General features: G+C 44.1%; 61 protein-coding genes (1 of these 61 only partly in view). 15 read left to right on the forward strand and 46 right to left on the reverse strand.

The genetic code is table 11. The annotated features are described in order from the left end of the window. From DW036_RS25890 to DW036_RS02835, 16 genes are all read right to left on the reverse strand, one after another. A partial coding sequence (locus tag DW036_RS25890; RefSeq protein ID WP_233560260.1) for a hypothetical protein occupies positions 1–186 on the reverse strand: 186 nt, incomplete at its 3' end. An 18-nt stretch (positions 187–204) separates the two neighbouring features. Then, entirely contained in the window at positions 205–492 is a 288-nt protein-coding gene (locus DW036_RS02765) for an immunity 17 family protein (protein WP_118356363.1), read from the reverse strand. Then, positions 458–1834: a hypothetical protein gene (locus DW036_RS02770; protein WP_032555610.1), complete on the reverse strand. Its 1377-nt coding sequence runs from the start codon at positions 1832–1834 to the stop codon at positions 458–460. Before DW036_RS02770 ends, DW036_RS02765 begins: the two co-directional genes overlap by 35 nt. A 6-nt stretch (positions 1835–1840) precedes the next feature. Continuing rightward, positions 1841–3604: a type VI secretion system Vgr family protein gene (locus DW036_RS02775; RefSeq protein WP_032589195.1), complete on the reverse strand. Its 1764-nt coding sequence runs from the start codon at positions 3602–3604 to the stop codon at positions 1841–1843. A 110-nt stretch (positions 3605–3714) separates the two neighbouring features. After that, the gene (gene tssD / locus DW036_RS02780) at positions 3715–4110 is read right to left on the reverse strand and encodes a type VI secretion system tube protein TssD (RefSeq protein WP_004310139.1); all 396 of its coding nucleotides are present in this window, start codon (positions 4108–4110) and stop codon (positions 3715–3717) included. 511 nt (positions 4111–4621) lie between these two features. After that, positions 4622–5425, reverse strand: coding sequence for a DUF5457 domain-containing protein (locus DW036_RS02785; protein WP_117720364.1), 804 nt, complete (start codon positions 5423–5425; stop codon positions 4622–4624). Between the two features lie 5 nt (positions 5426–5430). Continuing rightward, entirely contained in the window at positions 5431–7779 is a 2349-nt protein-coding gene (gene tssR, locus DW036_RS02790) for a type VI secretion system protein TssR domain-containing protein (protein ID WP_118356362.1), read from the reverse strand. Next, positions 7776–8717 (reverse strand): PKD domain-containing protein, encoded by a 942-nt coding sequence (locus DW036_RS02795; RefSeq protein ID WP_004310142.1) that lies wholly within the window; start codon positions 8715–8717, stop codon positions 7776–7778. Before DW036_RS02795 ends, tssR begins: the two co-directional genes overlap by 4 nt. A 10-nt stretch (positions 8718–8727) precedes the next feature. Then, positions 8728–9174, reverse strand: a complete 447-nt coding sequence (gene tssO / locus DW036_RS02800; protein ID WP_005777315.1) for a type VI secretion system TssO — start codon at positions 9172–9174, stop codon at positions 8728–8730. Further along, on the reverse strand, positions 9171–9668 hold the full coding sequence (locus DW036_RS02805; protein WP_004310144.1) for a type VI secretion system TssO: 498 nt from the start codon (positions 9666–9668) through the stop codon (positions 9171–9173). Before DW036_RS02805 ends, tssO begins: the two co-directional genes overlap by 4 nt. Positions 9669–9688: 20 nt before the next feature. Further along, the gene (locus tag DW036_RS02810) at positions 9689–10837 is read right to left on the reverse strand and encodes a hypothetical protein (protein ID WP_004322091.1); all 1149 of its coding nucleotides are present in this window, start codon (positions 10835–10837) and stop codon (positions 9689–9691) included. 3 nt (positions 10838–10840) lie between these two features. Further along, a complete protein-coding gene (locus DW036_RS02815; RefSeq protein ID WP_004322089.1) occupies positions 10841–11719 on the reverse strand; it encodes a TssN family type VI secretion system protein in 879 nt (292 codons plus the stop codon). 13 nt (positions 11720–11732) lie between these two features. Continuing rightward, positions 11733–12668 (reverse strand): hypothetical protein, encoded by a 936-nt coding sequence (locus tag DW036_RS02820; protein ID WP_005777320.1) that lies wholly within the window; start codon positions 12666–12668, stop codon positions 11733–11735. Then, positions 12653–15091 (reverse strand): AAA family ATPase, encoded by a 2439-nt coding sequence (locus DW036_RS02825; protein ID WP_118356361.1) that lies wholly within the window; start codon positions 15089–15091, stop codon positions 12653–12655. Before DW036_RS02825 ends, DW036_RS02820 begins: the two co-directional genes overlap by 16 nt. Then, a complete protein-coding gene (locus DW036_RS02830; protein WP_118356360.1) occupies positions 15088–16863 on the reverse strand; it encodes a type VI secretion system baseplate subunit TssF in 1776 nt (591 codons plus the stop codon). Before DW036_RS02830 ends, DW036_RS02825 begins: the two co-directional genes overlap by 4 nt. A 7-nt stretch (positions 16864–16870) precedes the next feature. After that, positions 16871–17293: a GPW/gp25 family protein gene (locus DW036_RS02835; protein ID WP_004310150.1), complete on the reverse strand. Its 423-nt coding sequence runs from the start codon at positions 17291–17293 to the stop codon at positions 16871–16873. 167 nt (positions 17294–17460) lie between these two features. Here DW036_RS02835 and DW036_RS02840 point away from each other — a divergent pair, with 167 nt between their 5' ends. The 8 genes from DW036_RS02840 (at position 17461) to DW036_RS02875 (ending at position 24427) form a co-directional block, all read left to right on the forward strand. Next, positions 17461–17928 (forward strand): hypothetical protein, encoded by a 468-nt coding sequence (locus DW036_RS02840; RefSeq protein WP_004310151.1) that lies wholly within the window; start codon positions 17461–17463, stop codon positions 17926–17928. 12 nt (positions 17929–17940) lie between these two features. Further along, entirely contained in the window at positions 17941–19320 is a 1380-nt protein-coding gene (locus tag DW036_RS02845) for a DUF5458 family protein (protein WP_004310152.1), read from the forward strand. Between the two features lie 112 nt (positions 19321–19432). Beyond that, positions 19433–20047, forward strand: a complete 615-nt coding sequence (locus tag DW036_RS02850; RefSeq protein WP_004310153.1) for a hypothetical protein — start codon at positions 19433–19435, stop codon at positions 20045–20047. A gap of 5 nt (positions 20048–20052) precedes the next feature. Next, entirely contained in the window at positions 20053–20628 is a 576-nt protein-coding gene (locus DW036_RS26225; RefSeq protein ID WP_084819792.1) for a hypothetical protein, read from the forward strand. 569 nt (positions 20629–21197) lie between these two features. After that, entirely contained in the window at positions 21198–21974 is a 777-nt protein-coding gene (locus DW036_RS02860) for a TetR/AcrR family transcriptional regulator (RefSeq protein WP_004310156.1), read from the forward strand. Positions 21975–22758: 784 nt separating this feature from the next. Beyond that, a complete protein-coding gene (locus DW036_RS02865) occupies positions 22759–23172 on the forward strand; it encodes a single-stranded DNA-binding protein (RefSeq protein ID WP_009017601.1) in 414 nt (137 codons plus the stop codon). A gap of 238 nt (positions 23173–23410) precedes the next feature. Next, positions 23411–24166 (forward strand): ParA family protein, encoded by a 756-nt coding sequence (locus DW036_RS02870; RefSeq protein WP_009041028.1) that lies wholly within the window; start codon positions 23411–23413, stop codon positions 24164–24166. Between the two features lie 6 nt (positions 24167–24172). Then, on the forward strand, positions 24173–24427 hold the full coding sequence (locus DW036_RS02875) for a hypothetical protein (protein WP_004310159.1): 255 nt from the start codon (positions 24173–24175) through the stop codon (positions 24425–24427). Between the two features lie 70 nt (positions 24428–24497). Here DW036_RS02875 and DW036_RS02880 read toward each other — a convergent pair whose 3' ends face one another. Further along, a complete protein-coding gene (locus tag DW036_RS02880; protein ID WP_008768657.1) occupies positions 24498–25817 on the reverse strand; it encodes an ATP-binding protein in 1320 nt (439 codons plus the stop codon). Between the two features lie 284 nt (positions 25818–26101). Continuing rightward, positions 26102–26338: a hypothetical protein gene (locus DW036_RS25720; RefSeq protein ID WP_005777345.1), complete on the reverse strand. Its 237-nt coding sequence runs from the start codon at positions 26336–26338 to the stop codon at positions 26102–26104. Between the two features lie 48 nt (positions 26339–26386). Between DW036_RS25720 and DW036_RS02890 the strand changes: the two genes are divergently transcribed. The 4 genes from DW036_RS02890 (at position 26387) to DW036_RS02915 (ending at position 29580) form a co-directional block, all read left to right on the forward strand. Further along, positions 26387–28126, forward strand: a complete 1740-nt coding sequence (locus DW036_RS02890; RefSeq protein ID WP_165853112.1) for a ParB/RepB/Spo0J family partition protein — start codon at positions 26387–26389, stop codon at positions 28124–28126. A gap of 508 nt (positions 28127–28634) precedes the next feature. Further along, positions 28635–28910 carry a hypothetical protein gene (locus DW036_RS02905; protein ID WP_004322070.1) on the forward strand — a complete coding sequence of 92 codons (276 nt, stop codon included), beginning with the start codon at positions 28635–28637 and terminating at the stop codon, positions 28908–28910. A gap of 7 nt (positions 28911–28917) precedes the next feature. After that, positions 28918–29190 (forward strand): hypothetical protein, encoded by a 273-nt coding sequence (locus DW036_RS25725; protein WP_004310164.1) that lies wholly within the window; start codon positions 28918–28920, stop codon positions 29188–29190. Between the two features lie 33 nt (positions 29191–29223). Further along, positions 29224–29580: a hypothetical protein gene (locus DW036_RS02915; RefSeq protein ID WP_004310165.1), complete on the forward strand. Its 357-nt coding sequence runs from the start codon at positions 29224–29226 to the stop codon at positions 29578–29580. A 117-nt stretch (positions 29581–29697) separates the two neighbouring features. On the opposite strand, the gene DW036_RS02920 is transcribed toward DW036_RS02915, so the two are convergent. The 28 genes from DW036_RS02920 to DW036_RS03055 all read right to left on the reverse strand — a co-directional run bounded on the left by DW036_RS02920 (position 29698) and on the right by DW036_RS03055 (position 54885). Further along, positions 29698–31884: a type IV secretory system conjugative DNA transfer family protein gene (locus DW036_RS02920; RefSeq protein WP_004310166.1), complete on the reverse strand. Its 2187-nt coding sequence runs from the start codon at positions 31882–31884 to the stop codon at positions 29698–29700. A 3-nt stretch (positions 31885–31887) separates the two neighbouring features. Beyond that, the gene (locus tag DW036_RS02925) at positions 31888–32625 is read right to left on the reverse strand and encodes a DNA-directed RNA polymerase subunit alpha C-terminal domain-containing protein (protein WP_004310167.1); all 738 of its coding nucleotides are present in this window, start codon (positions 32623–32625) and stop codon (positions 31888–31890) included. Between the two features lie 13 nt (positions 32626–32638). Continuing rightward, positions 32639–33295 carry a DUF1566 domain-containing protein gene (locus DW036_RS02930; RefSeq protein WP_118356357.1) on the reverse strand — a complete coding sequence of 219 codons (657 nt, stop codon included), beginning with the start codon at positions 33293–33295 and terminating at the stop codon, positions 32639–32641. A 21-nt stretch (positions 33296–33316) separates the two neighbouring features. Continuing rightward, the gene (locus DW036_RS02935) at positions 33317–33829 is read right to left on the reverse strand and encodes a hypothetical protein (protein WP_007218151.1); all 513 of its coding nucleotides are present in this window, start codon (positions 33827–33829) and stop codon (positions 33317–33319) included. Continuing rightward, positions 33826–34671, reverse strand: coding sequence for a conjugative transposon protein TraN (traN, locus tag DW036_RS02940; RefSeq protein ID WP_007218152.1), 846 nt, complete (start codon positions 34669–34671; stop codon positions 33826–33828). The genes DW036_RS02935 and traN overlap by 4 nt, the downstream gene beginning before the upstream one ends. Before the next feature lie 12 nt (positions 34672–34683). Beyond that, positions 34684–35283, reverse strand: coding sequence for a hypothetical protein (locus DW036_RS02945; protein WP_007218153.1), 600 nt, complete (start codon positions 35281–35283; stop codon positions 34684–34686). 49 nt (positions 35284–35332) lie between these two features. Next, positions 35333–35668 carry a hypothetical protein gene (locus tag DW036_RS02950; protein ID WP_004322067.1) on the reverse strand — a complete coding sequence of 112 codons (336 nt, stop codon included), beginning with the start codon at positions 35666–35668 and terminating at the stop codon, positions 35333–35335. 12 nt (positions 35669–35680) lie between these two features. Next, on the reverse strand, positions 35681–36826 hold the full coding sequence (gene traM, locus DW036_RS02955) for a conjugative transposon protein TraM (RefSeq protein ID WP_004310172.1): 1146 nt from the start codon (positions 36824–36826) through the stop codon (positions 35681–35683). A 10-nt stretch (positions 36827–36836) separates the two neighbouring features. Continuing rightward, the gene (locus DW036_RS02960) at positions 36837–37319 is read right to left on the reverse strand and encodes a DNA N-6-adenine-methyltransferase (protein ID WP_004310173.1); all 483 of its coding nucleotides are present in this window, start codon (positions 37317–37319) and stop codon (positions 36837–36839) included. Between the two features lie 14 nt (positions 37320–37333). Next, positions 37334–37705 carry a hypothetical protein gene (locus DW036_RS02965; protein ID WP_004310174.1) on the reverse strand — a complete coding sequence of 124 codons (372 nt, stop codon included), beginning with the start codon at positions 37703–37705 and terminating at the stop codon, positions 37334–37336. 12 nt (positions 37706–37717) lie between these two features. Further along, entirely contained in the window at positions 37718–38332 is a 615-nt protein-coding gene (gene traK / locus DW036_RS02970; RefSeq protein ID WP_004310175.1) for a conjugative transposon protein TraK, read from the reverse strand. A gap of 6 nt (positions 38333–38338) precedes the next feature. Continuing rightward, a complete protein-coding gene (locus DW036_RS02975; RefSeq protein ID WP_004310176.1) occupies positions 38339–38728 on the reverse strand; it encodes a hypothetical protein in 390 nt (129 codons plus the stop codon). Positions 38729–38757: 29 nt separating this feature from the next. Beyond that, positions 38758–39891, reverse strand: coding sequence for a hypothetical protein (locus DW036_RS02980; protein ID WP_004310177.1), 1134 nt, complete (start codon positions 39889–39891; stop codon positions 38758–38760). A 14-nt stretch (positions 39892–39905) separates the two neighbouring features. Continuing rightward, positions 39906–40676 (reverse strand): DUF5045 domain-containing protein, encoded by a 771-nt coding sequence (locus DW036_RS02985; RefSeq protein WP_005777394.1) that lies wholly within the window; start codon positions 40674–40676, stop codon positions 39906–39908. A 68-nt stretch (positions 40677–40744) separates the two neighbouring features. Beyond that, positions 40745–41515 carry a site-specific DNA-methyltransferase gene (locus DW036_RS02990; RefSeq protein ID WP_004310179.1) on the reverse strand — a complete coding sequence of 257 codons (771 nt, stop codon included), beginning with the start codon at positions 41513–41515 and terminating at the stop codon, positions 40745–40747. 204 nt (positions 41516–41719) lie between these two features. Further along, positions 41720–42445, reverse strand: coding sequence for a hypothetical protein (locus tag DW036_RS02995; RefSeq protein ID WP_118356356.1), 726 nt, complete (start codon positions 42443–42445; stop codon positions 41720–41722). Continuing rightward, positions 42442–44973 (reverse strand): hypothetical protein, encoded by a 2532-nt coding sequence (locus tag DW036_RS03000; protein ID WP_118356355.1) that lies wholly within the window; start codon positions 44971–44973, stop codon positions 42442–42444. Before DW036_RS03000 ends, DW036_RS02995 begins: the two co-directional genes overlap by 4 nt. A 4-nt stretch (positions 44974–44977) precedes the next feature. Continuing rightward, entirely contained in the window at positions 44978–45616 is a 639-nt protein-coding gene (locus tag DW036_RS03005) for a hypothetical protein (protein ID WP_004322062.1), read from the reverse strand. Beyond that, complete coding sequence (locus DW036_RS03010; protein ID WP_005777401.1) at positions 45616–48327, reverse strand: helicase HerA domain-containing protein; 2712 nt, start codon at positions 48325–48327, stop codon at positions 45616–45618. The genes DW036_RS03005 and DW036_RS03010 overlap by 1 nt, the downstream gene beginning before the upstream one ends. Positions 48328–48437: 110 nt before the next feature. After that, positions 48438–48731 carry a hypothetical protein gene (locus DW036_RS03015; RefSeq protein WP_004310185.1) on the reverse strand — a complete coding sequence of 98 codons (294 nt, stop codon included), beginning with the start codon at positions 48729–48731 and terminating at the stop codon, positions 48438–48440. Positions 48732–48744: 13 nt separating this feature from the next. After that, positions 48745–49122 carry a DUF4134 domain-containing protein gene (locus DW036_RS03020; protein WP_004322059.1) on the reverse strand — a complete coding sequence of 126 codons (378 nt, stop codon included), beginning with the start codon at positions 49120–49122 and terminating at the stop codon, positions 48745–48747. Between the two features lie 61 nt (positions 49123–49183). Continuing rightward, positions 49184–49507, reverse strand: a complete 324-nt coding sequence (locus DW036_RS03025) for a DUF4134 domain-containing protein (protein ID WP_004310187.1) — start codon at positions 49505–49507, stop codon at positions 49184–49186. Position 49508: 1 nt separating this feature from the next. After that, positions 49509–49961 carry a hypothetical protein gene (locus DW036_RS03030; RefSeq protein WP_165853113.1) on the reverse strand — a complete coding sequence of 151 codons (453 nt, stop codon included), beginning with the start codon at positions 49959–49961 and terminating at the stop codon, positions 49509–49511. A gap of 233 nt (positions 49962–50194) precedes the next feature. Beyond that, complete coding sequence (locus DW036_RS03035; protein ID WP_007901068.1) at positions 50195–51082, reverse strand: toprim domain-containing protein; 888 nt, start codon at positions 51080–51082, stop codon at positions 50195–50197. A 106-nt stretch (positions 51083–51188) separates the two neighbouring features. Beyond that, a complete protein-coding gene (locus tag DW036_RS03040; protein ID WP_004310190.1) occupies positions 51189–52295 on the reverse strand; it encodes an AAA family ATPase in 1107 nt (368 codons plus the stop codon). Continuing rightward, entirely contained in the window at positions 52273–52671 is a 399-nt protein-coding gene (locus DW036_RS03045) for a helix-turn-helix domain-containing protein (protein WP_118356353.1), read from the reverse strand. The genes DW036_RS03040 and DW036_RS03045 overlap by 23 nt, the downstream gene beginning before the upstream one ends. A 176-nt stretch (positions 52672–52847) precedes the next feature. After that, complete coding sequence (locus DW036_RS03050; protein WP_118356352.1) at positions 52848–53621, reverse strand: hypothetical protein; 774 nt, start codon at positions 53619–53621, stop codon at positions 52848–52850. Between the two features lie 133 nt (positions 53622–53754). Then, on the reverse strand, positions 53755–54885 hold the full coding sequence (locus tag DW036_RS03055; protein ID WP_005777415.1) for a site-specific integrase: 1131 nt from the start codon (positions 54883–54885) through the stop codon (positions 53755–53757). 390 nt (positions 54886–55275) lie between these two features. Between DW036_RS03055 and DW036_RS03060 the strand changes: the two genes are divergently transcribed. From DW036_RS03060 to DW036_RS03070, 3 genes are all read left to right on the forward strand, one after another. Beyond that, on the forward strand, positions 55276–56220 hold the full coding sequence (locus DW036_RS03060; protein WP_118461997.1) for a DUF3575 domain-containing protein: 945 nt from the start codon (positions 55276–55278) through the stop codon (positions 56218–56220). Between the two features lie 14 nt (positions 56221–56234). Then, on the forward strand, positions 56235–57281 hold the full coding sequence (locus tag DW036_RS03065; RefSeq protein WP_233560263.1) for a DUF5119 domain-containing protein: 1047 nt from the start codon (positions 56235–56237) through the stop codon (positions 57279–57281). Between the two features lie 69 nt (positions 57282–57350). Next, a protein-coding gene (locus DW036_RS03070; protein WP_118461204.1) for a fimbrillin family protein crosses the window boundary here: on the forward strand, positions 57351–57671 show its start. The gene runs 963 nt beyond the window's last position; only the first 321 of its 1284 coding nucleotides appear in the window; the start codon lies at positions 57351–57353; its stop codon lies beyond the right edge, outside the window.

The raw sequence follows: 57671 nt of genomic DNA on the forward strand, positions 1-57671 counted from the left end.
ACTCAGGCCGTCGGCAAGGCCGCCGATGGCGGTTGCCGCCTTGATGCCCGTGTCGAGGGCATTGACGGACGGTGACACACCGGCCTCGGAGTTCGCCTTGACGCCTTCCGAGATACCCTTGACCTGCGCGCCTACGCCGGTCTTTAGGTTTGCACTTACGCTGTCGAAATAGCCTGTGTCCGCCATAACTGTCAGTTTTTATCGTTATTTAACTCGAAAATACAAATAGGCAGATGCAACAATGGCAATCACAATAATTACACCGAGCCAAAATCGGAATCCGGTTGGACCCAATAAGTCAAGAAAGAAATTTCCTCCCCAGCTTCCGGGTCTGGTGTATGTCCATTTCCAGTCGAATATCAGTCCGACAAGCCAAACCAATAGCAGAAAAATTACTACTAAGTACCCCACTTTAGGGTTCGCATAGGCATATTCGGTTGCATTAGTGAACAGCCCTTCAAGATTTCGCAATATGTTGTTCAGCCATTCCATTGTATTTTCCTAAATTTCTTTTATACTCATACAAATAATTCTCCCAGTTATCTCCTAACACTTTGGTCAGAACTTCATTTATTTCATCGTCACTGACCAGCTTGGAGCGTGCCGAACTGTTTAACAGGCTTAATAACAGGAGAGGATAAGAGGAGTTTTTTATCAGGTCTATGGAAAGTTTATCTGAAAGTCTGAAACCTTCCACATAGCATTCCGCAGCTAACGATTTCTCATAATTATTTTCCCGGCACCAACCACACAATCTCAATGCTTCACTTTGCATTAGGTAATCGTTGCATCTGGAGTATGCTTCAGCACCGCGATAGTACGTCTCTGCCGCTTCTTTCCAAAGCGACTCTCGTACATAGATGGAGGCTTTCCCCAATAAGGTGTTTCCAAGCAATCGGCAAGCTAAAGAGGGATCTAATTTTTCTTCCCCGATTTCAGCGGCTTCTACGGCTTTGTCGGCAAAGTACATGGCTGTCTTGTAGTCCTTACGGGAAATCTGGTCTGTATATAGAATTGTATATACGGTTACAAATTGACTGATCCAGTTAATGTCTTTCTTCACATTTTCGAGAGCGATATCGAGGCATTTCTTCGCAAATTCCTCTGTTTGCGCTGCGTTCCCTTTTTTCACACTGTTCATCAGTTTGATTAATGCCAGCCTGAAATTCGAGGCTGCCGGGTCGCTCTTGTCTTCATTCGCCGCTTGTTCCGCGAGTTGCTCCATTGCACCGTCTAAATCTATTGGTGGATAAATAGACACCGCGTCATTGGAGTGTTTGGCCATTAGTTTACCAAACTGTTCATAGTCTTTTATGTCGGATATCCCCCATACCATTTGCTTGTGGAATGGCAGAGCAAGAGCCTTTTCAAACCATTCACGACATCCGTCATAGTCGTATGTGTTCTTTAGGTTAAAGACAAAACTGCATTTCATATCAGTCCCTTTTACAAGGGATTCTGTCAGCTTGTTGAAGTTGGCAACTGCGACGGATGCATCGTTTTCCGCTTCTTCCGACTTATAATCAGCTATCCAATCAACACGTTCAAAGACAATATCTTCGGGTTTCTTTGAGTTATTCCAGTATTCTACTTGTTGTGCAATATACCCTACAACATCTTTTGAGAAATCGGTTCTGGAACTGAACGGAAGTTCTATGAGGAACACCATATCTTCCTCTTCGCTATCAAGGGCAAGCATATAGTCATAGAAAGCATCAAGCATACTTTCGTCTCCTGGATTGATGACGATACGGATTAACTTGACCGGTTTCCTGACTGCATCTTCCCATTGGTAGAGCATCTTGTCTGCTATTTGTTGTATGGCGTTGCTCATATGCTGTTAATTCAATTTGACAATAGTTCCGGCTACGGCTGTGGTTCCGGAAGAATCTATCGTAGCCTTTGTTGTACCGCTGACCGTGGCACTGCTGCTGCCGGTTGCTGTAAAATCAGTACTGGAGATATTATAATTGCTGCCTGCTGTACAATCAATATTTTCTGCCGATTGCGCAATATTGGCACCCGCGGACTCTGTTATGTCCTTTTCCGCATTAGATGATATATTGCCTTCGCTATCAATCATTATTTTGTTTTCTCCAACACATAAGGTGATGCTTTTAGAGGCAGATATTGTGATATTTCCTTCTCCGTCTGCCGTATAGCTGTTGCCTTCCTTATCTTTCATCATAACGCTTCCTTTTTCATCATCAAGCGTTATGGTACAACCGCTGCGGGTAGTCAGGCTTTTTGTTTTGTTTGAACTGCCGCCACCGGTGCCTGACTTTCCATGGAATAAGCTGCCAAGTACAAACGGACGGTTCGGGTCATCATATCTGAATGCCACCATGACTTGGTCTCCCTTTTCGGGTATGAATACAAATCCTCTGTTTGTGGCCACTTTGTCGCTTGTACCTGCGTCGGGAGTGAGCACCCGTATCCACGAGGTTTGCATCGGGCCGGTCTGCCAGTTCATCTTGACTTGGACGCGGCCTAACTTTTTCGGGTCCTCGTTGCTGACAACCACGGCCTGCTGTGTATGAGCGACAGGCAGAGGTACATCCGGGCATGGAAGGGTGGGAATAGAAGACGGAAGTGCGGTGAAATAGTTCTGGTAACTGTCACCCATACCGGCTACGTGGGTTATTTCCGTAATGATATAGGTGCCGATGCTATTTTTTACGTGGATACCTATTCCTGTATGGATAGCGGTATGAACATCTATGATACTGCCCACCGTAAGGATGCGGCAATCGCTTTCCCCGGTGATGAAACTGGATGCGGCGCTGTCGCTTTGCTGCCTGCGTTGGAAATAGGCGTCAAGTTCACCCTTATTGGTTATGCGCGGTTCCGCCCGTTGGACAGCGGGAGCGGTAAACAAAGCCAATGACGAGTCAAAGGCCGCTTGTCCCAATGTGTTTTGTCCGGCTGCGGTATCGGGGGATTGGCCGTTATAGGTCTGGTCGTTCACCGAATGGTAAGAACTTCCCTTTATTGGTCGGGCAAGTGTCTGCGAGCAGACATCGAGCACGGATAGTTCCTCGCCGTATGTCAGCTTGGTCGTCGAGCCGGCCTGTGGCTTCCCGAATACAAGGTTCTGTCCGTCGTAGTAGAGCCATTCCTGATATTGGCGGGCAAGCCGTTGTATGAATCTGAAGTTGGTTTCCTCGTACTGGCATTCGTATTCCAGCTTCGATTTTGTTTCCGGATTGACAAGAGCTTGCACTCCCGCCTTGTCTGTAAGTTCCTTAACGATGTCAGACAAGGATTTGTTGCACCATGAGGCACAAGTGTGGTCTGACTCCAGTAGGAATGTTGACGAATATCCCGTCACTTTTATATTTCCGTGTGTTCCACCGGAACGATGAAGTCCCACCATGGTGGCCACGCCGACAAAAACAGTGCCGCCGAAGTCCATGATTACTTTTTTTCCAACCCAGTCTTTTGATGCCTCCGGGATTTCCACACCATAGGCTTCTATGGCTTGGATATCCAGTGTTATCTCAAAGTAGTGATGCTCATTGATGCTCTGTTTGAGCATCAACTGCACAAACGACGGCATGGGTATGCCGGCTATTTCCAATGTGACTTTTTTTTGTTCCAGCATGGCGGCATTATATTTGACGGTTTATATCCAAATTGCCAAAGCCGCCCGGCGGAAGTCCGTCGGACGGCCTGACAAATGTTTTGATTTAGGATTTACCTATGTACGCCGATTTATTTCTTCGGCCAACGGTTGTCAAGAGCTGCGCTGCCGACGATGATTTCTTCAGCGGAGAACGTAATGGTGATTGTCATAGGCACATCGTTGTTCGCGTCCAGAGTTTCCGAGTAGTGAACGATGTATGCGTTCTTGAACTGGATCTCCTTCATCTTGGCATCTTCCTCCGTTTTTTTGTAGATAATCTTTCCTTCTACAGGTTTGAAAGGGCTGTTCAACATCGCTTCGATGACCGAAGTGTCTTCTGTTGATTCGATGGTTGCTTTTACTCTACCACCCAATACGCTTGAAGAGGGCATACCTTTAGGGTCCGTGTTACGACTAAACTCATAGTTTGAATAAAGGACGTCAAATTCCTTGTTGTTAAGTTCCAATGATGCTCTAAATGCCATAATACTTGGATTTAATGGGTTAAACTTAATTATTTTACTTCGGTTTCTCCGTCCTTGCGCCCTAACCGGTATAGATGCAAAAAAGAGAAAACCTCAAAAACGATTTTTTGAAATTTCCTCTCAGCCTCCGGATGACTCAGTTTTATTGTGGGAAAAAGAGAAGAAAATAAAACATCATCTTTGATGTGAGCAAATATAAGTGCTTATATTCATTTTTCCAAATTTTTTAGCGCGTTTTTTTGCTGTTGTTTTCATTTTAACACGTTTTAAACTAATGTTCGTGTATAAAGCCACTGTCCTATATGATTAGAAATACGCCCCGTTGATGATGTGTCGCTATTAAATTGATTCTCGGTATTGTAATAACACTTGTAGAAGAAGTTTTATCAGGAACGGACGAAACCGTCGGAAAGCAAACTGCTGCCGGAATGCAGAAAAACGGTATCCACCGCATGAAAGTGGCAGATACCGTTAGCAGATTGACTATACAGTCTGAATGTTTGCGGATGTCCTAATTCTTACGTCCATATCGGCAGATGAGCAATGAACTTAATACCAGGAGTGCAAGGGCAATCATCCATGTATAGATCTTCCGTTCCTTTTCCAAATGTTCGATGTCCGCCGCTTGTTGTTTGGAGCAAGTTGTCAGTATATTAATCTGGGATTGTTGTGCCTTGCAGATATCCATAAGTTCAGCATTAATCCGTTGCTGTGTCTCCAGCGAAGTTTGGATGTTCTTGAAGTTGCGGTTGGTCGTATATGCGTCACGGATATATCCGGGCGTGCTTACCTGTAACGAGGGAACTTGTATGCTGTCCGGAAGGTATGTCAGTTCTGCATTATTGCGCCGTTCCGTTGCGAAGCTGTTGAACAGGAGTATGCCAACAAGTGTGCCACTGATCAGAAAGGCTATTAATGCTATGATGGCAAACATTGTGTTTGATGATTTCGCGACAGGTTGTTGGTACTCTCGTTCAAGCCATGGATGATGGTTCATCGTGTGAGGCGGAATGGATGTTCCATACTCTACAGTCCGGACTTCGGCATTTTCTTCGGTCTCTTTTTTCTCAAGAGCCTTACGTCTTGATATATCCATAAATTCGCGCTTGGCAATCTGGTATTTATCCGCTTGATAAATTACAAGGTCGTTTTTTACCAGCCAGTCAAGAACGTCCTTGACACTCCGTTCTGATACCTTGAGGTTGCTGATGCTCCAAAATATTTCTGCACAAGATACCCATATTGGCTTCTGGAGGCACTTCTGATATAGGATTTCAAGAATCTCTGCCTGTAGTTGTTCTCTTGTTGGTTCCATTTTATTTACAGTATTAATTGTTTCGGAATAAAATAATATTTCTTGCCGGCGATGAATACAGGTCTGAAAAGGTTGCGTTGATACATGTCTTCCAGTCTCTTCATCTTTGAAATCAGGGCTGTATAGCCACTATTAAAGTCCGTCAGTTCAACCTTTCTTTTCTTTAGTTTCTTCACCTTTGTTGAATTTAAAAGGCTGTCATTGGCCATGACTCCCGTCTTACAATAGAAGATTTGAGCCAAATATGGATTTCTGGGCAATACTTTTCGATAGAAACTTCTGTTTATGCTTTTCTTTTGCCGGTTAAATTGCTTGCGAAGCACTCTTAGCTCCTTTTTCCCTATGTTATCTGAGAACTCCGGGAGCAGTCCCCTGTAGCTTTGCAGCAGTTCCATCACTTCCTTGTCATCGAGTAGATATCCATATTCGTACCCGTCCATTATACTGTCCGCTACGGAGGCCTTTATATAGTAGGTGTCATTCACGCTGTTTCTATCTATATCGTCAAGGCTCATACTGTCAGGATTTTCCGTATGATGGAATATATGCGTCAGTTCGGATGTGGGACGGCTTCTTAGGACACCTATATTTCGCTCATAATCTTTAAGTGAGTGCAACAGTAGGCTGTCCGTTTCGAAAGATTGCCATAATACGGAATCCAAGGCTGTTTCCAAAGCGTTGCTTTCCAGTCTGTTTCTACCTTTAGGGAATAAGATTCCTCCTACCGTAAGGCTGTTGTATGGAGCATCGTACAGGTATAAGTTGGCATCCGTAGCTTCTATGTTCTTGAACAGCTCCGTCTTTACCAGTCTGCTGTCTGCGATATAATTGGATATATGGTCTATGTATTTCGTAGAATGGCTGTCCAGAATGGATTTGGCCTGCAATAGGAAGTCCTGATAAGAAGTGCCTGATGCTCTGTCTATCTGGGCAAACAGAAGCCTTGCCGGTTGGGTTGCCAGCCACGAGAGTTGTTGCTCGTGCAAGGATAAAGTTTGTTTTGACCCTAAAATGACAAATACATTGTTGCTGAAACGGCTTTCGTCATCATAACGGGAGATTTGTTTGATAGCCCCGCCAAAACCGTAAAACGATGATTGTTCCTCTTGCTCGTTTTTCCGTTTGGAAGAAATGGATTGTTTGATATAGTCGAGCCAGGCTGAAAAGTCCTTGGTTGGGGCCAAATGTCTGTTTTCTCCGTTGGAGGATATGCAAGTTGCTGAGAAAGTGTAGTCATATCCGGGCTTCATTTTCAGCTTTAGGTTCTGTAGCACATTGATATATGGGGATAGATAAGGCAGGTCGGCATCATTGAACAGTACATGTATGTTCACGTTTTTGTTTTCCGCTTCCATCTTTCGGACATCGGAAACCATGATGTCTCCGCCTTTGATATTGATAATCTTATTCCAGTTCTTGTCCCAGACGGACAAAGGATAGTTCAGCCGGATATTCCCATTCGTTATAGGCCCTGCCGGGTTTCCATCCAGGTTGAACAACATCGTACCCTGAATATTCGCATTATGTAATGCCAACGTATCGGGATACATTAGGTTGACAGCACACAACAAAGAATCACGGTATCGTGAATAATCAATATGATACACCTCATTTTGGCCGACTTCTGCAAGAAGGTCAGCGGGAACCCACCCTAAAAAGCGTTTGGTACTGTCTGATAATGCGGGAACATTGGAAATCAATGCGGATTTGCCGCTCTTGTCTAACTTGTATAGGTAAACAACCTCTCCGCTGACAACTACCGCATCCGTTGTTGTTTTCAAAAACGGCTCTCCATATATTTTCAGGGTATCTCCATTGAAGAATTGATGGATATCGAACAGCTTGTTAATGCTGTTTATGCCTATACGGTACCTTATCGGCTGGTTGTTGCGGGGATTGATACGGGCATGGTCGTACATCAGTACATTTTCCGATGGTATCCATCCGGCATAATTGACTTTACGGGGTTCCTTAAAGTGTCTCTTGCTGTTATACAGGAAGCCTATTATCGACTTGGGCTTGCCTGTAATGTCTGGGTCAGCCTGAACGAGCTTGTAGGTTCCGTTCTTTTCACCTACTATGTAATAGGGTGTGCCAATCCCGTGTGAAGACCGCTTACGCTGGAAATACGGGTCTTCATAACTTTGATTTCCGGTCCTGTCCGAATAGACAATTCTGTTTGTCTTGCTTTTCTTTGTTTTGACAGGAGCGTCTGTTGATTCCGGATAATTGAATATATCCCTATCCATTATTTGTATTCTGTCGCGGATGGACACTTGGGCAGATACGTTGCACGCAAGAGTAATCATCACGGCCACAGAAAACAGATTTCGTATGAGATTCAGTTGTTTCATTTTTCAATATAACTTTGTGTCACATGGATGGACTTGACGCAATTCAAATCGTCAATTTTCACATCATCAATACTCACACGCTTTTTCCTGTTGCTTTCAAGAAAATGCAGTCCTTGGCAATAGCCGTTGAAGTCATTGTATTTTTCATCATTGATGACGACCACTACCTGGTCTGCATCAATACAAAAATATTTGTTACGGATATAATTCGTATGTTCGTAATAGACCGACTTTTGTGAGACTTTGGCGTCAGCTATGGCTTGCAAGTGTTTTTTAATATCATTCTGTACCAGTACCAACGAATCTACCGTGACCAGTTCCTCTGCTTTTTCAAAGCGTGGGAGAATGGTTATACGGTGCTTCACCGGATATTTCGTCGTATTGGTTTGTAATGAGATGGTGTATTCTCCCGGAATATCATACGAATACACGACTTGCTGCTCGTATGCGTCCACAGTACCGCTTTCTCCAAATTCCCATAGCCACGTGTCCATACCATAGCCTTCTGCCGAAAAGACCAGCTCTTCACCTTGATAACCCTCTGACACTCCATTTATACGGGGTATGGAATCAATGGCCTCATGCTCCAGTCCTGAGATAACTTTGATATACTTGTTTACGGAGTGTTTTCCGTCTATTTTCAAAGTAATAAGATATTTGCCGGCCTTACGGTAAGTGTATGACACATCCGTATTTCTCATCAGTGTATCACCGTTTCCCATTTCCCAAATGAGCCGCTTGCCTTTAATCGCTGCCGTATCGTTGACTAATAGCTCCAACCGCTCATTGACCTCATAATGAAAATTATCATTGGTGTCATACACATAAAAGTCAATATTGGCAAGGTGCGACTTCGAAGGCAGGAACAAAAACAAAAGGATACCTGCCATGGCAACCAGTCCCAATATGATGATTGTTATAGTTTTCTTATTATCCATCGCGAATGTTTTATAAATTGGCTTTACATTCTTCCAAATCCCGTTCAATCAGTGCATTGTTATGTACCAGACTGTTCAATTCCTCTTTTATGTCGAATTGGCATTTAAGCATTCTGGAGGACAACACGCCGAAAAGGAATTTCGTATTCATATTGTTTTCCTTGTATATATGCTGCAATTGGTAAATCCCATCCTTCACCTCGTCCATCTTTTGTACCTGATGAATGTTGAAGTCCAGAGAGTCAATCTCATTCCAGATGCTCTGCGCTTGCTGCATATGTGTATGCTGGATTTCAAAAATGCGTTCGGAATGGTTGATTTCGTTTATCAACTCCGAACTGTCCTCTGTCGGTACGTTGAGTATATACCGGCAAAGTATGATATAAATTGCGGCTACTGAGAAAATCAGCAGCAGGAGGAAACGGATGTTTCCCCATAGCATTTCGTCTTTTGTCATGGCTTCGTCAGTTTATTCTTGGTTAATTCCTGATATTTGATTCTACACTTTTCAAGTTGCTCCATGTTGCTTTCACGCTTTTTGCTTTCGCGGTCAAGGTCATCCATTGATGATTGGATGACACGGATCTGTTCAAGCATAGCTTTATACACTTCGTACTTGCTTTTATCGGCCTGCATTGCAATGTCATTTTCCATTAATAACCGTTTTTTGGTTATCAATTTTTGCATGTGCTTGTGTTCACTCGAATTTCGCCGCTTGGTCTTCAGATTGTTCAAGTCCCGGAACAATTCTTCTATCTGGAAGTTAAGTTCTGCCTGTTTCTTGAACACATTGTCATATTCGGCCTTCTTGCTTTCAAGAAGGGATATTCCCTTTTGTGCAGTCACAATCGTTACGATACCTCCGGTTGTGGTAACAATCAGTGCGATAGCGAATACCAAAGTAAATCGGAGCTTCGCTTTCAAACGAGCTTTTTTGTTTTCTGCTTCCATACTTGCTATGATTTAATCGCTCAACCTATAAATGACCATGATCGTTTCTTTTGAGCCTCTATTGTTTCGTGACTTTCGTCTCCTACTATAATATTCTCACGAACCATTCCGATGTATTCCAGTTCACTCATTTTGTGGAACATATTGCTGAGCAGTGTCACAAATGCCCCTGCCGTCTGCAATGACTGGTTTATATTGGTATGATCATACATAAGCTTGGTTAGGCTCTCTATCTTCGTGATAAATTCAGAGGGTGTGACATTGGTCCACTCATAGAAATATTGGAGCAATTGTTCTCTTTCCGTTTCAGAAAGACTTTGAAGAGCGGAGTTCAGACCGTTTGCAAGCTCATTCACGGCCTGCACAAGATATATCGGCGGTTGCTCTAAGGCGATTTGTTCGATAAAGAAGATTCTTGAGTTGTAAAAGGCCGAGAAAGCCTTACACAGCTCAAATGTATTATTGGCAAGCGTATCTCTACGCTTGTCAGCAACATTCCTGCTGTAAATGAGTTTCACGTCTTCTTTTATCGACTGTAGGGTACGTGCCAATTGGGAAATGAATGTTTTAATCCCATCGTGGCAAGCGGAATGTTGTACCGGTGGAATATATTGATGATTGATTTTATAGGTATTCCCTTGTCTGCATACCTCTGCCACCAGCAAAAAATTCTGGCTGTAGAAAGATTTGTTGACTTGGTTTCTGGGAACGATATGGAGTTTTATGCTCGGCAAGACATACGGGTGATGCAAAGGCACCTCTTCCGGGTCCGGTTCACCGACAGGTATCAAGTGATACGGATCTACGGATATTAGTACCATATACTCGCTGTCCTCGGCTTGCAGACCGGATTCTGAAATGGTTGCACAGGGTTTCTCATCCCCGTATAAACCGTCGTAATAAACGATGGGCAGACCGCCTTTGGTGATAGCGTTACAGCTTTTCAGGCGGACACAGAGAGTGGACATGGTATCACCTGAAATCTCTATTTCAAGATTGTCACCTATCCCTTCAAGGACCTCTCCAAGACCATAGTTATAACTGGTCAGACTCCTTCCTGCTTCGCGGTTGAGAGCTTCCGTTTGGCAATACTGGTTTGCAAAGAAATGCTGGCTGGTCAGCTTCAGACCATTGACCCAGTTTACAGGCAAATATGTTAGTGTTTTCATATATTATGATGTTTTTGTTTCTACTTGTACACGTCGGATATATATCGTTTGATTATTCTTAATCTTATTGCCCTCACTCGTCAGAGTGGGGTCAAGTATTCTTATGAACAACGGGAAGTTAAACCATTTTGAGGTATAGAACATCCATCCGATTTGCATATCTTCCTTCTCTGTTTCAATCTTGTTTTGGGGGAAACGCCTGTTTTGGTCTTCGATAACCCAATTGAACCAATTCCCAAGAGATATTTCATTGGGCAGGCGGACAACCAACGAAGCGTATGTCGGGTCTTTTATATTCCGTTTGATCTTGACTTTGACCGTTCGGAAGCCGAAGTTGTCTATGTTGTCCCAATATTTCCGGTCAAAGGTACCATAGCTCAATTCCCATGGGGTATATATCGGATGCGGGATGTCCAGGAACAGGGTTCTGCTGTACATAATCAGATATGGGATTGCAAACCACAGGATATTTGTTGTGTTCCATAGCGAATAAGGTAGCTTGCTTATCAGTTCAAACAGCAGATAGTAGCACCATCCGCCTAAAGCGCATATTGTGGTTAGAGTGAGAATAACCGCTGTTCGGGAACTGCCAATACCGATTGCTCCGAACAAATCGGAGGTTGACAGTTTGCAGAACAATGCTCCAAGGAGGATATAGGACAATATCGTGAATGTCAAGCCTCCCCAGACGTATTCGTTTTTTAGGAAACCGAACAGGCTGGGTAAAGCGACGGCAATGGAAGCCAGAAGAATGAATATGATTAATTTCTTCAGGCTAAGTTTGCTCTTGATCGTTTTTATTCCGGTCAAGACAAATATCATCACGGCTACAAATAATGGAGCCAATAAATAACGTGCAAAGAAATATAGCAATATCTTCATATTATTAGATTTTTCATAAGTTCATATTATATCCTAATCGGTTTTCTCCGAGTATAAAATCCGTTTCTCCACGTACCAGATAATCAACTTCGATATTTCTTGTTGAAAGGATGAAAAATTCAAGTATCCGGCGGACATTGGATAGATGCGTTTTTACCTCCTCATAGTCATCTGTCGGAGTATCAAGGATGATTGTCGCCGTCAAATCATCGGTTTCGCTTATCATTAGACCATTAAGGCCTAATGTCTGTCCGACACATCCGGAACCGACGGAAAGGTAAACCGTTTCATCAATCTCATGGACTTCCAGTCGCAGTTTCACCTTCAATCCCAAAACGATAAGAAGCAGTTGCTCGATAGCAGGCAGGTTCTCTTTATACCGTTCTGCATTGCAGAGGAATAGGAACAGCTTATATTTCTGATGGGAAGTAATGGATAGTTCGACATTTTCCATTACTTCAATCATCTTGATGAAGTTCTTCTTGGAGTCCGGGTCTGAAAAGAAATTCAGATGGCGGTTATTGATACGGACCTTTTCTTTGAAAAACTCTGTATCAAAGGGTGCAAAGAATTGTATAAGCTCTTTATCCTGTTTTTCATTGGCTCGGATGGCTTCAACTATCTCCTTGTTGCTCATGCCCGGTGTGCTAAGCACCAATGGATGAAATAGTAATTCCGGCAATTGATGATAGATGCTGTTTCTTGCCAGATTCAGCAATATATATTCTTTGTCGGCATTTGTCGCCGCGATATGCTGTACCGAAACACTTAATACATCTCTGGATTTCACACGACTGTTCATACCATGGCAATTAACCATAGTATGGTCCAACAGCCGCCGGTCAAGAATAAATTGAAGTTCATCATAAAAGATTTCTGCGACAAAATTTATTGCCTGACTTCGTTGGATGCTTTCCAAGGGTTTCTTTTGCGCTAACATTGTTCCCATATCAGTTCACCGTTTCGATAGTTTATGACGATGTTGTCACCCGACTTGATTTGCTCAGAGACAATCAGACGAGATACGGACTTCTTGATATAAGTTCTTATGACTCCTGCTATCGGACGTGCGCCGTATTTGGGAGAATACCCTTTGTTTGCCAGATGTTGCAATGCTTCATCCGACAAATTCAACTGGATGTTTTTCTGTTTCATCAGTTGTTCTTGCAATCTTCCAAAATGGAGGTTGAATATCTGTTTGGCGACATTTTCATCTATTGGCGCAAACGGAACCACCTCGGTGAGACGTCCCAAAAATTCAGGTCGGAAATACTGTGCCATAACCTCGATGAGCTTTCCGGAATCAGGAGTATGTCCGGATTGTATTTGTTCCACAATCCACTGGCTTCCGATATTGGAGGTGAAAATGATTATGGAATTTGAAAAATCTCCTTCCCGGCCCAGTTTATCATGTATCTTGCCTTCATCCATCATTTGCAGGAAAACATCATAAACGCTGCTATGGGCTTTCTCAATCTCATCGAATAACACTACCGAATAAGGTTTCTGTCTGATTTGAGTGACCAGTAAACCACCTTCCTCATATCCTACATATCCCGGAGGTGCACCATACAGCAATGCAGCCGAATGTTCTTCCTTGAACTCGGACATGTCAAATCTGATCATGGCTGATTCGTCATCAAACAGTAACTCGGCCAGTGATTTTGTGAGTTCTGTTTTTCCCGTTCCGGTAGGGCCAAGGAAGAAGAATGAACCTATAGGCTTCTTGGGGTCACTCAGTCCGCTGCGTGATTCTATAATGGCATCTGATAAAGTCGTAATGGCCCGGTTCTGTCCTTTGACCCGTTCTTGCAATTTGCTCTCGATGCTCAAAAGTCGATCCTTCTCGCGGGCTTGTATTTTTCCGATAGGTATATTGGTGCACTCCGCTACAATCGCCTCTATTTCCGAAGAGCGTATCTCTTCAATAGACTGGTCGGATAGTGCCTTTAATTCTTTGATGATGCCCGACAAACGTCCTGCTTTTATCGCGATGTCATCTTCTTTATCCCATACATAGTTGTCTGACAGTTTGGTGGTCAATACGACACTGATTTTGCTGAATACAGAACGGTATAGTAAGTAAAGCGGCCCTTCAGATATTTTTTCGTCGAGATTCTTTATTTCCTCAAAATCCGCTTCCAAATCAGAAACACTGGCTCGTGCATTCTTATTGCATAGCCGGACGGCAGCAGCGGTTCTGTCAAGCAGGTCGATGGCGGCATATGGCAGGCTGCGTTCCTTAAAATATCGTTTGGAGAGTGCGATTGAATCTTTAATACACGCATCTGAAATTCTCAGCTCGTAATAGTTTTCAATCCTTTTTTTATGTAATTGTATGGCACTTTCAAGTGTAGCCGTATCCAGTTCTTCAATCTTTATGATATCAAGACGCCCTTCTATCGGATGCTTTTCGATGTTCTTCCGGTAAGAATCGTTCGTGAGTGTGAGAACAAGATTTGCGGCTCCCTCGCTGATTTGCGCACTTAATATGTTGATAAGTGTGGATGCTTTGCCTGATACGCTGTTCTCCAAAAGGACCTGTAAATCATCAATCACCAGCACAGCTTGTTCCAATTGGTTGAGTTTGTGCATCAGATTGACAACTTTTTGTGCTATCTCCGTTTCAGACGAGGTTGATGCGAGCAGTTTTGCCGTATTGAGTCCGACAATAGATATTTGCTTTAACATCTCGTCTTCATTCTCACAGATATCTTTGACAAAGGCGTTGATGATGGAACTCTTCCCGATACCGGATTCACCGACAATCAGTATGCCCTTGTTCTCTGAGCGTTCGAGGCATTCTAAAATAGTACGGACCTCTTTTTCCCTACCGACGACAAAGCCACCGGCATTGATGGTTTCTTGCTTTTTTAGGTTGTCGGCATAAGGAACGCTTGCTGTTATCTGCATTTCCTCTCCTTGATAAGAATGCAACGGGGTAAGGGCATTGTAGTGGGACAATATGTCATCTTCCGAAACATCCAGCATCTCTATCTGCTGATGCGAATATACGACACCTTCACGCAATATGGCGGTAAACACACAGATGGAGTCTATGGAATCCGCTCCTAATTTAATTTTAGACCGTTCGGACTCATCCAAGACTTTTGACACTTCTTCGTCAGGCTCCACTTCTTCTGTGGAAGTGCCACTGGACCTATACATTTCGCGGTGGGTGTCAAACCATTCCATTATGTAGCCGACATCCTTCTGCATCGAGGATAAAATTTCTTTTAGACCCGTGTTTTCTGCAAACATGGCCATGACAAGATGTGACACGCCGAACGTGTTATGCTTGTCTTGAAGTGCCATTCCTCTTGCTATCTTAAGGGCAGACACCAAACTTGGACTATAATTGCTATCATTCATACGAATTTGATTTTATAGTTTGAATTACATACAGAGCGTTCAGTCAAATCTTTTTCAAGATAATGGGCCAATTCTTCCAGATTGGGAATTTCATCTTTATCAAATTGTCCAAGTTTTATCTTGACCTCTGTCACTCTGATTAATCCTTTTTTGCTGTCAGGAGATATAGCTACGCCATTACCGACTTCGACTGATTCAACATGTTTTCCCAGCTTGTGAAACAAGTAGCTTTTGATGTCTTCTTTAGATATAATCCGTTCCCGGGACAACAGACCATACCTTAAACTATTAATAAGTTCCTGTTCGCTATCATGCGTTGTTCCTCCTTGCATACAAGTGCGCAACATGATGCCTGAAGCGTCATATTTTTCTATGTTGAATTGCTGTATCAATGTGCGTTCATTGAAACCGTTCGCCAGAGATCCGGAAGTCACCCAATATTTTATCTCGGCATTGGTCGCATCCTTTTGTGGGACACTTAAAACAAAGGCCTTTATTTTGTTATCTCCTTTTAGCGTGGCCTCCAATCCTTTCTCTATATCATTTATCTTGTTGAACAACTCTTTGAGCTGCGTCGAAAGTGCATCCGGATTCATTGAAGCAAAAGCACTCCCGTCTTCTTTCATTAATTGTAACACTTTTGAAATTAATGAGCGGGCACTGTCCGAATCAAATCGTTCAAGGTCGCCAAAATACAGACTGAATATACCTGTCGGATTTTCCTCATACTGGTTCAGTCGGTTTACATATTCCCGGCCTTTGTTGTCTTGAAACGAGCGTATGTTCAAGAATTGTGTACGGCCCGGACATTTCAGGGGTATAATTCGTCCGGTGGAACGGAAATTATGCTGTTTGTAAACGATTTGTCTGTTTACAACCGGAAATGTGTTCAAATATACTTCCAGATTTTCAAGACTTTCTTTCGTGAATATTTCCGGAAAGACTATCTTGACCCAAAAGAGATTCTCAGAGTCATCCGGGACCTCGCAGTCGGCCACATAACCGGGAAACATTTCTCGGTAGGTATGTTTCTCTTTGGAAGCATCTTTTATACTCACATTAAAATATAGGTCACTATAAAAATCGCGGATTTCATCAAAGTAGTGCGCATTACTATATGGATCTTCAACATGAAGGCCTGTTTTTGCATTCAATCGGTTTCCTGTGCAGTCATAGAAGAAAGCCATATTCATAAACGGAAGCAACCCCATATCGGAAGGCTTGATACAAAACATTACAGAGTCCATTTTTTGCAGGACTTCTTTAGACACATCCAGCCCGACCCAGACGCAATAATCCGCTATCCGGTTTTTAGGGCCAAGGAAGCGTGTTGGAGTGCTAAAGCTATCGGTTGAATGCCTTATACTATCGTTGTATGCGATTGCTTTGACTTTTGCATCAACCAGTTTATAGGAAAACAAAGGGGTTATAAAGACTTGAATATCCCCTTTGCCAAATATGTTTTTCTCTGCATAAAAGTGATCTTCGGCATCAAGTTCGCAACATTCCCCATGATTGGGGGTAATAGTCATAAGCGCATGGGCCGGCTTTGGCAGCGACCATTTGTTTCCTATGAGTATTCTGGACAGGCGGTGAAGTATCCGTGAATCGGACTGATCTATTTCTTGATGCAGCTTGTTGGACTCATGGGCAAAAACTTCAAGCAGCAAATCTATCACGGGGTCCATATCGCGTATATCGGATACACCCCAAAACTCCATAGCCTGCTTTAATATTCGTTCCTTTATTGCGATTTGTTTCTTGTCTGACATAGTTCGATTATTGTGATAAAGGGCTTATATATAATGAGGTGTTAAAACTGAATTTCTCGTTGGTTCTATCCATTATTCCGGTCACCGTTATTTGTGCCTTTCTTCGGATATGAGATACTTTATCTATATTTTCTTCTTCTATTTCCAAAAGGGTGACGTTCACATCTACATTCCGTAGTCTCTTTTCATATTTCTCTATCGTTTTTATTAAGGAGTTTTTTACTCCTTCCTCCCAATCGCTGATTTTCACAAGTTGGTTGAACTCAAGGTCCCATATCATGGAACCAAAGTCTTCTCGGCCGATAACTTCCCCATGGTGAGAAAGAATCAGTAGCATGATGTGTTGGGCTATCGATTCCTGATAGGAACACCTTTGCAATTTCTTGGCAACAGCCGATTGCAATTGTAATGGCATTTTCAGGTAAGTCATACTATTCTTTTATTTTATTCTATTTCGCAAATATACTCTTTTCCTTGTTAGATGCCAATAAAATGCTCCTAAAAATTTGACGGTTTCAGAAATAATTCATATATTGCGCACGGTCACAAAACCAAAAGAGAGCTATAAAAAAAGTATGATATTAAAAAGTAAATTCTATGGCAATCTACAATTATGGAATTGGAGGCAACGAAGTAAAAGTCGATGCGAACGAATCCATCGCGGAAATCCCCTCCAACCGAACTTTGATAGTTCAAAAACTGACAGATGAAGCTCCTGCGGCTCCGGAAAGCGTGTATGGTTTGGAAACCATTGAAGATGTGTTCCAACGTTTTGAACCAACAGTTGACTTATGCCACGTGGATGCGGAAGGTAATGAAATCAAGGAAATCATGACATTCACCGGACTTGGAGACTTCGGAGCCAAGAAGATTAAAGAGAAGAGTGATTTCTTGAGTAAACTTGACATTGAGAAAGAGCAGGGTGTCAGAATAACTCGCCAGCTTACTTCCAACCGCGCTTTACAGAAAGCACTTGAAAATCCGGAAGTCAAAAATGCCATTATGGACGTGATTGAATCATCAATCGAGGAGATTCTGGCAAATCAAAAGAAAGTAGAACTTTAATCTTTTACTAAGATGAAGCAGGAAACTCAACAACAGACAGCCAGTACGACAACCTCACAGAAAGTCGTATCACAACAGGCGCAAAAGTCATCTGCATCGGCAATAGACAAACTCAAAGAATTTGGTGGCTTCGCTTTTCTTGAAAATATCATAGATGGGTATTCCAATCTTAATCCGGCACGAAAGGCCCGTCGCAACATCTTCCTCACGGATGAACAGTGGGAAAATGAACGTAAGGCCTTGGTTAATCGCTTAAGCGTATGGCTCAAACTCTTACGTGAGAATGACACTGCCGAACAAATGCGGGACAAGGCCAAAGAAACCGCAGAAAACGCCGAGAACCTTCTTAATCATAACTTGAAGAATGCTCTTGCCAGGACACGGGAACTTGAAAGCGCATATCGCACTATTGCGTTCTTTTACAAGAACACGGAAAGTGATAAGGTGAAGAATGTCACCATTGTCAATGCGACCATGGAGCAGCTTCAGGATTTGGACAATACCATTTTCGCTGACCACATTAGCAACGAACTCAAACAGAATTTTGACCGTCTTGACCTGCGTCGCAACTACTCCTTGCTTGTCGTTCCTGGATATATAGGCTCAAATGCCATTTTGGATAAGTGGTCTAAAATGGCATACGAGAACAAGGTTTTTCTTGTTACAGACTTCCAAGACCTTGAAACTCCGGACGATGTAGTAGATATATTCTTCAATGCCAATCATACGAGTGGAGATGTGTTCAAATCGAATACTATTATGACCTGTAACTGGTTGCTTGGTCGTCAAAGAGAGGAAAGCGTTGGAGAAGAAGAAAATCTTTATATTCCGCCATCTTCTTCACTTGCCGGAAAAATATACAACACCTTAATGTCTCAGGTAGTAGCCGGAAAGAAATTTGGTGGACTTAATGAAGTAGAAAGTGTACGCTTCGACCTTCGCAAGAGCGAGATTTCAGAGCTTGAACGTATGGGGCTTGTGCCGATGGTGAACGAGTACAGCAAGGTTATGGCTTTCTCCGCCAAGACATTATTTAATGGAGATAATCTTGGCTTGCAGACCTACTCCGTAGTTCGTGTATTCGACTATATAACGAAGGTACTGATTGACTTCCTGAACCGTCGGGCATTTGAAAATTGGACTACTCGCACGGAAGCAGATTTACGTGGTCAGGTTGTGAAATTCCTCGATAGTGTAATGGGACCGAACAAACTCATCGAACGCTTCAAGGTTATGAAGATTGAACAAGACCCGAATCAGAAAGACCGTGTGCTTCTTGACATCCACATCACACCGTATTTCCCGGCAAAAAGCTTCGTGATACAGCTTGCCGGTCATAAAGGCGATAATCCGGAGGATGCTATTTGGGAAAGCGAATATCATCAAGAATAGTATTGAATAATTTTAAATTTACAGATGGGCATAGTTATGCCCATCTGTAAATCATTTATCAGGGTCATGTGTTGCTGAAATTATATGTCTTATTATTGAAATCTTTACTTATATGAAACTCCGAGATGTGGATATTATTATTTCTGGTACAAAAACTGGGGATACCTATTATGCAAAATCTTATCCATGCAGTGATATGGATAAGAATAGCAAAATAGAGCTCTATGGAGTCCCTGTATATTATGTCTATATCAAAGGTACTGATGATAAAGGTCAAAGTGTAAAATATACATGGAAAGCATTACGCTTCATGCCGTATTATAACCCACCAAATTTTAGTTCTTATAAAACAATTGGATGGGTTAATAGTGGCTTGCATAAGCTCAATAGGCAGCCTGCACCAGAATATAAAAAAGCCTATGAGGTACATAATACATATTCTCAACATAATGGTGCAATAGTTCTAAAAGGAACTTTTTACATTCACGCTGGTCCTGAAGATCTTACTCATATTGGATGGGGAGCAGCAGGGTGCGTTGAAATAATAGGAAGTTTTAGTGAGTTTAAAGATCAAGTAAAAGAATTATCGGGGTCAACTCAAGTTGATGCGGATAGTGCAATTTCTGAATTAGTTTTTTATAAAAAACTTTATATAGAAATTGAATATGCTACTCCACCCAATATTAAAGCGAATTTTTATAAAGAAGTTAGTATAAAAAGGAGATAAGATTTATGTGTAACATAAAATATATACTATGTACTATATTTTGTATGTGTGCATATCTTCATGCTGCTGCAATCTGTAGCGATAGTATATCTGATAAGTTTTCATATAAGGTACTTGAAAATTTCAATTATTGTTGGGATAATAATAATATTGTCTATGAGGATACTAATTCCAAAGATACTGCTTTATTTGTCTCGTCTCATAAATACATAATCTCTCCTATTTTAAACGCTTTTTGTAATAATGTGAACGAACAGACAGAGTTGGCTAAGATCGGATATTGTTGTAAGCATTATCTCATTAAAGTCCCAAATAAATCAAAGAAAAATATACAATATTACTCTATAGAAATCAATATTCTATCTAATATAAAGAGTCATGCCCCCATAACCTCAAAAATAGAAGAATTAAAAAAACAGGACTATGCGATTATTGATATTATATCAGAGGCTCCTGTTATGTGTCTTGTTTTTGTGGAAGCTGATTATTTAGTAGCCGTAACTTATAATATGTTCTATGATTTTGATGATGTATTATCCTTTTCGAAATTCTTTGTAAAAGAACACTTCTCAACAAAATAATAAGATGTCATTACACAGTGAATATAAAACGTAATACATCCTCTTTCAAAGAAAAAATAGAGTTTCATTTTTCGATATATAATGCTTCTTCATTCTTATAATTCTCACATGAATAATCCAACATGAAGTTTTCTTTATATGAAATCATTAGGGTCTCATTTAAATTGACTTCTCTTATCGCAACCGGAAACTATCAGGGATTTAATGTAGATGTGCAGCAAGTTTTCTTCGTGTAGTGAGTGTTCTTTTTTCAAATTGGAGATTTTCCTATAATATAGCAATAAATAAGTAAATTAATACGTCTATTATTGAAATGCAAATTTATTGGTAAACGTAGTTTTTATATTCTGTCTATTGTTTGTAAAGCATAAAAATGTATATTTGCAACAGACCCAATTGCTCTATATCAAAACAAATGAAAAGAGAATGGAATAGCTGTATAAATACTTACAGCCTACCTTGGGATATTATCGTCAATTCAGAAAAGAAGAAGTTTATCGAAAGCTAAAATAAAAATATTTCCTTTTACTGATTTTTGCAGATTTATTTTTATAACATACTATATAATAGTGAAACAGAAAGAAAAGAAAGCTCGAAATAGGAGGACAAATGAACAAATAGACAAGGAGGTAATATCCGAACTTGAAAAGCTTGTAGCTGAATATGGTTTTGGTAATGTCAATTTGAGTGCATTGATGAAAGCTGCAAACATAGAAGCTAATGTGTTTTATAGAAGATACGGCTCAATGGAAAACCTTTACGACAGGCTTGCCAAGCAGTATGATTTCTGGATCAATGATACTATTGACGTTTCCAGCCTGAACATATTGGGACCTAAAAAGTTTTTTGCGGAAACATTCAAGACCCTTTATAGGAACTTGTCTGATAACACTGTAATGCAAAAGTTGTTACTTTATGAAATGTCGGTTATTAATGAAACGACAAAGAGAACAGCAGAAACACGGGATATTATGAATCTAAATTTGATTGCGTTTTATGACAATCTGTTTAAACCGGCGAAAATCAATATTAAAGCTATTATGGCGAATCTGATTGGAGGAATTTATTATCTGATACTTCATAGGAGGTGTGCGAAAACCTGTACAATAGATTTTAGTACTCAAGAAGGGGAAAAGGTCTTTTTCGAATGGATAGATTTTCTAACAGATGCCATTTTTGACAAACTGGAAGCGTATGAAAGGAATAGAAAAGCAGCTCAAGAAATGTTATCAGACGGCATAAGTGAGTTTAAAATATGTAAATACATGGGCATCAATAAAAATGACTTAAAAATGTTACTTTCAAATAGCCATAGAAATTCACGAGAACTTTCAAAGGAAAGCTAAAAATTTTATTTATAGTACATATCATATTGATAAGTAGAATACCATAAAATATTCGCAAAGCTCCATTGCTGCGTAAATCCCTATCCGGATACTTTGTATTAATAGCGGTCATTATCTGTATGGCCGTCGTGTGTATCTATGAACATATAAGTGATTATGGACTTAATAGTCTAATCAGGTCATTGGAGCAAGGGGTATTTGACGTTAGCTATTGTCGGTTACTTTTATAATTTTTTTCTATATCCCTCTGTATAAGGACTGATAGGCTGCTACAAGAAAAATCTGACACGCTTTGTGTAGCGCGTTACATAAAATGCGTCAAGTTATTTTTCAAAGGGTACACGAACAGACTTGAAATTGCGGATAATGATATAACTATATCACTATTCACAGTTTCAAGGTAGTCTTTGGAGCTTAGTCCTGCATGTCCGTTCTCCTGTTTTATTATTCCCTGCTTTAGCGTTTTCTATTCCTTTTTTATATACTTCTATTTATCGCTTTTCTGCTGCCGTGCAACCTGCCGTGGATTGAATTTTTCCGCGAAGGTAATCGCCAGTCCCAGTCGTGTCAATGCCGGCATTCAGCCGCAAGTGAAGCGCAAAAATCTTCCTCTCCGCTGGTGAGCGTATTTTTCCTCTTCAGCCTTGCCAGATTGTTCCTGCCGCCTTTGGATGCAGAAAAAATCATCCCGGAGGTCGCAAACAGGCCGAACAGAGGGAAATAAAGAATATTTATAAACTAAGGTAACGGTAGGATTAACCACCTGCCACAAAAAGAATTTATTATGTTATACGTTCACACAATTGGTCGCATTGGCAAGGATTGCCAGGTTATTACTGGAGCACACGGTTCATTCATTGCATTTGATATTGCGGTAGATGACTATTCACATGGAAACAGCATCACTACTTGGGTAAGGGTACGGAGTAAGAAAGAGAACCATATTCGACTATCCGAATATCTTACCAAAGGACGGTTACTGCTCATTGAAGGGACACTTTCAGCTTCACTGTGGAAGGATAAGGATGAAAACTGTCAGATTCAACTATCCATTACGGCAGACGCATTGGAGTTCATCAATACCGGAAAGCGTGAGGGTACAACTTCAGAAGCAGAGAGTCCGACAGATGCCGCAAGTAATGTACCTGTACCACCGGTAGCTATGCCGCAAGAGGACAAGGAAGACTTGCCGTTCTGATGATGTGCATATAGTATTGAACAACAATAAATACTAAATGTAGTATTTACTAATTATAGTAAAGTAGGAAGTTAGTGAGTTACCTATTACTGAAAGTAGTATTTACTACATTTAGTCTATTAGTATTTTAGTATAGTAGTAAATACTAAAATACTCTTTTTAGTAAAATAGTATATACTAATTATAGTATTTACTAAGAATAGTATTATCTTTGTATCGCATATAAAGACATCAAATTATGACAAAAATTATAGCTGTTTTGAATCATAAGGGTGGGGTTGGCAAGACAACTACCACCATCAATCTTGCCGCTGCTTTGCGACAGAAGAAAAAGCGTGTACTGGCTATCGACATGGACGGGCAGGCAAATCTTACAGAATCGTGTGGTCTCTCCATTGAGGAAGAACAAACGGTGTATGGGGCAATGAGAGGTGAATATCCCTTACCGGTTATCGAACTGGAGAACGGACTTGCTGTTGTGCCGTCCTGTCTCGACCTGTCGGCGGCAGAATCCGAACTGATAAACGAGCCGGGACGTGAGTTGATACTGAAAGGTCTGATTACGAAGTTGCTTGACAGTCGGAAGTTTGACTACATCCTGATTGATTGTCCACCTTCACTGGGCTTGCTGACACTCAATGCCCTTACCACAGCGGACTTTCTGATTATTCCGGTGCAGGCACAATTCCTCGCCATGCGCGGAATGGCGAAGATTACAAGCGTAATTGAGATTGTCAAGGAACGCCTGAACCCGAACCTGAGTATTGGTGGCATTGTTATTACCCAGTTTGACAAGCGCAAGACACTCAACAAGAGCGTAGCTGAAATTATCAATGACTCTTTCTGTGACAAAGTGTTCAAAACGCTTGTACGGGACAATGTGGCACTGGCCGAAGCTCCTATAAAGGGAAAGAACGTCTTTGAGTACAATAAGAACTGCAATGGAGCCAAAGATTATATGGCTTTAGCACAAGAGGTTTTGAAATTAAAATAAGACAATATGGGCAAGAGTGATTTATTGAAAGACAGTATGAAAAGCGGACTGGACGGATTGCTGTCATCCACGAAGAAATCTCCGCAAAAGAAGGAAGCCACACCACTTAAAACTGAAAAAGAGCCTGCGGTACATTGCAATTTCGTTATCGACAAGAGTGTTCATACGCGTATGAAATTCCTTGCTATTGAGAAGAATATGTCATTGAGAGACATTGTAAATGAGGCGATGAAGGAGTATTTGGAAAAAAACGGTAAGTGAGGGTATGTTCCTCGCTTACCGTTCTTTTAAATCTGTGACTTCTGTTAGTACGTTATGCCGATATGTATTGCTACATATCAGTCATTGACAACCCTTTGTATGACAGGGAATAACCTTTGAACTCTCCCGTTGCACGCATGAAAGCGGCTGCTTTCGCTTCCAGTTTTTCCATGTCGATATTTTCGGCCTTGCGTTTGACTTCGAAAAATGTCGCCGTATCGTCCAGTTCGTTTTCAGCTACTATGTCTATTTCGTTCTCACCCTTGCGGTCCCACCAGCCTCCGATACGCGTATAGACTTGCCGTTCTATCAGTACACGCTTAAAGTAACGTTCAAGCATCAGACCGCTGAAAGTTTCATAATCCCGACCTATAATCATCTTCACACTTCCATAGTTCTCTATCTCCAGCATATAGCTGTACTTGTAGATGAAGCGGAACCAGAACGTGAAAAAATTATCCTCGATGACATACCGGACATTCTTGGCGGAACTCTTCTCGAACAGCGGTTGCTTCTTCGATATGATTTCGTATTCTTTTTCCAGCTTGGTAAGATAACCGCCGATTTCCTTGCCTACCACGTTTTCAATTTCCGAACGGGATGTTTTTCCTCGTGCAATGGCCGATAGTATGGAGAAATAGATTCCGTAATCCTTGCCGAACTCTTCGATAAGAATCGCTTTACCCTCGCCCAAAAATATGGAGTCGGCCTTTATAATCTGGTCGAGCATAGTCGTTTTGGCTGTTGCTCCTGCATCCACGAGTAGTTGTACATACTTCGCCACACCGCCCGTGAAAGCGTACAATGCCAGCAGATCTTCCGCCGTGTAGCCGGGGTTGTATTCCGAAAGAATATCTTTCAGAACAGTTGGGGTAAACGGACGCACAGTCATAAAGCGCGACTGCCGGTTATACAACGGCTCTTTCTTATCCTTGAATATCTTTGTCATCATGGAATAAATCGAACCACAGACAATCAGGTTAATACGGGACTTCGGGCTGTATAGATCCCAGATGCGCTGCATATCGCTGAACACCGATTTGTTCACACGGAAAAACTCCTGGAACTCGTCGATAAAGAGTGTGATGGGACGTTCTGCCGAAAGTTTCATCAGGTACTCGAACACATCGGTAAAGTGCTCGGCCCGCCCCATGGTTGGGACTCCCAACTTGTTCTCTATTTCAAGCCGGTAGTCCTCACACAAATCGCCTTCGGCTTTCCGGGCAACAAAGAAATAGAGAATCGGTTCGTCCTCGTATGCCTTCCACACGAGTGATGTCTTACCGATACGGCGACGTCCCGTTACCACTGTAAACTGAGCATTGTTTTTGGCCATTTCGCGAATCTTGCGAAGAGAGGCTATTTCTTCTGTCCTGTCAAAAAATCTCATATCCTTATCCTTTTTTATTGCTGTTTCCGAAACGTCTGTTTCCGAAACGTCTGTTTCCGAAACGGCTGTTTCGTTACTGCAAAAATAATGCAAATTTCTGGTAAAACAGGCAATTGATACAGATTTATTTAGCGAAATGGCTCAAAGGATTTTTATCTGGTAAGTTCCATTCCTGTTTTACACCGTCTGGTCTTACGTCCTTCCGCTTGTCCCGTTGTATCGTTAATCATCCCTTTATAGTTCCATCCGTTTTACCATCCGCCTTTCAGCGTATTCTTCCTTTTCTATATTCTTTTAATGCCACTCATCCGGTCCATTCCTGCCATCACCGGTTGGTTTTCCAGACGCAAAGGTGGACTGCCGCGCTTGATTCCGTCGCTTTGAAGTGCATTTCCTATAAAATTCTTCCTTTCTGCGAAAGAGTAATTTTCCGGAAAAAGCGTCGGAAATCGCTTATTCGTCAGTCCTTGTAAAGCATCTGTAAATCCCAAGCGGTTCAGGCAGAAAAGAGAACCGAACAAAGGGAAAATAAAAAATTAAATATTAAAACCAATTAAATTTTTATGATTATGGAAGCAACAGCAATTCAATCAGTAGAGAAAAACATCACAATGGTAGCATTGGCAAACGTGCAGCCGAGCAATTACAACCCACGTAAGAATTTTGACGAAGCGAGCCTTGCAGAACTTTCCGAGAGTATTCGTCAGCAGGGTGTGTTACAGCCTATTGGAGTACGCCCAATAGAAGACAACCGCTTTGAGATTGTTTTTGGAGAACGCCGATATCGTGCCTCCCTCATGGCAGGATTGGAAGACATTCCGGCTGTCGTTATGGAAATTTCAGACGAAGTTGCCGAAGAAATGGCGGTAACTGAAAACCTCCAGCGCAAGGATGTTACCCCGATAGAGGAAGCAAATGCCTACCAAAAGCTCATTGATAGTGGTCGCCACGATGTGCAGTCTTTGGCGGTGCAGTTCGGTAAAAACGAAAGCTATATCCGCACACGCCTTAAATTCGTTTCCTTAATGCCCGAAATCGCACAGCTTTTGGAACAGGACGAAATCACAATCAGCGTAGCGAGCGAAATTTGCCGTTATGGGGAAGATATTCAGAAAGAGGTGTACAACAAGCATCTTAAAGAGGGGGTGCAGTACAATAGTTGGCGAGGAATGAAAGCCTCTGATGTTGCACGGAACATCGAACGGCAATATACCACCGACTTGGAGCGATACGCATTTGACAAGACCCTCTGTCTGTCGTGTCCTCACAATACAAATAATATGATGTTATTTTGCGAGGGTGGTTGCGGAAATTGCGCCAATCGTACTTGCCTTGCTGAAATGAATGCAGCATATCTCACGGAGAAAGCCGTGCGCCTTATGGAAGAACGCCCTGAGGTATCCCTCTGCTATGAAAGTTTCAACAGCAATGAAGCCGTAGTAGAACGTCTTACCGCCATGGGTTACGAAGTGGAAAGCCTTAACTATTATGCAAAGGCATATCCCGAACAGCCCGAAGCACCCCGAAAAGAAGAGTACGACACCACCGAAGAATACGAACAGGCACAGAGCGAGTTCGAACAGGATTTGAACGATTACACGGAAGAATGCGAAGAAATCCGTACCCGAAGTGAAGCAGGTGAAATCATCCTTTATTTCCGTATTGAGAGCAAGGACATCGTACTCTGTTATGTTCCGAAAGTTACCTGTACTACCAATGACACAAAACAGGAGCAGACGCTTTCACCGGTAGAGAAGTTGGAAAAGCAAGACAAACGCAACAAGGAAATTGCCCTTGAAAAGACTGTAGAGGACACAAAAAAACAGATTTTGGAGGTTGATATGTCCGATTGCAAGTTTGGGCAAGACGAGGACAAGATGATTTATTTCTTCTTGCTATCATCCCTCCGCAAAGAGCATTTCGAAGCGGTAGGTATCGAGGAAAAAAAGCCTTATTCCTACCTTACAGATGAAGAAAAGATAAACATCATTGCCAACCTCACGAGCAAGCAGAAAGCGATTATTCGCAGGGATTTTCTAATTGCTAATTTCAAGAACGCATACGGCAACAATGCCATTGCATCCCTCTTGCTTGACTTCGCACAAAAACATATGCCCGACCTGTTGGCAGACATCAAGAACGGACATAATGAAGTGTATGAGAAGCGTCACCAACGTATCGAAGAGAAAAAAGCCGTTCTTTTGGTGCAGGAACAAGCAAAGCAGGAAGCGGAGCAATCTGACAAACAGCAATCCGAAGTAGGGATGCAGACCGAAGAACAGCCACAAGAGGAAGATATTGCAGCTTAACCATAATCAGTAACCAACGAATAGAGGGTGGAGTAATCTGTCCTCTATTCGTTCCTAATTTGTAATTAGATTAAGGTGAAGATGTTCACGGACAACTGCTCCAAACCGTTGTCGGGCGGCGCGTCTGCCGGGCAAACCCGCCATCCGCGCGATTATGCCTTTTCTATCCCATTTATAGCTACCTCCCGATACCCCGCCGCCACCCGTCTTCATTTATACCTATCAGTTTCCTCCTTTTTATCTTTTCCATCTTATTCCTTCTCCGGTTCCTTCCTGTCCTCGCCGGTTGGTTTTCCAGACGCGAAGGTGGACTGCCGCGCTTGATTCCATCGCTTTGAAGTGCATTTTTATAAAATTCTTCCTTTCTGTGAAAGAGTAATTTTCCAAAAAAAGTGTTGGAAGTAGCTTGTTCGTCAGTCCTGTAAAGCATCTGTAAATCCCAAGCGGTTCAGACAGAATATAGAACCGAACAGAGGGAAGAAAAATAAATCATTAAAATTTCATGACAATGGACAACATCAAAGAAAGCAAAGAGTACAAACTTGCCAAAGAATGGGAAATGGCAGTGAATAGTTTTAGTTTCAATCCCAAGCGTTTTGCAGCCGCTATACCTGATATGCACCCCACACTGCAACAGAGCCTCTATAGATTGTTTAAGGAGTGCATCATTGTGATGGCGGATGAGACACGTCGCTATGATGACCGCAATCGTGCATCACATGAAGAAGCAAAGTGTCTTATGGAATACCTCAAGACAAATGGAAAGCATATCCCATTAAAATAACAAGCGTATGAAAACACAAGAAGTACAATTTGGCGGCAATAACTATCCTTGCCGTGTGGTGGAATCCAACGAGGGTGAAGAACTCCTTATCGGCTCGATTACCTTGCTTGATGCCCTTCAGCCCGGTAGTTTCAACGATGAAAACGAAGGCTTCGCAAGCAAGGAAGCCGAAAGAATCTATGATGAGGTTTTCTTCTTTACCGACATGGCAAACCTGCGACTGACAGACGTAGAATTGGTTGCCGAACTGAAAAAGGACAACCCGGAATGGTTCGAATAAAAAAACAATAATCATCTTAAAAATAGCATAGTTATGGAAAAAGAGTATGTAATACAAATAGCACAGACCATTCAAGAGCAGTTGATAGGACTTACCCCTATGCCCGTCCTCATGTCATGGGGTATCGCAGAGTTTGCAGCCACCATCTTCAAAGACCTGCCTGCACTTCGTATCAAAGTAAACGGACTGTTACACACCGGATACGTCATTATTGCACTTAATGGGTCGGACTATTATGAGGTATATCTGTTGAAAGGCAAAGATGCAGAGTGTGTCAATGAAGAAGTTTGTTACAACGAGTTAGGGGATGTCATTGACAGGGCAATTGAATGCGGTACTGACAAAGAGGAATACGAAAAAATTGCCATCAGCAACTCACCCAATTATTAAGCAGGTAGCTCTCCTGATAAACCAGAAGAAGAGATTAGTTAGTAGTAAACCGCCAGTACGATTGTACTGACGGTTTTTGTTGTTTTTATTTACATTATATGTCAGACAGCCGGATTTTTATTTCGCGTTGCGCTTATTTTGAACGTCTTTTATCATCTCTTTCACATCTTGCCCCACTTGTACGAAGTTTTTATATAGGATGCGCTCCCGTTCCTCTCTCGACTTGAAAGTGTAGAACTTCGGCAGCGGCACATACGCCGCTTCTTCTTTCTTGATTTCTGCCATATCAAAATCTGTTTTGCAGAAGAACTTTGTAGTCTTGAACTCTTCCGATTCTTGAATATTCATTGAACCGCCCATACCTGTTTTCGTCTTCACAAAGTCCCGTGCCGTCTGACCGCATATCCATCCGGTTGCCATATCCGAGATTTTCGAGGCAGGCACAAGGTTATCCATATTCTCATTGAGATTGATACTTGTTTTGTCCCGGTCAATAGTCACGCCTTTTTTGACCTGGACCACCTTGCCGAAGATGTCATTGGACAACCATTCCAGCGTTTCTTTGGCACGTGCCGAGCCGCTTACCACATTACCTACCGTCGTAATGATCTTTTGCATACCTACCTTACCATAATCGGCTTCCAGTTGCGGTAGTTCCTGAAAGCCGAGCGTTACACTCACCTTATTGCTTCGCGCTGTACCTATCAGACGGTCTATTTTGTGAAAGTAGAGTGTCGGTAACTCGTCCACTATAATACTCACAGGAATATTTTTCCCCTGCCCGGTATTCACACGGGTAACGAGACGGTTTAGGATAAGAGCGTTCAATGCACCGATGATGGATTCCATTTCCGGGTCATTTGCAATCAGCAGGTAACTCGGATTCTTCGGGTCACTCACCTTCAGGTCGAAGTCATCGCCATCCCGGTGGAATATCCAGTAGCTCTCTTTGGTTGCCAGACGCGAGGTATAAACACGTAACGTGCCAATCATACCCTCCAATTGTTCCATTGCCTTATTTTTGAAAGCTGTCTGGAATGGACCAAGCAGCGGAGCAACCTCATTGTCAGTTTCCAGTACCTCGAAAATCGTCTGATAACTTTCATTCAAGAATGACAGAATATGTGGCATGTCCGAATACTTTCCCAGCCAGTAGGCAGGTTCCACGATATTGCCGCCTTCACGGTCGCGCACGATACCTGTCGGTTTCCAGAATTTGGTCTGCGGATCTTGCTGTCTTTCCGCATATAGAGGCTTGCCGTTGGCATCGTAGGGTTCACGTTCATAATTCACGAAGAAGTAGATACAAGCGGCAAGGAAGTTTACCGCCGAGGTTTGGAAGAACTGGTCGCTTCCGCCGCCTCCCTCTTTCTTACCCTTTTGTAGGCTTTCCAATAATGTTTCCGCCGTTTCGCTGGCCGCCGCAAGATTGTTGATGTACTTTGCCTGAATTGGATTCACCCGACGGCTGTACTCCACATCCACAAAATTAATCATGTTGAACTTGCACCCTTGGGGTACTCTGCCCAGTTTCTCGTTCTTCTTGTAATGGTAGTAGAGCTTGGTCGCCAATGTAGGAAACTTGTAGTCATACACCACCATGGCAAAACCTTTGGCCGAATGCTGTCGGATAAACGGCTCTATGATACTGAAAGTCTTACCCGATCCCGGTGTTCCAACTACCCATGTTCCTCGAAAGCAGTTGCTTACAGAAATCCACCCCTTACGGAATTTACCCTTATAGTAGTATCGCATGGGGATATTTACGCTGTATTCATTCTCGACTTTTTCTTCACATTGTTCAAAACTTTCATTCTCGAAGTTGAAACGGTCTTTCATCAATCCCTCCTTGATGAACTTTGAAATGTTGTCTAATGCGATATGTACCAGTACTACGCCAGCAATGGAGGCAATCATATAGAGAATGATATTCAGAGGTAAGGTATAAAGCCTTGTTTCCATCGTATGGCCGAACAGCCATACGGAGAGTACGAGCAGCAATAACCCACTCGTCAATGGATACACCACCTGCCGGCGTGCGTTGAACTCCAGATGCTTCTTGTTCCGCGTTCCGACACAAGTGATGCAGATAAGCAGTACCGTTGCGATTTTGCTGTACACAAGATTGCCGTCGTGGTAAATCATCCATTGTTTGATGCGTCCGTGAATGTCGGTCAGTATGCCGCCCCAGTGGTCGAGCATTGCAGGGTCAATGGCATATTCAAAGAACTCCAGCAGCACGGACACATATACCACTGTGCGGAATATTTTATAGAACCCTTGCAATTCCTTACTTTCTTCCATAAGTCAGTCTGTTATTAGTCCTTGTTTTCTACGATACCAATGATTACCTACTCTGATTACATCCATACCGAACCATGCACCATTCTCGTTCAGTTTTGTTTTTATCTTATCAAGTGTTACCGGACCGATACCCCAGATTTCCATGAGATATTGCTCGTTAAGATGAATCAGGTCTCCGATATATAATATTCCATGAGATTCAAGATGGCTTTTGATGGATGGGGTAATACCCAAACTGAATACCGGTTCCGAGAGATAGTGTACTTCTTCTGCCTGAATGTTATTCAGGGCTATTTCAAGCCCCACTTTGATTCTTTTGAGAGAATCAAGGCGTTCTTGCATCTTTTGGATGACAAGCTCGTCTTGCTGTATCTCATTGCGTAATTGGGTTGCTCTCTTTACAAGTTCGGCATTACTTCTTTTCAACTCTCCGTTAATATCCGCCATTGACAGATTACTTGTTTCAAGCTCGTTTCGTGTGCGGTCTAATTGCGTGACAAGTTCCTCCAGTCTGTCGGCATGACGCTTCAAGATTGAATTTTTTTCATTATCGGCAGTCATTTCGTCCAAAAGGTAGCCGAACCTTTTAATTTGAAAATTAATATCTTCTTTATCCGATGCTATGGAATCTGCGAGTTTTGCCAGTATTTGTCGGCATGAATTACCTTTCATGGACTTATACATGAGGACAATTCCCAATATCATCAATGCTATGCTGAAAAATATATCCGTATCTTTCATATCTTTCTATCTTTTATTCGTTTATGGTAATTATGGGGCGTACTCTGTGCGCCTGTACTTTAGGTGTTTCCTGCATTGCACCGCTCCCCATGGAATAGAGCCATGCCTTGGCTGTCTGTTGCTTTTCGACTTCTGTGGATGTCCAGTACCAACAGTCGTTTTCATCCAGTGGTAACGGCTCACCGCCACATTGTTCGATGACAGGGTTGATTATCTTTCGCATGGTGTAGAGCAGCCGCATCTCTGCCACGGACGGTACATAGGCACTCTGCCCGTACCGCCATAGGTCGAAAACCGCTTCTGCCATTGGCGAAGCGGTTTCTTGTGTATCATACAGTGCGAATGTATTCTCATTGCCATCATAAGCCATGATGTCAGCCGATGTGCCTTGTGCGATGCCGAGGCTGTCGGCGAATGCCTGTGGAGCAATGTCCCACAGGTAAACTGCATAACCGTCCCCCTCCGTATCTCCGCATTTTTCGGTATCGAAGACCACCGCTATCGCTTTTTTCCCCGATTGTTCATATTGTGCGTAAGGCAAGGCTGTTCCATCCTCGCAGAGGATATGTCCTGGACGAACTGCTGTATCGGGTACGTCTATATGCGTGTCACAGGCAGCGCAAAGCACGGCAGCCGTTGCCGCTGCCACCAAATGTATCTTTCGTATCATATTGCTTTCTTTTTTGTTTCCCTATTTTATAGGTAGTTTCACACCCAGCACGACACCTGCTCGCAGCACGTCCGCACCTTTTATCATCACATCGCTTTTCACTTGCCAATACAGTGTCCATCCGGCCCGTAGCACATAGTTGTGTTCGTAACCGAAGTGCAGGCCACCGAGGAACTTATTCATGTCGCTTCCGGCTGAAGCTCCGATACGCAGACTGCCATAGTGGTTGCGTCCCCGCGTCATGCACGGCTTGTAGGCCACGCCAAAACCGTAGCTGCGGTAGTTTCGCCAAAATGATTCCGGGCAGATATGCCCGCACGAAGCGCACTCTGCCCATTGTAGATAGCCGTTGACGAAGAACTCCCACATATGGCGATAGTTCATTTCGTGTTCGTAGGCGAGCGTTATATCCATGCCGTTCTTGTAGAGTAGTCCTGTGCCAAGCGAGAGGCGTCCGCTACCTTGTTGTGCATTTGCACTTGCAGCGATACACACGCAGGTAATTATCACGATGATTGTCTTTTTCATAGTCATTCCTCCTCCAATAAATCTGCATGGAACGAATCTGCCGCCAGTATATCCTCATAGTCGATGTTCAGACTGATGTTACGGCCACTAATCTGTTTCTCCGTCATTTCGATGGTCAGTAGCTTGTCATTGGGAAAGGTCATCTTTTTCACGACAATCACATTCCGATAGCCGTGTCTGAATGTCTTGCCCGATTCCAGAACCAGGGCAGGTGTCAGTTCGATAGTCTGTGCGTTGGTTGCCTTGGCGAGTTTCTTGTCTGTCAGCTTTATCCGTATCTCATCAATGTCAAAACGGATGTTCGTCTTGTTCTCGATGGAAAAGTCTATGAAGAAGTAGTCACCCACCGAGTAGATATTGTTCAGACGCATCACCATGCGGTGTGCTTTGGTAGCTACGTTGCGGATTTTTGCAGGTGAGTTCCAGATGCGCCGTGCATGATGTGTCATGTCGGCAGTGGACATTGAGACTGCCGGATTGTTGTACGCATTACGCTCTTGTAGCAATATCTCCTTATCTGTTACTGCCTCTTTCATCCTTGTGGTATAAATCAGTGCGTATTGTGTGCGGTATCGTTCCGTCACAATGGTGACGATGGCGAGTATTTCACCATCCTCGTGTCCGCTTTCCTTGGGCTTTAGGCGAATGATGTTGTCAATGGGCTGATCGCCCGCCACCTTGTCAGTGGAAATATCCACGAAACGCACCGGTTCCGATGCCGTGATGACAGTTGTTATCTGTTCGTTCACCGTCAGTTGTTCCATTTCTTCGTAGGTAGTTTGTGCGTTAGCTTTCGGTAAAATGGAAATACCTGATAGAAGCATAATGCCAAATAAATTCCTTTTCATTGAAATACAGAGTTATAATTGAAAATTCATGATTGCTTTATTCTCTTGCGAATTGATATTTGCCTTATCTGGGATGTCATCCTGCATACAACTTGGAGATTTGTCCGTAACATCTATCTGTTCGAATATGATTTGTTTCGGAAGTATTTTATGGCAGAAATAGCTGCTGTTGAACGGTACGTTTTTCCCTTTTCCGAACTGAATACGTTTATCGAACATGAGTAATTCCAGATCAGTATTCTGGAAAAGTCGGCAGGGTGCTACGTTGTTCAGCCAATAGTTGGACATCAGCAAGGCGAATGGTTTTCCGAGTTTCAGACAGCGTTCAAAGACTTCCACCTTCCGGCTGAAAGGAGGATTGGATACGAGTATATCCCATTGGGACGGTTCATAGTTGAAAAAATCCTGTCCGTTATAGATATGGGAATACACGACATGGAAACCGGCATCCTTGAATTTCTGCACAAACTCACTGCGCTTCGTATCGAAAGGACACCAGACTATCTTGCCTTCGGGTATATATTTGATAATGGGTAATACACCATATCCCGGTGTATATTTTTCATCTGTCGGATTCCCGTATAATTTTTTTAAGTAGTTTGAAGATTTCATAGGCACATGATTAAAAATATTTATATTGATTTCTTTTCCCTATTTCGCTTCATTTCTTTATCTGCCTGGCACGCGCCCAAGTACAACGTCCCGTCCGGGTCATTTGGATTTCACATTGCCAAAGAGTGCCCTTCTCCACTGTTTTGAAATTAACATTCCCGTATCTTGGTCCGTAAAAACCGGTATGTTTTTGAAAAGCGAATAAGGCAATCCTCCGTCTGTCTTCTGTTCGGAAGTTGCATATTAGGGCAAACTGCCCTCTGTGATGCCACCATTCGGTACTCACAAGTTTTCCGATAAATGTTTCGGCTTTATTTGGGGCTATATAGTCCGCATAATAAAGCCCATCCGTACCTTTGTGATATTCTGATAAATCTGTTTCCATGTCATCATCATTTTAATTCCTTTTTTCCTGTCCGTTCACTAAATACACGAAAGTTCCGTATTTCAACTTGACTTTGTTTTTCTTGATAGCTTTGCTAATGGCATTGCTTGTTTTCTGGTAGGCATTGTTCACCGCCTGCATCCCCCATTGTGCAAGGCTGTTTCCTGTTGTACTTCCCATACTCATGTTCATATTGCCCGACATTGCCCCGCTTGCTACATCCTTGCTCGTTTCCCGGAATTGGCTGTTGGGCACATACAGCCCCTCCATGCCATCTGTATCATAGAGTGAGAGACTCACTTTCACCAATTCGTCATTCACGAGGATGCTGCTGATATTACCTTTCACGCGCCCGGATGAGAATCCGCTTACCGTAGCGTACAGGTATGTTCCCCTTGCTATCACACACTCGCCAATCTCCACATCGTCAAGCAGGCGCAACCTCACGCGCGAGCCGTCCACCGCTTTGATGTTCTCGTCAATGATGGCTTGGATGAGTTTCGGTTCACGGACATTCTTCGACAGTGTGTTAAAGTAGTCCGAGGTTGTCTTCACCTTGCGTACCACCTCGCTGGGCGGTTCGTCCGCTGATGGCGTTTTCACAGCCCGGCTCTCTTCGTTGATGGTTCCGGAGGCTGCTGCTCCTTGTGGTGGAGCAATGTTGGCCGTGTCCGTTTCTGCCGGGGGTACAGTCGCGTTTTGCCCTCTCAGTCTCGCCTCTGCGAGTGCTTTTTCCAGTTCGGCAAGTGCTTCCTGTTCTCGTGTCTTGGCAGAGGCAATTTCCGCTGCCGCAGCTTTTTCCTGTTGTTCTTCCGTGAGCAGGTCGATGTCGTCCTGCGTGTATTTCGATTCATACTCTTCCTTGTTTTTATCGGGTTCTTCCCGGTCTATGTTATCTACAGCGGAGTAGTCTTGTATCTTACCCCATGATTTCGCCATATTCTCGTATTTGCTGCCTATGCCATCGTCCTTGATCTGTGCCCCCGGCAATTCGGGGTTCAGGAACTCCGTCGTCTGCAACGCCTTGTCTTGTATTTCTATCGTTTCTGTCTGAAACAGGTCGAAGATGAAATAAGACGTGCCGAGCAGGGGGAAATAAAGGATGGCGGGAAGCATATATTTCGGCTGGCGAAAATTGATTTTCTCCAATATCTTCATTATACATCTTTTAATTGAGTTGTACATATTTGCCTTCAATGGCACAATTTCTCAGTATCTCTGCGTTGTCTTCTCCGAAAGCTAATAGGATGCTACCGCGACTGGGAGAGTCACCTCGTGCTCCGCCTGGTCGGTAGAATCGGATGCGGTGGCGTAGGAATTTCATTCCCGTCGCTTTTGGAAAGATGACGTCCTGAAACATTTTGGAATCGCAACGGTTGAATAATAATGCAATGCCGTTGCCATGTTCTGCCAATTTCCGGACGAATAGCTCGATAAGAGGACGCGAATAGGGAGGATTGAGCCACACACGCCCTTCCCATATCTGGGACAACCCATCTATGTTCTGGTCATACATGACCTCGGCAGTCGGCCACAACGGATGGATGGGAGCGCAAGGGTCAAGGTCGAATTTGCCCAATGCGTCCAGTATCTCCTTTGGCGTGTACCATTCGTCTGACGAACGGACTGATTTTTCAAGCCGTGTATTCATAAGTACTCTTTTTACTATGGTTTGTCCCCTCTGTTTTTATGTTCCCTTATTTCGACTTCCTGCAACAGCTTGTGCCGTTCCCGAAGCACTGAATCCTGCTTTTCCGTCGCCGTGCGACTTACCGGACTGTGTCTGTACACAGTTACCAAGCGGTAGGCGTTCCATACGAAAGCTCCGATGACGAATGTAAAGACGATGACCAGAAACAGCGTCCGGTGTGCGTTGGCAAAGCCCTGCACCTTGGCCGCCGCTTGGTCGATGCGTGTCGCCTTGGCGAATTTATGCCCGGCCTGCACCTCTCGCTCGTAGCGTTCCTTGTACTGCGGGTCATCTTTGTCCGGCATCTTCTCGCCGAACAACATCCGTTTGAATCCTTTGATATTCATATCTTTGGTGATTTAATAGTTACTCTTTGTTTTTTGCTCGATATCTTTGTTCAGCAATGTGCGCCAGTTTACTATGAGCAGTCCATGCGGATTATTGTCCGTTCTCGGCACACGTTTAAGTTGCCCTGCCGTAACCAGTTCGCGCATCAGGATATTACTCCGGCGCTCGATTCGCTGCCGACCATAGTAGGTGAACTCCATATTCTTTTTGTCAAAGGAGATACTGTCACAGAATATCGAGAACACCGCGCTCGTACCCAATATATTGGAGTAAAATCCCTTTTCCTTGAGGGTATTGTACTGTGCCAGTCCCGTCTCATCGACCAGGTACATCGCTTTTTCCATCGTATAGCGGATGTATTTGTCGTCCGGTGCGAGAGTAAAAAAGTAATGGTGGAACATTTCTACGTGGCTCTTGGCCTCCACGTCCAGTGTTTCGTCCATCGTCGTGCGGGTTACGAGTATAGGTACATTTCCGTCCAGCACATACACCTTTTTCTGCGCGTCCGTCACCATTGTCCGGGCAGTCCAGATACTTGATACGCTGATGATGATACACCCTGCAAGAAAAGCAGTGCAGATGATGCCCACCAGTCGGATTTTATTCTCCAAATGTTTGATGACCATATACCTTTATTTTTTCTTGTTAGACAATCGTGTGTATTCGTCATGTAACATTGTCATGACTGTATCATGCAACTCCGTCAGAAATTTTTCGAACTTCCCGTCAAAAAGCTGTGTGTAATCTTCCCGCATGATTACATGCACGAATATCCACCAGACACGGCGGTTTCGATTCTTGGCATTTTTCTGCAATTTGACCAGTTGCAGACGATAGGTAAGGTAAGTCATCATAGGGACAATATATCGGTTGTCCCATGTAATGGCTTCGTCCAGTTCTTCATATTCCGGATCAATTCGGTGGTTAGGTGCATAAACGAGTTCTTCGCTTATGCGTTCATTTGCATAGTGCACGAAACGCTCGTTCCTGCACCATTTCTCAATTTTCTGTTGTACATTCATCTTTTGGATATTTAATATTAGGTTTATCATTATCTCATCATCGAGCCGATACCGCCCGTAGCCGTCATTTTGGCCTGCTGCGCCACACCTTCTCCAAAGTTCCGTGTAGAGAAGGCCGTGTCGCCTTCAGGTATCATCCATGCTGCCAAGTCCGGCACGAGGTTTAGGCATTTCAGTGCCACGATACTTGCCGCCATCAAGTAGCCGGCGGAGAAGAAGCTGTTTTGCAAGTAGGCCGCCATTGTCTGTTCGCTTGCTGTGATTGCCGTCAGGTTTTCTACCTGTATGCACAGTACAATGTCGAATAACAGTAGCACATAGAAGCCGACGAAGTAGAGCATTGCACCATAGAAATGTACTGTCAGATACCTTATAAGCCACTTCGCCCATGCACCTTCCCATTTGGGCAACAGCGAGAACGCCCATTGTATAGGTCCGAATATTGTTAACATGCCCAGTAGGATTTGCTGGCAATAGATGGTTGCCCACCATCCGATACGATACACAATCAGAGCGATAAGCATGATGATTTTGTCGATACCTACGATGACTCCTGCCGTCAGTGAGGTAAACCACAGTTCGGCTGCGTCTTTCTCCATCTTCGTCACTTCGTCCACTCCGGTTTGTTCCATGGTCGCTTCTACCAGATTCGGGTCGGAGGTACCCGTGTGAGCGACATCTGCCTGTGCTTGCAAGCTTTGGTACATCGTGTCACGTACATGGATAAGTTGCTGCACTTCCTCGAATTTGTCCGCTATTTGGGTGGCTTCTGCCTCGTACAGATCATGCGTGTACGAGCCGATGCAGTTCGGGATGTAAGACAGGAAGTCAAGGAAACACCAACTGCTCCCACTGCCAGCCATACCCGTGTCTGCTGGCGGATACCACCAACAGAGGATGATTGAAACAGCCAAAGGACGGAACAGCTTCAGCACATCCAGTGGCTCATGTTTCACCATCATCTTGTACGCCATTCCCGCTGCCATCACAATAGCGAACAGGGCAGCCAGTGCCATGCACATTTGTAGTATCCACCAGAACGGTCCCTGCGAGCCGGTAAAAGTCGCATCAGTCAGGAACTCGTTCGTTTGAAAAATCACATCGTCTATTTCTTCTTCAAGGATATTAATACCGAAATCCGAGAGTATATTTCCGTCTGCCATACGTTTTTGTTTTTTCAGTTCCCTTTGTTTACTGTTTCATCTCCGTCGCCGCTGCCACCCGTGTTATTGCCTGATTGCGGGCCGCGCACGGCAAAGCGCGATTCGTGCCATCGGTTCACCGCATCGCGGACAATACTCTCCTTATCCAGAGTACGGTCAGCGGTAGCATTCAGTAGCGTACTTGTTATCGTAGTATTCTGCCGTTTGGCAAGGTAGCCGACAAGGATTTCGTTCTGTCGAGTTATATCTTCGTATATGCGCAGATACTCTTTCTTCCGCTGTGCGTTGGGCATATAGGCATCTTTCGTTGCATCAATGGCGCACTGGTAGATATGGTAATATTCCGTCCATCTGTCTTTATCCTCCGGTGTCCCCCCGACAGGCAAGATACGGTCTATGTTTCGTTTGAGCCGTACCATCTGTCCGTTGACCTTATCGCCTTCAGCGACCCATGCGATGTCCGCTTGACGGTCAGCCACGTTCAAGGCTTCTATCTTTGCCCGGCTCACCAATGCCGAGTCGATGGCTTCAGCTTCGTCCGTTTGGTTGTATAGGTTGACGCCCGCCAGTGTGCGGAACGACAGTTTGTTCTTGACTGCTGCCGACTTTTTATACTTGTTGTGCAGTATGGAATAGTAGAGGTCGGGCGAGAGTGCTCCCGTACCGGTTTCCATTACTGTTACTTGGTTTTGTTTCGGCGAATCGTGGTTATAGGTCACGGATTGTGCCTTTGCCGCCGTGGTTGCAATTATTGTAACCGTCACGAGTAAGAGTATTCTGTCCATATTTACTTTCGGTTATTTGTTATTAATCTTTCAATACTCAATGTGCTTCAATCAGTTAATCACCAGTATTATTCCACATTTCTTTTTATATTATATTCATTTCTAATCCTTTCCTCTCCCCGCAAGAAGTGCATATCATCCTTTTCAATACAAATACATTTTCTATTCGTATGAATACAGGCGATTGCAGTGCTCATGCTTCCAGAGGCAAAATCAAGGACTGTGTCACCCTCTTTTGTGTATGTTTTTATCAGATATTTCAACAATGCGACTGGTTTTTGATTAACATGAATCGTTTTGCCCTCTGATTCCGCAGTTTTAAAATATTTCACACTTCGTGGGTATCTCGTTCCTTTGTTTTCATTTCTGAATGTAGGATTTGGTACCTTGTTTACTCCTGTCCAGTTACTTCCTCTCTTTGTACGATTCTCATAAGGCTCACCTTCCTCCATGATTGGATAATAAGGAGTTCTGCCGTTACAAAAGATACTGATTAGCTCATGCGCTTTTAGAGGTTGCTTTTTAGCAAGAAGGAAATTGCTTGCTTTTGACTTTTCCCATACCCAGTCATATTTAAATTCGGCTAAATTGCCACAGCGTAAAAGGCTGCTGAACGGTTCGCTGCCAAATAAAGCCGTAGGCGCATTATCCTTTCTCACTCTTCTAATCTCCTCCCACATTTTCGAGAATGGTATTATCTTATCCCATTGCGAGGCTGTAATTCCAAAAGGTGGGTCGCATAGAACTAAATCAATACTTGATTCTGGGAGAAGAGGCATTACTTCAAGGCAATCGGCTTTATATAGCGTAATGTCTTTTTCAAAAACGATCTTTTTCATTACATCTTTTATTAATGTCCATTTGCCTCTTGGTTATAGGCCAGATAGACTTGTTTGTACTTAAAGTTTCTTTCTCTGTTTGTACTTCTCCGAACATTCAGGACGAAACGCTTTTCCTGCGTTTTAAGATATTCCTTATCAATTTCGGTACATAGAAGTCATAATCTAACTTGTGGCATTATTTACCTCCTTCCTCTTTTACCGTCAATAATCCAGTCGTCCCGCATTGCGCCATCGTCCGAAAGCACCGTCAATAATTTCCCGTTTGGTACGTTCCCGGTAAATCTTCGATTTCCAGTAGCCGATACGTACCTGTATGTATCTCCATGTCTCGATGTATGCCCGGTTCAAGTGTTGCTCAATGCTGTCCAGCGACTTGTTCACGGACTCCAGTACCATAAGCAGGTCGCTGGTCGAGCAGGCCGCTGCGCCCGTGGCATACAGCACGAGGTCGCTCACCGACTTATAGAGGTGTTCGCCCTCGTTGGCGATGTCCCGTATTGCTTTTTCATTGATAGTCAGTATCAGTGCGTCTGACGGCCCGATGTTCCCATGTTTCAGGATTTTCTCATGGAAAGCCTCCAGCATGGTCTTATAGTCACCGATACGGTCACTTACCGAACTGTAGGTATCCTTCACGTTCAGCACCGTCCGCAGGGACTGGTACATCACGTCGATGACATCAAAGGCACGGGTATAGCGGTCAAGGTCGATATTTACTTCCTTGTATTTGCCCGTCTCCTCACGGCTGTACTCGTGCAGCAGTTGGTTGCTGTATTCCAGCGTGCTTCGGGCCAGCAACAGGCTGCGTTGTTTTTTGTGGTCATTTATGTACGCTTCCACCGACACGATATCGAATGTCCATTGGCCCTTGGCGACATCGGGTAGTAGCGCAAGCAACGTAATGGCTATCAGTATAGTGCGTTTCATGGCCGTACCTCCTTTCTGCCACTTCGGGATGTCCGTGCGTTTTCTACCCAGCGGTCATGGCACTCTTCCACGAGTGTCAGCCTACGCCCCTCGTCCGTATCGAGTTCCGGTAGCACATCCTTCAGTACGTCGATGATGTTCCGCTTGTAGTGCATCATCTTCTCCAAGGATACGAGGTCGGCGTATATTTTCGTGATACGTGAATCCACTTCTCGTGCGATTTCGAGGCGGTCACTTGACCAAAGCAGGTGGTACACGTCGCTGTTCGGTACTTCTTCCATAGGTTCTGTACGGGCATACTCGGTAGTGATTTTACAGTTGGGATATTCCCGTGCGATTTCCGATATGCGATTATTCACGATTTTAGTCTTTTCCTCGTTCGACAGGTTCGGATCGAGTGTCAGTACATCGGCAACGTGCGTGTCTGTGTATGCCGAAGTCAATTCCCAACTGATTTGGATAATGGCACGGTGAATCTTGATACCCAGAAAGTATTTCGGCTTCCGTGCGATAGAAATAGTCGCACGGAACGTAATGATACCATTGATGTTCGGCATCGTCGCCTTACGGACGAACGTATAGCCGCTCCATGTACCTCCGTCCTGCCAAGTGAGGCTATAGGCTGTCTTGCAATCCTGCATGATAGCCGGTAGGCGGTAGTAATCATCTGTCGGCACATCGTTCTCTGCTTCCGCTTCCTGCTTCGCATCTGCGTACTCCTTCTGTTTTTGTTGCCACTCGGCAAGTTCGCTTTTCAGTTCCTCGATACGTGTCCGGTTGGAGTTATATTGTTGCCGGTAAGCTGCTGCGTCTTCCACGCTCGCCTCGGCAATTTTTTTCAGAAGGTCGGCGTTTTCCTTTTCCAAGGCACTAATCTGAGATTGAAGAACGGCGACTTGATTGTCCGCTTCCCGTATCAGTGCGTCCAGTTCTGAAAGGTCCAGTTCGTTCTCCGTTACCGAGGTCTGCATGACACACTCTTTGGAGTGGGCATCCAGTGAGCCGCCACACTTGCGACACTTGTATTGTGTCGAGCCTTGCCCCAGCGTCGCCCCGTCTGAACAGGTTACACTGATGGTCACGCTTTCGCATCCCTGCAATTTTGCGGCGTCCGTCGCCTGATAATAGTTCCGTGCATCGGATGCTATGTAATAGACATAGCCTTCCTCGTTGTCATTGAACTCCGAGAGGCGGGCATTGAGCTGCGCTTTGAACGTATTCAAATCCATCGAATAGGAATTGAAGACATCCTCATAGACCACCTCCGTCCGATTCCAACTCTGTGTCACGTGTATCTCGTAGGCGTATGCCTTCTTTGTCTGCTTGTTACCCTTACTGATGATATAGGCCTGTTGTCGGGTATTGATAGTATAGGTGTAGCCATCGTTGCTATTGTTGAGCTGTTGCACTCGGCTTCTTGACCATCCGGCATACCGTTCTGAATTGGCGAGGGCCTGCTCCCGTTGCGAAGCGTTCGGATAAAATCCCGGATCACTCGTGTTAAAGCGTGTCCATGCGCCCCCGTTCAATATGCTGTTGTCGTCTGTCGGTGGGTAGTAGTCGCATAGAGAAATGCTTCCTTGATCACGCCGTGCGATATACCACCGTTGCGTGTAATAGTTCCCGACAGCATTGTCCATATAGTCGGTCATCCACGATGTGAGGTCGTAGTTGCTGAAATTGAACAATGCGGCCACGCTATCCTGACCGCCCATCATGTCGATTAGCAGACTGCCGATGTCATGTTCCGCCTGCTCGAAGAGAGTACCGTAGTGTTCATACAGGTTGCCGATTTCATTGACTTTGCCACCCAACAGGTCATGGAACGCACTACTTTGCAGTAGAGCGTCACCGAGGTTCTCCATACCTGATGTTGCCAGCCCTACGCCCATGTTATAAAGGTTGTCAATGTCGCCCTTTAAGTTCTCAATCGTGAAATTGCCCGGCACTTTGGTAAAGTTGTCCAACATCCGTTGCCAATCGGTACCGCCCAGTTCTGCGAGGTTCAGCAAGGTGGCAATGTCACGGTCAATTTCCAGAAAAGCGATGTCCGAGAACGACAGCGTGCTGTTTGTCACCACACTTTCGAACTGCATACACAGGCTCTTCGTATCGTCGCACACTTTCATCAGGTAGCTGCCCCAGTGGATTGCTGTTTGTGGTGAGCGCAGCATCAGCTTCGCCACCACCCATATTTTCGGCATGATTTTTTCTGCCACCATGTGGTAAATTCGACGATAGTAGTAATTTTCCGTGCTGCTGCACCAGATGCCAAGGTCGGACAGAGCCTTGTGTTCCAAAAATTTGGAAGAAAATATCCCTGCTGCCGCCACTTCTGCCGCTGTATAGTGTTTCAGAATATCATCCACCTGCTCGCGGTAGTAGCTTTCGGCTACTGCCTCCGTGCCGAATGCTGCGGCCATGGCCGCCACGGTACGAGCGTCATAGTTCACGCTGTAATATTGTGCGTGAACATGCTGTGTCAGGGCAGGCAATAGGATAACCCAAAAGATAAACAGCCGTTTCATCGTTTCAGACCTCTTTTATGTATTCCGGTTCCTTGTGATTGAAATACCACCGTTCAGATTCGATACAATTCTCCGTGACAAGTCGGCAGAACATATCATGTATGATGGTAGTATCCTTGATGGCCCTTTTGATCCGGGCTTCTTGGGAGCCGAACCATCTCAAAAAGAAAGGCTGGTTTAGATAAGTTTCGCGCACGGTCTGATAACGTAGCCATCCCAAGTCACTTAGTCTTTTTTCACTCATCGGACTACTGTTCAGTTCCCTGAATAGTTCTTCTCGAAACCTGTTTTCATCGAAGACAGGTTTGCTGTTACATAGCCTGTCGCACATATCGTAAAACTCCTTTTCTTTGGGGTTTTCTTCATAATACCGGTTCAAATACGCTTCCAGTTCTACATCGGACATACCCAACCGAAGGGAATACTCTGCCAACAACCGTTCGATGGCGGCTACTTTGTCCGGTGTCATGTCATCCATGCGGAGCAGGTTCTCCTTGGACAGCATACAAAACTCCCGGAGGGACAAAACAGTGAGTTCCGGATTGCTGACAGAGATTTGTTCGCGCGTCAAGCTGCTTTCAAACCCCATCATATTTATCCCGTAGCCCAGTGACAGGGTGATTAAAATCCTTTTCGTTTTCATTATGATGTTATTTTAGTGGTTAAGTTCAGTACACATCCCGCTTCATTAACTTTCTGCGCAAACGGCAATGCCTTGCCGATACCGCTGGTATTCCAGTCGCGGCAATATGCCTCGATAGCCTCTTGGTGGCTGCATTGTAACTCGCGCTTGTAAAGCTTCAGAGCCTCTTTCTCCGCTCGTTCGGTCGTGTAAGTCATGTAGCACTCGCGCGGTTCTTCCACGCCATAAACACCGCTGGTCGTGCCCCGACGGATAAACACCTCGCGGAAGAAGCTGCGTCCTTCCTTGTTTTCAAGGCGGTTAATGGTAAAAATTTTCTTACAGTCCACGTCTGTTAGGCCAAGAATCGTCTTGATGGTGTCGAAACGTTCCTTGAATTTGCTCTGGTCAAGCAGCATCACCACATCCGAGTTATTGATGATGGCCTCTTTCACGATTTCGCTGCCGATGATGTCTTGTATTTCCTGTGTCACCACGCCCACACTGGCCCAGAATTTACGCGCTGTTTTGTACATAAATTTAATGTACTCCGCCATCAGCGGGCTGGCGATGGCTTTCCATGCTTCCTCGATGACAAGGACTTTGCGGTTCTTCTTGATGCGCATTTTTTGCAAGAAAACATCCATGATAATCAGCGTGACCAAAGGAAAAAGCAGCGGGTCATCTTTTATGCTGTCGATTTCGAAGACCACGAACGTCTCGTCGAACAGCGAGCTGTCCATGTTCTCGTTCAGCGTTTTTTCGTGGTTGCCGCCCAAATAGAAGTCCTTCATCATATAGCGGTATGTCGAGAGGTCGATGCCCGTGATACGGTTCTCCTCACAGATATCCGGGATGCGCTGCACGGAATATTCATAGAAAGAGTTGAATGACAGTTCCTCCACTTTCAGTTCCTTGCGTCGGCCCTCTATCTCGTCAATGATACCCTCGATGCGGACCGCGCGTTCCCGTTCGCTTTCGTGCCGCTTCTCACTGCTGTTGCGGTCATCAATAACGAGGCTCTTACGCAAGTCCTCACGCTGTTGGGGTGTGAAGCCCTCGAAACCATTGAAGTAGGCGTCGTAATATTCCGTGATGACGTGCTCTATCAGACGGTCTTCCGTCTTTGTGACCGTTCCCTGCGTACCTTTCCAGATAAGCAAGACGAGGTTTTTCAAGAATCCCGTTTTTTCTACATTCATCTCTTCCCGATTGATGCGGAACGGATTCATCGTGATGGGCCGTTCCTCGGTATAGCTGATATACTTGCCGCCGAAATACTCGCATAGCCCCTCGTATGAGTTACCCGTATCGACCATTACCACGTCCGTCCCCTGTTCATGCAACTGGCGCACGACGGAGTTCATGTGGAAACTCTTTCCGCTGCCCGAAGGCCCCAGGCAGAAAAAATTCGAGTTGTCGGTCAGCTTGTTCTTTCCCTCTTTTCCCGTGATGTCGATAGCTACCGGAACACCTTGACGGTCAGTATAATAAATTTTTATCGGCGTTTCCTCACTATGCTGCACCCGTTCCTTGTACATCAGGCATACCGCAGCGTCGGAGAGGGTCAGAAAACGGTCATATTCCTCGTTCAGGCTGTAACAGTTGCCCGGAAATGAACTGACGAACAGTTCCAGTTGGTTGTATGCACGCTTACTGATATGTATGCCCATGCGCCCAAAAGCGTTTTCCAAGTGATTCGTGCATTTTTGAAGGTCGGTGTCGGCAGGCACGCCCACCACCATGTTGAAGTGCGTGTACACGAGCAGTTTGCTTTCACGGGCTATTACGTCCTGTACCTGCTTGATGTCCTCTACGGCCATTTGGTTACTCGGATTGGGTATGCTTGCGTGCCGGTTCTTCTTTTTGTCGAGTAATGCCAGTTCACGCTTCTGACTGGGCAGGAAAATAATTTGGTTGTACACCACCGTTTCTGCGTTCGGAATATTATCCACCACCGAGACAAGATCCACTGGCATCTCGGTATTATTCACCTCAATATTGGTATAGGGACGTATCAGCGAGGGGAGTGCGGCGCAGTCCACGTCCACGAGGCTGTACACCTTACAGCGTTTGTCACCCATAGATACCGTTTCGTCGTCAGCCTTGACATTCGTCATCGAGACCGTACGGTCTTTGAAGTTCATCGCAAAGTAACGGTCCACATATTCGCTTGCCTCGGCTTTGTTCAGGAATTTCACTTGTACACCGCTGTCGCGTAGTAGGTCTCGAACCTTATAAATCTTCACGAGGAAATCGCGCCATTTCTTGCTATCGTAAGAGAAAAGACGGCTCTTCTTGGCTTCCTGTGTGATAGTCAGATAGCAAAGGCTGTCCGTGTACGGACGCCCATTAAAATAACGGAAGTACGATGCCGAAAGAAATTCTTGATTATGCTCCGGCTCCTTCGCGAACTGTTTTCTCACGAAGATGTCCTGTTTGTGTAAGGCATATCCTTCGCCCAGTGTTTGCGCAAGGGCAGAGAATAGATGCGTGAAATCGTAATAGCTGTCAATGTCCGCCGAATACTTCTGTACCGGATTTTCGATTTTTAAGACGGCGGAATATTCACCCGTCTTGGTGTACAGCACACCCACACCATCTGTATCTTCCACAGAGAAATAGATATTCTGAAAGATGTGCTTGCGCTTGCCGCCCGTACCGAACGTATAGACTGACAAGGCCATACCCGTACATAGGGCGATGAAAAATAAAATGATATATAGGGTCATTCCGATATGCGTTCATTAAATAGGGGCAGGTCTGCCTCGGCTGGAGGCGAACCCGCCCGCGTTCAACAATCAATCAGCCACACACATTGCCGTGATGGTTTTTCTTATAGTCATACTTTGTGCGAATAGGCATACACATACACTCCACGTTTTACATTTTTGCTGTGCAGCCCTTTTCGCTGTTTGAGGATGATAAGCACGATTCCCGCAGATAAGACAGTTGCCAATACGACCAGTCCGGCCACAAAGCCCATAAGACAGTAGGCGGCGATAAAGCCCACAATGGCTCCACCAGCCACGCCTGCCGCCCAATAGATGTAGCGACCTTGTAATCCCATCAGCTCCAAAGGCCGTTGTAACCCCTTGAACAGCGGATAATCCGGATAACGTCCGTCATTAATCATTTCCCCTGACTGTTTATGCGTTAATTCCGAAGAACAGAGGTAATGCTTGGGCTGCCGCAATCAAGAAAAGGCACGCCCCAACTACCATCATAATCTTCTTCTTGACATCCTGTTCCTCGTTGTTCATGGCGATATACACCGAAATGGCTCCGATGATGGCCACGACACCAGCAATGGCATAGCAGAGTTTGACCATGACAGGAACGTATTTCACAATTTCCTCCGCTACGGTTGATAGAGCTGTCGTACCGGCCGAGTAATCGCCTGCCGTACTTTGAGCCATAGCAGGTATGCCTCCCAACAGGGCAATGATTAACATTCTTACTTTGGTGGAAACTTGCATGATAGTTTTCTTTGCCTTTCGGCACATTCTTTTAAATTTCTGAAACATATTTATTACATTTTTGTGGTACTCTTGTTTTTTGAATTTATTTTACACTTCTGTCAGCCACCTATATGCGGTAGCCGAAGAAAGCAGGGAACACGATTGAAGCTCCAATGATGAAGAGGCACGCACCGACAAGTGATACGATAGACTTCACCACGCCGTCCTCGCCTGTGTTCATTTTGATATAGATCTGGAGCGCGGCAACGACTACGAAAACCGAGGCGACAGCGTAGCAGATGTACAGCACGTACAGCATCATCGTCACCACGAAGTCGTGCATCGTTGCCAGTGCGTCTGCACCCCAACTGTAGTTTACGCTGCCACTTTTGGCGAATGCCGCATAAGGGACAAAGCACAGTGCACATAATATTTTTTTTGCTTTCGACATTTTACAATCGGTCTTTGAGAGGTTTCCATACCAGTTTCGGACGGTTGCCCGTCTTTCCTTTGGCAAGCATCGCTTTGTATAGTTCGTCTGCCGTGTATGCGTCCGACAGGTAGGTCTCGGTTTCTTCCATCTGTTCCTCCGCTTGGGCTTTCAGGCGTTTTAGCTTCTCCGCCACGGCTATCTCGCCATTATTGTCTGCGGTTTCCGTCTCCTGTGGTGCAGGCGAAGCGGTAGGGGCAATATCTGTTTCATATTTCTCATTACCCACATTGAATCCCGTATCGCTCTCCGTCACGTACACACTCTGCTCATCTTCTGGCGCACCGAGGTCAAATACCTCTTCTTCCGGCTTGCCATTTCCTTTTTTTCCATAAAGGTCCTGCACGATGATAACTGCATAATAGACGAGATAGGCAACCGTCAGGACAATGGTGAAAATAAAATATGATTTCATATATTTTTGTATAATATGATTTTTATATTTGGTTGTGTGTGCAAAATAAGAATGGATAATTTGAAAGATAAAATTATTGATTATAAAACGTATCGTTTCAATATAATATTTTTTCAAAATCCAAAAATCATATTTCAAAATCATATTCAAATATGATTTTGGATAAGAAAACAGGAAAAGTAGGGATATAAAAAAGCCCTCCGTGATGAAGGAGGGCTTAGGGAGCGGGTTGTTCATTGTTTCTTCCCACGTAAGTAGTCGTTCAGGTCTTTGTAACCGGCATAACAGTTTGATTCGTTATAGACGCATCTGCCATACATCCCGGCTATGGTTTCTACTGTCTTTTGTCCGGCAAGGTCATTGTCAAGGTAACAGTGAATATACGTGTATTTTTGCAAATACGTCAATGTCCTTTTCAGATTACTGACCGAGTTCATAACAAGGTAGTCACAGGGAGCATTAATGCAAATGGCACTATCGTCCGTCTGTTTTAGGGTTAGATAGGACAGAAAGTCCATGAATCCTTCAAATAGGCAGACACGGCTCTGTGCCTCACCACGCGATTGGGGTATCAAGGAAATGTCCTTGTTCTTGATACATCCTTTGTAATAAGGGTTTCGTACCTCGTATCCACCGGATATATTGCCAAAGGCCAGTGCAAAGTAACGTCTCTGGCGCAGTTCGTAATGGACTTCCTTGCAGAACATTCGTCCGATATCCGAATCAATCATACGTGAATGGAGATATGAGAGCAGTGCGTGGTGTCGCAGCGGCACGATAATCAAATTCTTCATGTCGGCTTCCACTGGTCGAGAGGTTGCGGGCAACGCCCGGGTTCTCGGCAGCGACACACCATTGACATACCGTTTGATGTATGCTAATGCTTCACTCACACTTTTAGTTCCGCAAAGGTACTTACCCAGTTCCACAAGGTCGCCTCCGGTGGCCTCGCCAAAATCATACCATTCATTCAGCCGGTCATTGACTTTGAACGATGGCGTCACCTCTTTCCTGAGAGGCGAAAGATACCAATATTGCTCTGATTTCATATACTGCGCACGGTGGCCGAGCTGGGCCAAAAAGTCCACGATACGCACTCGTTTTGCTTCGTCTATGGTCATATTAAATTTCTTTTCACTTGTTTGTACAAAAGCGGTTTAGTTTAGTTTGCGCCCCTATATATATAAATACTAAATTAAACTGAATTATATAGGCCCGCGCCCGCTCTCATTCTTCATCGAAAAGCATGGTTTCTGCCTGTGTCATGTCATAATAAAAAAGTTTATCTCGTTTGATAACCAGTTTTAAGGTGTCAGTCAGATATTGCAGCAGTTTGACCATTACGTTTCTCCCACGCTTAAACCCGATTGCCTCGTAAGCAGTCATCATGGCTTGCAGCATATTTTCAAACCCACGGATGGGTTTGTCTCCAAATGCAGCGGAAAGGGCTTCACGGTGCTGTTCGATGCTTAGTTCCATAAAACCCGTCCGCTGTTTCGGTTTCTGATGTGGGGCATTCTCAAACAAATGCCCTTCTGCGAGAACCGGGAGCCCGCCCTCATTGACAGTGAAAGCAAAAGGTTTAAACTCTTTCTCACGGATGTGTAACGCATGAACTTCGCTGACGTTGGGACAATCGTTGTTTTTGCTGATGACCAGTACAGTCTCCGCCTTGTTGCTCATTTCCGTACCGATATGCCCGCGCACATTGTTATCTCCTTTATTCAAATGTAGCACACAGTGGATATGCAGGTCATACTTTGATGACCATTCCATCATCTTGTTAATGACTTCCACGGACTCACCGGTACTGTTTATGTCAAGCATCAGGTCACGGATACCGTCGATGATAACAAGTCCGTATCCTTTTCTTTGACGTAAGGCGTAGTCGATGACCCCAATGCGTATTGCCGGAGAGTATTCGCGCAAGCAAATAAAGTCGAGGTTTTCACTGTCGGTTGTAGTGGGCAGTCCGGCAAGCCGCAAGATGCGTTCCAGTACATTGTGACAATGGAAGCGGCTCTGCTCCGTGTCCACGTACAGAATCTTGCGTTTACCTTCCGGGAGGTGCGCCCGGTAGTTCAGCACTTGTTTCCCTGCCAGCGATGCAGCGACAATGGCCGAAACGTTAAATGTTTTTTTTGATTTCGCCTTGCCGGTTGATGCGCTGAAGTTGCCGAGCGTAGCAATGGTCGAGTTGTCTATCCAGATAATCTGTGGCGGCGTTTCATAGGTATCCGTCGCCCGAATCTGCGAGGCGGAGAGGATATCCGATAAGAAATCCTCCTCCGGCCTCATATCCACATTATATTCAGTTCTTCTTTCGTTTTCCATGGCGTCTTTGATTAAAGAAAGGTTGTGTGGCAGCGGCCTCGTTTGCCATACGTGCTGCTTCATCTACGGTTGGTTCATAATTCTGCAAAAGCCATTCGTCCAGATCTTCTTTGGCGAAATATATCATTTTGCCACGTGGCTTGTAGTGCGGAATCTCCTTGCCTGATGTTAGCTTGTACAGCATACTCTCGGATATTCCGATATACATACAAGCCTCTTGGAAGGTAAACACCTGTTTGGTGGTATATATATTTTTTTCCAGCAATGCGATGCGTTCCAACAGACTTTCTATCGGATCTAATTTCTTTAGGATGACTTCGACGCTTGTAAGCCGTTCACTCAGCCGTTCCATGAATGTCAATCTATTATTTTGCATAAATGAGTTATTATAAATTTAGACAATGAAGTATATCCTCCGTTATGTAGCGCGCTAACGGAGGTCAAAGATAGGGCAACCCAAAAGGTCAGCGTGAGTTTGTACCGTGATAGTAACCACGTATCACGGCAACTGTCACGCTTTTACCTTTCACATACTTCGCTTATTGGCACTTCTTACCACTCTCTCAGTTCATCAATGGCTCGTCTGATACCGTAACCTGTTGATGTCATGTTGTTACGTAAGGCAGACAGAGCGGATGAAAGGCTTGAAGCTGAAACGAATCCTTTTCCATCCTTGGTTTGCAAGAACCGCCCATTACTGAGAACGGACTGCCATTTGGCTTGGATAAACGAGTGCTCAAGGAGTGTATCAAACAGGATGGCCACATGGCGGATATTGTTTACACGAATACAGAATCCTTCTTTGCAGGAAAGCAGGGCTTCCATATCTTCAACGTGTAGGGTAGAAACGCAAAACAGATGATAAGCATTGGCACAAGCTGTAATACCTATCATCTGTTTACGAGTGAGATTGCATCCAAAAGAAAGAGGATAAATTCTTGTCGGTCCATCTTTGCAGCACGTGACGGACTGTGATGGTGGCACAAACGTATCATACGTTCGTTTCAGTTCCATACACTTCTCGAACGAGAAGTCTGCTTCGGTAAAAAATGCTCGGATAAGATGGGAGCAATCGTTTAATAGCCCCTTGACGATATGAATGTTCATTTCATGGCAGTTCCGGCAGACCGCATGGTCACAGTTGATATACCGGTGGCTGTTTACGAAATCCTCCACGTAACGGTAGTACTGCTTATTGCCCGTCACGACATCACGGAGATACATTGTTTTTGCTTCAACGAGCAATGCGAATAATTCTTTCGCTACATCCTGTTCTGCAACAAAATGGTGCAGATGTTTTTTCCCTCCAAAAAGAGAGAGGGCCATTGTTAGGTCTTTTCATGATGAAATATTTTAAATTGGATTTATATGATATATTATAAGAGTGTTGCTCCCGAAAGAGAATCCTGTCGGAACAACACCCTTATAAGTGATTACATATCTGATGTTCATTGCATTGTCAATCGAATAAACCGTTGGTCAGATTTACTGCATCGTCTTTTTTCTTATTGACGATTTTGGCATACACTTGGGTCATCTTTACAGATGTATGACCGAGCAATTTAGATACAGTGTACAAATCGGCCCCCAATGTCAGCATCATTGTGGCGAACGTGTGGCGGGCGGTATGAAAGGTGAATCGCTTGGAAATTCCGGCGGCTTTGGCCCACGGTTTGATAAGTTGGTTGATACCTGAAGGCAAATCGAACACATGGTCGTCTGCTGTCTTGTCCCCACGTTCCGGCATCCACTTCAACGCTTCATTGGAGAGCGGAAGGTAAATCGGTTCTTTCGTCTTCTGCATGGCTACTGCCAAGCGGTATTGGCCGTTGTCAATAAACACATCTTTCCATTGCAATCCGATAATGTCACTGATACGTAGTCCACAGAAGCAGGAGAACAGGTAGGCACTTTTTACCCCTTCGTTCTGCATTGGTGTAGCGATTAATGATCTCACTTCTTCAATAGTCATATACGAACGCACACTTTCCGGCATCTTGGGCTTCTCCGATTTTTCCATTTCGTTGAATGGATTCTTTAAGATCCGTTTCGCACGGACAGCGGCATTTAACGCACCGTTGAAAATCTGGTAATAGGTATTACGCGTAGAAGCCGAGATGGGTTTTCCTTTGGGACGGTAGTTTGTCAGCATATAGTCGATATAGCCGTGGCAAAAAGTGAGGTCAATCTGATTTAATGTGAATCTTTCTCCTGCATACTCTTTCAAGATACCGGTAACAGATTTTATCTGGCCTATGTTTTTCTTACCACGTTTCTTCTGTTCCTCTTTATAGAGTTGCATCCAGTCCAGCAGATAAACCTTATCCTTGTGATTCATGATACCGGCTTCACCACTTGTCAACTCTATGATACGCTTCGATTTGATTGCATTTGCGGCAGCCATTGTCGTTTCGTTCTGTTGGCGGGCATTACGATCCGTTTCCGGAATAAGATACATTTTCAAATACTCGTATGTCCGCTTACCATTTCGGTATATATCCAGATACAAACTCTTGCTGCCATTGGCCAACTCCTTCGTCCGAAGACGAATCGGCTCCTTTACTTTTATTGGCTTTCTGGTCCTTGGCATATTTGTGTCCTTTTATTCGTTATTTCCTATCACAAAGGTACAAATAAAAAACGAAATCAAGAAACAAACAAGAAACAAAAATGTACCTAAAAAGAGCAAAGCAACTGAAAACGTAGAAAACAACTGAAAATAAAAACTCGTATATAAATTATTGATATATAGATGATTTATCTATATTTATTTGGAACTTGTTTTCATTTTATATATGTCTTTATGATTATTGGTAAGTAATGGGTGCTAAACAAAACAGACATGTTAACTATATGTACACAAACAGTCATCACCATGCTACATGCCATTACTTTGAATAATGACCTGCAACCTGTCAATCGCCTCCTTTCGGAAGGAGAATAAATCCTAATGTTTTATCAACAAAACACATCTATCATCATGAATATACTTAAATATATAAAGTCTATCAAACGGGGAGCTGTCTATTGCATATTATTATTTATCCCTCTTCCGTACTGCCATGCCGTACAAGGAACGATTGAGGAGGTATCCGGCAAGCCGATGACGCTTTATTTCCGTTTTAGCCAATCACTGATGGATAGCGGATACATGGATAACGGCATTCCTTACCGCTACATTCATGACCATCTGCTGCATTATCTGCGCAATGCCGCCATTTGTGTGGCATGGATAAAGCCGGACACCCTGCCAGCACTTCCCAAAACTGCCCGTATAAAATTCGACAGCCTAAAAAAAGAATCACACCGAATACCGCAATTTACAAGCGGGACAACAGAGAGAAACATCAGTCTTTCCAGATTACCGGGAAAAACGAAACGCCCACTTTTCGCACTAAAAACAAACCTGTTATTCAATATCGCCTTGATGCCAAACGTGGAAATCGAAGTACCGATAGGTAAACGCTGGTCGGTTAATGGAGAATACATGTTCCCATGGTGGTTGCTGAAGGATAATCGGTATTGTTTAGAAATCCTTTCGGGAGGACTGGAAGGTCGGTATTGGTTGGGAAATTCTCAAAACCGGGAACAGCGCGAAGTGCTGACAGGACATTTTGTCGGGCTTTATGCCGGAGGGGGCAAATATGATTTACAATGGAAAGAGAACGGCTATCAAGGCGAATTTTTCATTGCGGCGGGTATCAGCTACGGATGGGCGACACGCATTGCCCGCAACCTGCATTTGGAATTGAACATCGGGATAGGTTTGCTGCGCACAGATTACCGTCACTATCATGCTCAAAATAATTACCAAACCTTATTATGGCAGGAGAACGGAAACTACACATGGTTCGGCCCTACGAAAGCAAAAATATCATTGGTGTGGCTGCTGAACCGCAAGGTAAAGAAAGGAGATACTAAATGAGTTACAAGGAGTCAATGATAAATAACAAGCAGATTGTGCCGGCATTTGCCCAAATGCAAAAATGGATGCTCCTTTGTCTGTTGTTCTTTTGCATAGGTTGCAATCGCCGCGACCTTACCTATTATGAGACAGCAGAAATCACCCTAACCGTCGATTGGAGCCAATCCGGCCTGAATGGAATGGATGAGGCGGCACACGGTGCCACTGCCATATTCTATCCTATTGATGGCGGAAAGCCTAAAATCGTCCTAATGGGTAACTACTCACAGGAAACTGTTCGACTACAGCAAGGAGTTTACAACGTAATCCTTTTCAACCGCTCCTTTACCGATTTCAGCAATATCGCATTCCGGGGCAACGACGGATATGAAACGCTGGAAGCATATAACAAGAATATAGAAACACAGATAGACAGAAATACGGATACACGCATCATCATCGGTTCTCCCGAAAAGCTGGCAGCCGCAACGTTGACAGGCTTCGCAGTAACAGAAGATATGCTTGGTAACTATACCCAAACAACCTACGGCAAGGCGGCACACTCCGCTACGGCAGGAAATGAACGTTATGCCCTACACTTCGTACCGCAAAAACGGTCGCACGAAGTAATAGCCGTGATTCGTGTGGAAGGGTTGAACAACATCCGTTCCGCCATCTGTCGGCTGGATGGCATCTCGGAATCTATCTTTCTTGCCACAGGCAAGACGTCAGGACAGAGTATAACACAGGAGTTTCCGCTCTCCCATCCGGTGTTCGATGAAAATTCACCTTTTAATGGAACGCTGACAGCCACGTTTAACGTGTTCGGCATCGACTTCTCCGAAAATCACCGTTTGCATCTGGAAGCAAAGCTGGTAGACGGGAAAACTGTTTTCACAGGAGATTATGACAACGTGAAAGTGACGGAGAAAGACAACGGCAAGGGAGTTATCACTATCTACGTGGAAGCCACGACTGACAAAATCCCCGAAGTGAAGCCCGAAGGAGGTTCCGGCTCGGGATTTGATGTGGACGTGGACGGTTGGGGTGATGAGGTAGATACGGATATACCGATTGAATGATGAATCAGTGACAAACAATTAGAAAGAGACAAGAGATTTAAAATAAAACTAATTTAAAAATTTAAGAAAATGAAAACCATCAATGTGATGACAGTATCGCTTGCAGCCTTGCTGATAGCAGGCTGCTCGCAGAATGAAGTGACAGAAGTCAACCCGGACGCACACCCACAGATGGCGTTCGGAGTGTACACAGGAACCTCTACCCGCGGAATAGACACGGACAATAACAGTATCAAAGAAGACCCGGAGGCAAGCGACAAATATGGCGGTTTCGGTATCATGGGGTATTTTACAGGTAGCAAAACGTGGGAAGAAGCCAAGTCTTCGACCGCCCCCGGCTTTATGCACAACCAAATGGTGAAATGGGACAAGACATTGAACAGTAATGCA

The organism is Bacteroides sp. AF39-11AC (assembly GCF_003474285.1).
Lineage (GTDB): Bacteria > Bacteroidota > Bacteroidia > Bacteroidales > Bacteroidaceae > Bacteroides.

Bases quoted from the DNA above. Each gene is read 5' to 3' on its own strand.
- DW036_RS02865 (WP_009017601.1), top strand. From the start codon at position 22,759: ATGTTATACGTTCACACAATTGGTCGCATTGGCAAGGATTGCCAGGTT.
- DW036_RS03005 (WP_004322062.1), bottom strand. From the start codon at position 45,616: ATGAAAACGAAAAGGATTTTAATCACCCTGTCACTGGGCTACGGGATA.
- DW036_RS03040 (WP_004310190.1), bottom strand. From the start codon at position 52,295: ATGGAAAACGAAAGAAGAACTGAATATAATGTGGATATGAGGCCGGAG.
- DW036_RS02990 (WP_004310179.1), bottom strand. From the start codon at position 41,515: ATGAAAAAGATCGTTTTTGAAAAAGACATTACGCTATATAAAGCCGAT.
- DW036_RS02945 (WP_007218153.1), bottom strand. From the start codon at position 35,283: ATGAAATCTTCAAACTACTTAAAAAAATTATACGGGAATCCGACAGAT.
- DW036_RS02985 (WP_005777394.1), bottom strand. From the start codon at position 40,676: ATGGACAGAATACTCTTACTCGTGACGGTTACAATAATTGCAACCACG.
- DW036_RS03010 (WP_005777401.1), bottom strand. From the start codon at position 48,327: ATGACCCTATATATCATTTTATTTTTCATCGCCCTATGTACGGGTATG.
- DW036_RS25725 (WP_004310164.1), top strand. From the start codon at position 28,918: ATGAAAACACAAGAAGTACAATTTGGCGGCAATAACTATCCTTGCCGT.
- DW036_RS03025 (WP_004310187.1), bottom strand. From the start codon at position 49,507: ATGTCGAAAGCAAAAAAAATATTATGTGCACTGTGCTTTGTCCCTTAT.
- DW036_RS02770 (WP_032555610.1), bottom strand. From the start codon at position 1,834: ATGAGCAACGCCATACAACAAATAGCAGACAAGATGCTCTACCAATGG.
- DW036_RS02775 (WP_032589195.1), bottom strand. From the start codon at position 3,604: ATGCTGGAACAAAAAAAAGTCACATTGGAAATAGCCGGCATACCCATG.
- DW036_RS02785 (WP_117720364.1), bottom strand. From the start codon at position 5,425: ATGGAACCAACAAGAGAACAACTACAGGCAGAGATTCTTGAAATCCTA.
- DW036_RS02795 (WP_004310142.1), bottom strand. From the start codon at position 8,717: ATGGATAATAAGAAAACTATAACAATCATCATATTGGGACTGGTTGCC.
- DW036_RS02810 (WP_004322091.1), bottom strand. From the start codon at position 10,837: ATGAAAACACTAACATATTTGCCTGTAAACTGGGTCAATGGTCTGAAG.
- DW036_RS02995 (WP_118356356.1), bottom strand. From the start codon at position 42,445: ATGAAACGCACTATACTGATAGCCATTACGTTGCTTGCGCTACTACCC.
- DW036_RS02935 (WP_007218151.1), bottom strand. From the start codon at position 33,829: ATGACTATGAAAAAGACAATCATCGTGATAATTACCTGCGTGTGTATC.
- tssO (WP_005777315.1), bottom strand. From the start codon at position 9,174: ATGACAAAAGACGAAATGCTATGGGGAAACATCCGTTTCCTCCTGCTG.
- DW036_RS02850 (WP_004310153.1), top strand. From the start codon at position 19,433: ATGAAACTCCGAGATGTGGATATTATTATTTCTGGTACAAAAACTGGG.
- DW036_RS02835 (WP_004310150.1), bottom strand. From the start codon at position 17,293: ATGACTTACCTGAAAATGCCATTACAATTGCAATCGGCTGTTGCCAAG.
- DW036_RS02965 (WP_004310174.1), bottom strand. From the start codon at position 37,705: ATGAATATCAAAGGATTCAAACGGATGTTGTTCGGCGAGAAGATGCCG.
- DW036_RS02905 (WP_004322070.1), top strand. From the start codon at position 28,635: ATGGACAACATCAAAGAAAGCAAAGAGTACAAACTTGCCAAAGAATGG.
- DW036_RS02820 (WP_005777320.1), bottom strand. From the start codon at position 12,668: ATGGGAACAATGTTAGCGCAAAAGAAACCCTTGGAAAGCATCCAACGA.
- DW036_RS02870 (WP_009041028.1), top strand. From the start codon at position 23,411: ATGACAAAAATTATAGCTGTTTTGAATCATAAGGGTGGGGTTGGCAAG.
- DW036_RS03030 (WP_165853113.1), bottom strand. From the start codon at position 49,961: ATGAAATCATATTTTATTTTCACCATTGTCCTGACGGTTGCCTATCTC.
- DW036_RS02960 (WP_004310173.1), bottom strand. From the start codon at position 37,319: ATGAATACACGGCTTGAAAAATCAGTCCGTTCGTCAGACGAATGGTAC.
- DW036_RS26225 (WP_084819792.1), top strand. From the start codon at position 20,053: ATGTGTAACATAAAATATATACTATGTACTATATTTTGTATGTGTGCA.
- DW036_RS03055 (WP_005777415.1), bottom strand. From the start codon at position 54,885: ATGCCAAGGACCAGAAAGCCAATAAAAGTAAAGGAGCCGATTCGTCTT.
- DW036_RS02825 (WP_118356361.1), bottom strand. From the start codon at position 15,091: ATGAATGATAGCAATTATAGTCCAAGTTTGGTGTCTGCCCTTAAGATA.
- DW036_RS03060 (WP_118461997.1), top strand. From the start codon at position 55,276: ATGAATATACTTAAATATATAAAGTCTATCAAACGGGGAGCTGTCTAT.
- DW036_RS02930 (WP_118356357.1), bottom strand. From the start codon at position 33,295: ATGATACGAAAGATACATTTGGTGGCAGCGGCAACGGCTGCCGTGCTT.
- DW036_RS02925 (WP_004310167.1), bottom strand. From the start codon at position 32,625: ATGAAAGATACGGATATATTTTTCAGCATAGCATTGATGATATTGGGA.
- DW036_RS03045 (WP_118356353.1), bottom strand. From the start codon at position 52,671: ATGCAAAATAATAGATTGACATTCATGGAACGGCTGAGTGAACGGCTT.
- DW036_RS03020 (WP_004322059.1), bottom strand. From the start codon at position 49,122: ATGTTTCAGAAATTTAAAAGAATGTGCCGAAAGGCAAAGAAAACTATC.
- DW036_RS02915 (WP_004310165.1), top strand. From the start codon at position 29,224: ATGGAAAAAGAGTATGTAATACAAATAGCACAGACCATTCAAGAGCAG.
- DW036_RS03000 (WP_118356355.1), bottom strand. From the start codon at position 44,973: ATGAAACGGCTGTTTATCTTTTGGGTTATCCTATTGCCTGCCCTGACA.
- DW036_RS02830 (WP_118356360.1), bottom strand. From the start codon at position 16,863: ATGTCAGACAAGAAACAAATCGCAATAAAGGAACGAATATTAAAGCAG.
- DW036_RS02980 (WP_004310177.1), bottom strand. From the start codon at position 39,891: ATGGCAGACGGAAATATACTCTCGGATTTCGGTATTAATATCCTTGAA.
- DW036_RS02815 (WP_004322089.1), bottom strand. From the start codon at position 11,719: ATGAAGATATTGCTATATTTCTTTGCACGTTATTTATTGGCTCCATTA.
- tssR (WP_118356362.1), bottom strand. From the start codon at position 7,779: ATGAAACAACTGAATCTCATACGAAATCTGTTTTCTGTGGCCGTGATG.
- DW036_RS02875 (WP_004310159.1), top strand. From the start codon at position 24,173: ATGGGCAAGAGTGATTTATTGAAAGACAGTATGAAAAGCGGACTGGAC.
- DW036_RS03065 (WP_233560263.1), top strand. From the start codon at position 56,235: ATGATAAATAACAAGCAGATTGTGCCGGCATTTGCCCAAATGCAAAAA.
- DW036_RS02805 (WP_004310144.1), bottom strand. From the start codon at position 9,668: ATGGAAGCAGAAAACAAAAAAGCTCGTTTGAAAGCGAAGCTCCGATTT.
- DW036_RS02975 (WP_004310176.1), bottom strand. From the start codon at position 38,728: ATGAATGTACAACAGAAAATTGAGAAATGGTGCAGGAACGAGCGTTTC.
- traM (WP_004310172.1), bottom strand. From the start codon at position 36,826: ATGAAGATATTGGAGAAAATCAATTTTCGCCAGCCGAAATATATGCTT.
- DW036_RS02880 (WP_008768657.1), bottom strand. From the start codon at position 25,817: ATGAGATTTTTTGACAGGACAGAAGAAATAGCCTCTCTTCGCAAGATT.
- DW036_RS03050 (WP_118356352.1), bottom strand. From the start codon at position 53,621: ATGGCCCTCTCTCTTTTTGGAGGGAAAAAACATCTGCACCATTTTGTT.
- tssD (WP_004310139.1), bottom strand. From the start codon at position 4,110: ATGGCATTTAGAGCATCATTGGAACTTAACAACAAGGAATTTGACGTC.
- DW036_RS02920 (WP_004310166.1), bottom strand. From the start codon at position 31,884: ATGGAAGAAAGTAAGGAATTGCAAGGGTTCTATAAAATATTCCGCACA.
- DW036_RS02840 (WP_004310151.1), top strand. From the start codon at position 17,461: ATGGCAATCTACAATTATGGAATTGGAGGCAACGAAGTAAAAGTCGAT.
- DW036_RS03035 (WP_007901068.1), bottom strand. From the start codon at position 51,082: ATGACCATAGACGAAGCAAAACGAGTGCGTATCGTGGACTTTTTGGCC.
- DW036_RS02950 (WP_004322067.1), bottom strand. From the start codon at position 35,668: ATGGAAACAGATTTATCAGAATATCACAAAGGTACGGATGGGCTTTAT.
- DW036_RS03015 (WP_004310185.1), bottom strand. From the start codon at position 48,731: ATGATTAATGACGGACGTTATCCGGATTATCCGCTGTTCAAGGGGTTA.
- DW036_RS02765 (WP_118356363.1), bottom strand. From the start codon at position 492: ATGGAATGGCTGAACAACATATTGCGAAATCTTGAAGGGCTGTTCACT.
- traK (WP_004310175.1), bottom strand. From the start codon at position 38,332: ATGGTCATCAAACATTTGGAGAATAAAATCCGACTGGTGGGCATCATC.
- DW036_RS02845 (WP_004310152.1), top strand. From the start codon at position 17,941: ATGAAGCAGGAAACTCAACAACAGACAGCCAGTACGACAACCTCACAG.
- DW036_RS02890 (WP_165853112.1), top strand. From the start codon at position 26,387: ATGGAAGCAACAGCAATTCAATCAGTAGAGAAAAACATCACAATGGTA.
- traN (WP_007218152.1), bottom strand. From the start codon at position 34,671: ATGAAAAGGAATTTATTTGGCATTATGCTTCTATCAGGTATTTCCATT.